Annotated in this window: 57 protein-coding genes and 1 tRNA gene (2 of these 58 running past the window's edge); 23 read left to right on the forward strand and 35 right to left on the reverse strand. The window is 70.9% G+C overall.

Features of this window, described 5'->3' with window-relative positions; all coding sequences use genetic code 11:
- The 4 genes in view from VB738_RS07260 to VB738_RS07275 are tightly spaced (at most 23 nt apart) and all read left to right on the forward strand, a layout consistent with a single transcriptional unit that may run on beyond the window.
- Positions 1 to 443 carry the 3' end of an ABC transporter ATP-binding protein gene (locus VB738_RS07260; protein WP_323305102.1) on the forward strand. The gene continues 580 nt to the left of window position 1, outside the view, so 443 of the gene's 1,023 nt are visible here — the last part of the coding sequence; its start codon lies beyond the left edge, outside the window; it ends in the stop codon at positions 441 to 443.
- Between the two features lie 19 nt (positions 444 to 462).
- Complete coding sequence (locus VB738_RS07265; protein WP_254948637.1) at positions 463 to 1,326, forward strand: ABC transporter permease; 864 nt, start codon at positions 463 to 465, stop codon at positions 1,324 to 1,326.
- A gap of 11 nt (positions 1,327 to 1,337) precedes the next feature.
- Positions 1,338 to 1,871 (forward strand): hypothetical protein, encoded by a 534-nt coding sequence (locus tag VB738_RS07270; RefSeq protein WP_323305103.1) that lies wholly within the window; start codon positions 1,338 to 1,340, stop codon positions 1,869 to 1,871.
- 23 nt (positions 1,872 to 1,894) lie between these two features.
- Positions 1,895 to 2,599, forward strand: a complete 705-nt coding sequence (locus VB738_RS07275; RefSeq protein ID WP_323305104.1) for an N-acetylmannosamine-6-phosphate 2-epimerase — start codon at positions 1,895 to 1,897, stop codon at positions 2,597 to 2,599.
- 38 nt (positions 2,600 to 2,637) lie between these two features.
- Here the strand turns inward: VB738_RS07275 and groL are convergent, their stop codons facing one another.
- A complete protein-coding gene (gene groL, locus VB738_RS07280; protein ID WP_323305105.1) occupies positions 2,638 to 4,314 on the reverse strand; it encodes a chaperonin GroEL in 1,677 nt (558 codons plus the stop codon).
- A 138-nt stretch (positions 4,315 to 4,452) separates the two neighbouring features.
- Between groL and VB738_RS07285 the strand changes: the two genes are divergently transcribed.
- Positions 4,453 to 4,695, forward strand: coding sequence for a hypothetical protein (locus VB738_RS07285; RefSeq protein WP_323305106.1), 243 nt, complete (start codon positions 4,453 to 4,455; stop codon positions 4,693 to 4,695).
- Between the two features lie 7 nt (positions 4,696 to 4,702).
- On the opposite strand, the gene fabG is transcribed toward VB738_RS07285, so the two are convergent.
- The 3 genes from fabG to VB738_RS07300 are packed head-to-tail and all read right to left on the reverse strand — an operon-like array spanning position 4,703 to position 7,489.
- Positions 4,703 to 5,455 carry a 3-oxoacyl-[acyl-carrier-protein] reductase gene (fabG, locus tag VB738_RS07290; protein WP_323305107.1) on the reverse strand — a complete coding sequence of 251 codons (753 nt, stop codon included), beginning with the start codon at positions 5,453 to 5,455 and terminating at the stop codon, positions 4,703 to 4,705.
- A gap of 57 nt (positions 5,456 to 5,512) precedes the next feature.
- Complete coding sequence (locus VB738_RS07295; RefSeq protein ID WP_323305108.1) at positions 5,513 to 6,637, reverse strand: potassium channel protein; 1,125 nt, start codon at positions 6,635 to 6,637, stop codon at positions 5,513 to 5,515.
- A gap of 9 nt (positions 6,638 to 6,646) precedes the next feature.
- Positions 6,647 to 7,489: a lipopolysaccharide heptosyltransferase family protein gene (locus tag VB738_RS07300; protein WP_323305109.1), complete on the reverse strand. Its 843-nt coding sequence runs from the start codon at positions 7,487 to 7,489 to the stop codon at positions 6,647 to 6,649.
- Positions 7,490 to 7,526: 37 nt separating this feature from the next.
- Here VB738_RS07300 and ispD point away from each other — a divergent pair, with 37 nt between their 5' ends.
- Together ispD and VB738_RS07310 are read left to right on the forward strand one after the other, a co-directional pair.
- Positions 7,527 to 8,276, forward strand: a complete 750-nt coding sequence (ispD, locus tag VB738_RS07305; RefSeq protein ID WP_323305110.1) for a 2-C-methyl-D-erythritol 4-phosphate cytidylyltransferase — start codon at positions 7,527 to 7,529, stop codon at positions 8,274 to 8,276.
- Between the two features lie 8 nt (positions 8,277 to 8,284).
- On the forward strand, positions 8,285 to 9,349 hold the full coding sequence (locus VB738_RS07310; RefSeq protein ID WP_323305111.1) for a CpcT/CpeT family chromophore lyase: 1,065 nt from the start codon (positions 8,285 to 8,287) through the stop codon (positions 9,347 to 9,349).
- Between the two features lie 4 nt (positions 9,350 to 9,353).
- Here VB738_RS07310 and VB738_RS07315 read toward each other — a convergent pair whose 3' ends face one another.
- Together VB738_RS07315 and VB738_RS07320 are read right to left on the reverse strand one after the other, a co-directional pair.
- On the reverse strand, positions 9,354 to 10,307 hold the full coding sequence (locus tag VB738_RS07315) for an LD-carboxypeptidase (protein WP_323305112.1): 954 nt from the start codon (positions 10,305 to 10,307) through the stop codon (positions 9,354 to 9,356).
- Positions 10,308 to 10,312: 5 nt separating this feature from the next.
- Positions 10,313 to 11,206, reverse strand: coding sequence for a 4-hydroxybenzoate polyprenyltransferase (locus VB738_RS07320; RefSeq protein WP_323305191.1), 894 nt, complete (start codon positions 11,204 to 11,206; stop codon positions 10,313 to 10,315).
- Positions 11,207 to 11,350: 144 nt separating this feature from the next.
- Between VB738_RS07320 and VB738_RS07325 the strand changes: the two genes are divergently transcribed.
- Complete coding sequence (locus tag VB738_RS07325; protein ID WP_323305113.1) at positions 11,351 to 13,018, forward strand: Ppx/GppA phosphatase family protein; 1,668 nt, start codon at positions 11,351 to 11,353, stop codon at positions 13,016 to 13,018.
- On the opposite strand, the gene VB738_RS07330 is transcribed toward VB738_RS07325, so the two are convergent.
- The 8 genes from VB738_RS07330 to petC all read right to left on the reverse strand — a co-directional run bounded on the left by VB738_RS07330 (position 12,993) and on the right by petC (position 18,589).
- Positions 12,993 to 13,799 (reverse strand): helix-turn-helix domain-containing protein, encoded by an 807-nt coding sequence (locus VB738_RS07330; protein ID WP_323305114.1) that lies wholly within the window; start codon positions 13,797 to 13,799, stop codon positions 12,993 to 12,995. The two genes, VB738_RS07325 and VB738_RS07330, sit on opposite strands and share 26 nt — an antisense overlap.
- A 110-nt stretch (positions 13,800 to 13,909) precedes the next feature.
- Positions 13,910 to 13,981, reverse strand: a tRNA-Val gene (locus VB738_RS07335).
- Between the two features lie 120 nt (positions 13,982 to 14,101).
- A complete protein-coding gene (locus tag VB738_RS07340) occupies positions 14,102 to 14,755 on the reverse strand; it encodes a hypothetical protein (protein ID WP_323305115.1) in 654 nt (217 codons plus the stop codon).
- A 79-nt stretch (positions 14,756 to 14,834) separates the two neighbouring features.
- Positions 14,835 to 15,416 (reverse strand): alpha-ketoglutarate-dependent dioxygenase AlkB, encoded by a 582-nt coding sequence (locus VB738_RS07345; RefSeq protein ID WP_323305116.1) that lies wholly within the window; start codon positions 15,414 to 15,416, stop codon positions 14,835 to 14,837.
- Positions 15,413 to 16,177 (reverse strand): precorrin-4 C(11)-methyltransferase, encoded by a 765-nt coding sequence (gene cobM / locus VB738_RS07350; protein ID WP_323305117.1) that lies wholly within the window; start codon positions 16,175 to 16,177, stop codon positions 15,413 to 15,415. Before cobM ends, VB738_RS07345 begins: the two co-directional genes overlap by 4 nt.
- Positions 16,174 to 17,034: a prolipoprotein diacylglyceryl transferase gene (gene lgt / locus VB738_RS07355; RefSeq protein ID WP_323305192.1), complete on the reverse strand. Its 861-nt coding sequence runs from the start codon at positions 17,032 to 17,034 to the stop codon at positions 16,174 to 16,176. Before lgt ends, cobM begins: the two co-directional genes overlap by 4 nt.
- Positions 17,031 to 17,972 (reverse strand): cytochrome f, encoded by a 942-nt coding sequence (gene petA / locus VB738_RS07360; protein WP_323305118.1) that lies wholly within the window; start codon positions 17,970 to 17,972, stop codon positions 17,031 to 17,033. The genes lgt and petA overlap by 4 nt, the downstream gene beginning before the upstream one ends.
- Positions 17,973 to 18,028: 56 nt before the next feature.
- Positions 18,029 to 18,589 (reverse strand): cytochrome b6-f complex iron-sulfur subunit, encoded by a 561-nt coding sequence (gene petC / locus VB738_RS07365; protein WP_323305119.1) that lies wholly within the window; start codon positions 18,587 to 18,589, stop codon positions 18,029 to 18,031.
- A 126-nt stretch (positions 18,590 to 18,715) separates the two neighbouring features.
- On the opposite strand from petC, the gene VB738_RS07370 reads away from it, so the two are divergent.
- Entirely contained in the window at positions 18,716 to 19,045 is a 330-nt protein-coding gene (locus tag VB738_RS07370) for a DUF3067 family protein (RefSeq protein ID WP_323305120.1), read from the forward strand.
- A gap of 21 nt (positions 19,046 to 19,066) precedes the next feature.
- Here the strand turns inward: VB738_RS07370 and tatC are convergent, their stop codons facing one another.
- Together tatC and VB738_RS07380 are read right to left on the reverse strand one after the other, a co-directional pair.
- Complete coding sequence (gene tatC, locus VB738_RS07375) at positions 19,067 to 19,837, reverse strand: twin-arginine translocase subunit TatC (RefSeq protein WP_323305121.1); 771 nt, start codon at positions 19,835 to 19,837, stop codon at positions 19,067 to 19,069.
- The gene (locus VB738_RS07380) at positions 19,834 to 21,549 is read right to left on the reverse strand and encodes an Rqc2 family fibronectin-binding protein (protein WP_323305122.1); all 1,716 of its coding nucleotides are present in this window, start codon (positions 21,547 to 21,549) and stop codon (positions 19,834 to 19,836) included. The genes tatC and VB738_RS07380 overlap by 4 nt, the downstream gene beginning before the upstream one ends.
- Before the next feature lie 61 nt (positions 21,550 to 21,610).
- Between VB738_RS07380 and gmk the strand changes: the two genes are divergently transcribed.
- Positions 21,611 to 22,186: a guanylate kinase gene (gmk, locus tag VB738_RS07385; protein WP_323305123.1), complete on the forward strand. Its 576-nt coding sequence runs from the start codon at positions 21,611 to 21,613 to the stop codon at positions 22,184 to 22,186.
- 82 nt (positions 22,187 to 22,268) lie between these two features.
- Here the strand turns inward: gmk and psaJ are convergent, their stop codons facing one another.
- Positions 22,269 to 22,385 carry a photosystem I reaction center subunit IX gene (gene psaJ / locus VB738_RS07390; RefSeq protein ID WP_015110760.1) on the reverse strand — a complete coding sequence of 39 codons (117 nt, stop codon included), beginning with the start codon at positions 22,383 to 22,385 and terminating at the stop codon, positions 22,269 to 22,271.
- Positions 22,386 to 22,396: 11 nt separating this feature from the next.
- On the reverse strand, positions 22,397 to 22,906 hold the full coding sequence (locus VB738_RS07395; protein ID WP_323305124.1) for a Photosystem I reaction center subunit III: 510 nt from the start codon (positions 22,904 to 22,906) through the stop codon (positions 22,397 to 22,399).
- Between the two features lie 73 nt (positions 22,907 to 22,979).
- Here VB738_RS07395 and tsaD point away from each other — a divergent pair, with 73 nt between their 5' ends.
- Together tsaD and VB738_RS07405 are read left to right on the forward strand one after the other, a co-directional pair.
- The gene (gene tsaD, locus VB738_RS07400; protein WP_323305125.1) at positions 22,980 to 24,035 is read left to right on the forward strand and encodes a tRNA (adenosine(37)-N6)-threonylcarbamoyltransferase complex transferase subunit TsaD; all 1,056 of its coding nucleotides are present in this window, start codon (positions 22,980 to 22,982) and stop codon (positions 24,033 to 24,035) included.
- A 38-nt stretch (positions 24,036 to 24,073) separates the two neighbouring features.
- Positions 24,074 to 24,271, forward strand: a complete 198-nt coding sequence (locus tag VB738_RS07405) for a high light inducible protein (protein WP_323305126.1) — start codon at positions 24,074 to 24,076, stop codon at positions 24,269 to 24,271.
- A 28-nt stretch (positions 24,272 to 24,299) separates the two neighbouring features.
- Here VB738_RS07405 and VB738_RS07410 read toward each other — a convergent pair whose 3' ends face one another.
- Positions 24,300 to 25,385, reverse strand: a complete 1,086-nt coding sequence (locus VB738_RS07410) for a type IV pilus twitching motility protein PilT (RefSeq protein WP_416233159.1) — start codon at positions 25,383 to 25,385, stop codon at positions 24,300 to 24,302.
- Positions 25,386 to 25,623: 238 nt separating this feature from the next.
- Here VB738_RS07410 and wecB point away from each other — a divergent pair, with 238 nt between their 5' ends.
- The gene (gene wecB / locus VB738_RS07415) at positions 25,624 to 26,787 is read left to right on the forward strand and encodes a non-hydrolyzing UDP-N-acetylglucosamine 2-epimerase (protein WP_323305128.1); all 1,164 of its coding nucleotides are present in this window, start codon (positions 25,624 to 25,626) and stop codon (positions 26,785 to 26,787) included.
- Here wecB and VB738_RS07420 read toward each other — a convergent pair.
- Positions 26,784 to 27,842 carry an efflux RND transporter periplasmic adaptor subunit gene (locus tag VB738_RS07420; protein WP_323305129.1) on the reverse strand — a complete coding sequence of 353 codons (1,059 nt, stop codon included), beginning with the start codon at positions 27,840 to 27,842 and terminating at the stop codon, positions 26,784 to 26,786. The two genes, wecB and VB738_RS07420, sit on opposite strands and share 4 nt — an antisense overlap.
- Before the next feature lie 223 nt (positions 27,843 to 28,065).
- On the opposite strand from VB738_RS07420, the gene ychF reads away from it, so the two are divergent.
- The 6 genes from ychF (at position 28,066) to VB738_RS07450 (ending at position 34,921) form a co-directional block, all read left to right on the forward strand.
- Positions 28,066 to 29,157: a redox-regulated ATPase YchF gene (gene ychF, locus VB738_RS07425; RefSeq protein ID WP_323305130.1), complete on the forward strand. Its 1,092-nt coding sequence runs from the start codon at positions 28,066 to 28,068 to the stop codon at positions 29,155 to 29,157.
- A 9-nt stretch (positions 29,158 to 29,166) separates the two neighbouring features.
- Complete coding sequence (locus VB738_RS07430) at positions 29,167 to 30,057, forward strand: NAD(P)-dependent oxidoreductase (protein ID WP_323305131.1); 891 nt, start codon at positions 29,167 to 29,169, stop codon at positions 30,055 to 30,057.
- A gap of 62 nt (positions 30,058 to 30,119) precedes the next feature.
- Positions 30,120 to 30,839: an ABC transporter ATP-binding protein gene (locus VB738_RS07435; RefSeq protein ID WP_323305132.1), complete on the forward strand. Its 720-nt coding sequence runs from the start codon at positions 30,120 to 30,122 to the stop codon at positions 30,837 to 30,839.
- The gene (locus VB738_RS07440) at positions 30,836 to 33,472 is read left to right on the forward strand and encodes an ABC transporter permease (protein ID WP_323305133.1); all 2,637 of its coding nucleotides are present in this window, start codon (positions 30,836 to 30,838) and stop codon (positions 33,470 to 33,472) included. The genes VB738_RS07435 and VB738_RS07440 overlap by 4 nt, the downstream gene beginning before the upstream one ends.
- Positions 33,469 to 34,653 (forward strand): lipocalin-like domain-containing protein, encoded by a 1,185-nt coding sequence (locus VB738_RS07445; RefSeq protein ID WP_323305134.1) that lies wholly within the window; start codon positions 33,469 to 33,471, stop codon positions 34,651 to 34,653. Before VB738_RS07440 ends, VB738_RS07445 begins: the two co-directional genes overlap by 4 nt.
- Positions 34,654 to 34,687: 34 nt before the next feature.
- The gene (locus tag VB738_RS07450; RefSeq protein WP_323305135.1) at positions 34,688 to 34,921 is read left to right on the forward strand and encodes a hypothetical protein; all 234 of its coding nucleotides are present in this window, start codon (positions 34,688 to 34,690) and stop codon (positions 34,919 to 34,921) included.
- Here VB738_RS07450 and VB738_RS07455 read toward each other — a convergent pair.
- Entirely contained in the window at positions 34,895 to 36,118 is a 1,224-nt protein-coding gene (locus VB738_RS07455; RefSeq protein WP_323305136.1) for an MFS transporter, read from the reverse strand. The two genes, VB738_RS07450 and VB738_RS07455, sit on opposite strands and share 27 nt — an antisense overlap.
- Here VB738_RS07455 and VB738_RS07460 point away from each other — a divergent pair.
- Positions 36,106 to 37,701, forward strand: a complete 1,596-nt coding sequence (locus tag VB738_RS07460; protein WP_323305137.1) for an alpha/beta hydrolase — start codon at positions 36,106 to 36,108, stop codon at positions 37,699 to 37,701. The two genes, VB738_RS07455 and VB738_RS07460, sit on opposite strands and share 13 nt — an antisense overlap.
- 25 nt (positions 37,702 to 37,726) lie before the next feature.
- Here VB738_RS07460 and VB738_RS07465 read toward each other — a convergent pair whose 3' ends face one another.
- From VB738_RS07465 to VB738_RS07475, 3 genes are all read right to left on the reverse strand, one after another.
- A complete protein-coding gene (locus VB738_RS07465) occupies positions 37,727 to 38,746 on the reverse strand; it encodes an ABC transporter permease (RefSeq protein ID WP_323305138.1) in 1,020 nt (339 codons plus the stop codon).
- Positions 38,743 to 40,368 (reverse strand): ABC transporter substrate-binding protein, encoded by a 1,626-nt coding sequence (locus tag VB738_RS07470; RefSeq protein WP_323305139.1) that lies wholly within the window; start codon positions 40,366 to 40,368, stop codon positions 38,743 to 38,745. Before VB738_RS07470 ends, VB738_RS07465 begins: the two co-directional genes overlap by 4 nt.
- A gap of 62 nt (positions 40,369 to 40,430) precedes the next feature.
- The gene (locus tag VB738_RS07475) at positions 40,431 to 41,213 is read right to left on the reverse strand and encodes a hypothetical protein (protein WP_323305140.1); all 783 of its coding nucleotides are present in this window, start codon (positions 41,211 to 41,213) and stop codon (positions 40,431 to 40,433) included.
- 182 nt (positions 41,214 to 41,395) lie between these two features.
- Here VB738_RS07475 and VB738_RS07480 point away from each other — a divergent pair, with 182 nt between their 5' ends.
- Positions 41,396 to 42,214: a hypothetical protein gene (locus VB738_RS07480; RefSeq protein WP_323305141.1), complete on the forward strand. Its 819-nt coding sequence runs from the start codon at positions 41,396 to 41,398 to the stop codon at positions 42,212 to 42,214.
- 1 nt (position 42,215) lies between these two features.
- On the opposite strand, the gene VB738_RS07485 is transcribed toward VB738_RS07480, so the two are convergent.
- Together VB738_RS07485 and VB738_RS07490 are read right to left on the reverse strand one after the other, a co-directional pair.
- Positions 42,216 to 42,716 (reverse strand): hypothetical protein, encoded by a 501-nt coding sequence (locus VB738_RS07485; protein WP_323305142.1) that lies wholly within the window; start codon positions 42,714 to 42,716, stop codon positions 42,216 to 42,218.
- Positions 42,717 to 43,138: 422 nt separating this feature from the next.
- The gene (locus VB738_RS07490; RefSeq protein ID WP_323305143.1) at positions 43,139 to 44,443 is read right to left on the reverse strand and encodes a homoserine dehydrogenase; all 1,305 of its coding nucleotides are present in this window, start codon (positions 44,441 to 44,443) and stop codon (positions 43,139 to 43,141) included.
- Between the two features lie 1,034 nt (positions 44,444 to 45,477).
- Between VB738_RS07490 and VB738_RS07495 the strand changes: the two genes are divergently transcribed.
- Positions 45,478 to 46,389 (forward strand): 3-oxoacyl-[acyl-carrier-protein] synthase III C-terminal domain-containing protein, encoded by a 912-nt coding sequence (locus VB738_RS07495; RefSeq protein WP_323305144.1) that lies wholly within the window; start codon positions 45,478 to 45,480, stop codon positions 46,387 to 46,389.
- Positions 46,390 to 46,475: 86 nt separating this feature from the next.
- Here the strand turns inward: VB738_RS07495 and VB738_RS07500 are convergent, their stop codons facing one another.
- The gene (locus VB738_RS07500; protein ID WP_323305145.1) at positions 46,476 to 47,582 is read right to left on the reverse strand and encodes a methyltransferase; all 1,107 of its coding nucleotides are present in this window, start codon (positions 47,580 to 47,582) and stop codon (positions 46,476 to 46,478) included.
- 368 nt (positions 47,583 to 47,950) lie between these two features.
- Here VB738_RS07500 and VB738_RS07505 point away from each other — a divergent pair, with 368 nt between their 5' ends.
- A complete protein-coding gene (locus tag VB738_RS07505; RefSeq protein WP_323305146.1) occupies positions 47,951 to 48,673 on the forward strand; it encodes a hypothetical protein in 723 nt (240 codons plus the stop codon).
- Positions 48,674 to 48,835: 162 nt separating this feature from the next.
- Here the strand turns inward: VB738_RS07505 and VB738_RS07510 are convergent, their stop codons facing one another.
- The 8 genes from VB738_RS07510 to VB738_RS07545 all read right to left on the reverse strand — a co-directional run.
- On the reverse strand, positions 48,836 to 49,258 hold the full coding sequence (locus tag VB738_RS07510) for a SufE family protein (RefSeq protein ID WP_323305147.1): 423 nt from the start codon (positions 49,256 to 49,258) through the stop codon (positions 48,836 to 48,838).
- A 17-nt stretch (positions 49,259 to 49,275) separates the two neighbouring features.
- Entirely contained in the window at positions 49,276 to 49,785 is a 510-nt protein-coding gene (locus VB738_RS07515) for a hypothetical protein (protein ID WP_323305148.1), read from the reverse strand.
- 7 nt (positions 49,786 to 49,792) lie between these two features.
- Entirely contained in the window at positions 49,793 to 49,969 is a 177-nt protein-coding gene (locus VB738_RS07520; protein WP_254948674.1) for a hypothetical protein, read from the reverse strand.
- 69 nt (positions 49,970 to 50,038) lie between these two features.
- Entirely contained in the window at positions 50,039 to 50,638 is a 600-nt protein-coding gene (locus tag VB738_RS07525) for a 5-formyltetrahydrofolate cyclo-ligase (protein ID WP_323305149.1), read from the reverse strand.
- Positions 50,635 to 51,117 (reverse strand): crossover junction endodeoxyribonuclease RuvC, encoded by a 483-nt coding sequence (ruvC, locus tag VB738_RS07530; RefSeq protein ID WP_323305150.1) that lies wholly within the window; start codon positions 51,115 to 51,117, stop codon positions 50,635 to 50,637. The genes VB738_RS07525 and ruvC overlap by 4 nt, the downstream gene beginning before the upstream one ends.
- A 10-nt stretch (positions 51,118 to 51,127) precedes the next feature.
- Complete coding sequence (bchI, locus tag VB738_RS07535; RefSeq protein WP_323305151.1) at positions 51,128 to 52,213, reverse strand: magnesium chelatase ATPase subunit I; 1,086 nt, start codon at positions 52,211 to 52,213, stop codon at positions 51,128 to 51,130.
- Entirely contained in the window at positions 52,210 to 53,691 is a 1,482-nt protein-coding gene (locus VB738_RS07540; RefSeq protein WP_323305152.1) for a DUF3370 domain-containing protein, read from the reverse strand. The genes bchI and VB738_RS07540 overlap by 4 nt, the downstream gene beginning before the upstream one ends.
- Positions 53,691 to 53,820, reverse strand: partial view of a serine hydrolase gene (locus tag VB738_RS07545; protein ID WP_323305153.1) — the end only. The gene runs 932 nt beyond the window's last position; 130 of the gene's 1,062 nt are visible here — the last part of the coding sequence; the start codon falls outside the window, past its right edge — the gene reads right to left on this strand; its stop codon occupies positions 53,691 to 53,693. Before VB738_RS07545 ends, VB738_RS07540 begins: the two co-directional genes overlap by 1 nt.

Genomic DNA, 53,820 nt, shown 5'->3' on the forward strand with positions numbered 1-53,820 from the left:
GCCACTACCTCGAGGAGGTGGATGCCCTGGCCGACCGCCTGGCCATCATTGACGGCGGCCGGGTGATCGCCGAAGGCACGCCCGCGGCCCTCAAGGGGGCCCTCGGCGGCGACCGGGTGACCTTGCGCGTGCGGGAGTTCAGCGATGAACAGGAGGCGAGCCGGGTGCGTGACCTGCTCCAGGCCTGCCGCGGTGTCCGCCAGGTGGTGGTCAACCGGGCCCAGGGCTATTCCCTCAACCTGGTGGTGGAGGACAGCGGCGTGGTGGAGACCCTGCGGCAGCAGCTGGCCGAGGCCCAGCTGCCGGTCTTCGCCCTGGCCCAGAGCCGCCCCAGCCTGGATGACGTCTACCTTCAGGCCACCGGCCGCACCCTGAGCGATGCGGAACTCTCCGTGGCCGGTCGCCGCGACCTCAAGGAGGAACGCAAGCAGTCGATGCGATGACCCGCACCCCCCCATCCCCATGACCAGCGCCAGCCCCTCCCTCACCCCCCTTCCCGCCGCCAGCGGTGAACCGTCGGCCCTGGCCGAGATCACCCAGGAGACGCTCGCCCTGACCCGCCGCCTGTTCGTCCAGCTGGCCCGTCGACCCTCCACCCTGGTGGCGGGCGTGCTCCAGCCCCTGATCTGGCTGGTGCTGTTCGGGGCCCTGTTCGCCAATGCCCCGGAGGGTCTGCTGCCCGGCGGCATCAGCTACGGCCGCTTCCTGGGGGCCGGGGTGATCGTGTTCACGGCCTTCAGTGCCGCCCTCAACGCCGGGCTGCCGGTGATGTTCGACCGGGAGTTCGGCTTCCTCAACCGGTTGCTGGTGGCGCCGCTGCGCTCCCGCAGCTCGATCGTCTTCGCCTCGGTGCTCTACATCACCAGCCTGAGCCTGGTTCAGAGCCTGGCGATCATGGGCACCGCCGCGCTGCTGGGCTACGGCTGGCCCGGTGGGGCGGGGCTGCTGCTGGTGCTGGTCACCCTGCTGCTGCTCGTCTTCGCCGTCACCGCCCTCAGCCTCGGCCTGGCCTTCGCCCTGCCGGGCCACATCGAGCTGATCGCGGTGATCTTCGTGGCCAACCTGCCGCTGCTGTTCGCCAGCACTGCCCTGGCGCCGATTTCGTTCATGCCCCCCTGGCTGGGCTGGCTGGCGGCCCTGAATCCCCTTACCTTCGCGATTGAACCGATCCGCGCCGCCTACGCGGGGTCCTTCCACCTCACCGATGTGGTGCTGGTGGCTCCCTACGGATCCCTCACAGCGCTCACCTGCCTGGCCATCCTGGCGGGGCTGGCCGCCGGTCTGTTCCTGCTGATCCGCCCGATGCTGGATCGCAAGCTCACCTGACCCCCCGCCCCGTGACTTTGCCGCCCCCCCGTCCAGAGCTCACCAGCCTGTTGCTCGACGCCATCCGCCGCAGGGATGCCGCCACCGTCGCCCGCCTCACCGGCCAGTGGGCCCACCGCCATGGGGTGACCTCCCTGGAGAGCTTCCGCACCGGCAGCGTGGTCGCCGAGGCGGGCTGGGAGGCCGGCGACTGGCTGCTGCAGCACATGGACGCGGCCATGGCCCCCGCCAGCGTGACCATGGCCGAGGCCTTCGCGGCCCTCGAAGACTCCTTCTCCGCCCCCCCGCAGCCCAACCCGATCACGGCCGTCCCCAGCACCGTCACCCCCATCAGGGTGGAGCCCGAGGCGAACGGGCCCGTCCCGGACCCCGCCGAGGAGCCGGTCTCCGCCCCTGCTGCCGCGGCCGAAGCCGCAGCGGGCCTGTCCGACGTGATCGCCCTGCACCCCCTGAGCCCGAGCGCATCGCCGGCTCCGGCGCCCCCCATCCTGGCCGACCTGCGCTCCTGGCTCTCCGCGGCTCCGCAGCATCGCCGCGCCAGCTGATCCCCGACCCCCCACCCCCGCCCATGGCGTCCTCCCGTCCCCTGCCGCAACGGGCCGAACTCGCCGGTCGGCTGATCGTGTCGGTGCAGGCCCCCGAGGGTTCCCCGATGCGCGATCCAGCCGTGATCGCGGCGATGGCGGAGGCCAGCCTGCTCCAGGGGGCCGCCGGGGTGCGGCTCGAGAGCCCGGAGCACATCGGCGCGGTGCGGCGCCGCTGCCCCGACGCCTTGATCGTGGGGCTCTGGAAGCGCAGCTTCCCCGGCAGCTCCGTGTACATCACCCCCGGCTGGGAGGAGATCCGCGCCGTCTGGGCGGCCGGAGCCGATGTGGTGGCCATCGATGCCACCGAGCGTCCCCGGCCCGACGGCCAGGGGCTGGAGGAACTCATGGCCCGTGCCAGGCAGGAGCTGGGGGCTCCGCTGATGGCGGATGTGGACAGCGTGGCCAACGGGCTGAAGGCGGCGGCCCTGGGCTGTCAGTGGGTGGGCACCACCCTCTACGGCTACACCGAAGCCACCGCCTCGCTGCCGCCGCCCGCCTGGTATCTTCTGGGCCCCCTGCGGCGCGACCTGCCCGAAGCGGTCGCCCTGATCTGCGAGGGGGGCATCACCTCGAAGCAGGAGGCGACCCGTGCCCTCGCCTGTGGGGCCGATGCCGTCGTGGTGGGAACGGCGATCACCGGCGTGGACCTGCAGGTGGCCGCCTACGTGAAGGCGATGGCCGGCTGAGCCCCAGCCCAACCGGCCCGTGCCGGCCCCCCGGGGGCTCACATCATGCCGGGCATACCCATGCCGCCCATGCCGCCCATGCCACCCATGCCGCCCATACCGCCCATCCCTCCCATGCCGCCGTCGCCGGCGGGGGGAGCGGGGGGTTCCGGCTTGTCGGCGATCACGGCCTCGGTGGTGATCAGCAGCGAGGCGATCGAGACCGCATCCTGCAGGGCCAGCCGCACCACCTTCGCCGCATCCAGGATGCCGACGGCGAGCAGATCCTCGTAGCTGTCGGTGAGGGCGTTGTAGCCCTTGCCCCGGCTGAGCATCTGCTGCACCACCACGTCGCCGTTGGCGCCGGCGTTGATGGCGATCTGGCGGGCCGGGGCCGCCAGGGCCCGCTTCACGATCTCCACGCCGGTGCGGACGTCGCCCTCGCAGCGGCTGGCCAGGGCTCCGAGGTCCTCGGTGAGCTGAACCAGGGTGCTGCCGCCGCCGCCGACGATGCCCTCATCGATGGCGGCCCGGGTGGCGTTGAGGGCGTCCTCGATGCGCAGCTTGCGGTTGCGCAGTTCGGTCTCGGTGGGGGCTCCCACCTTGATCACGGCCACACCGCCGGCCAGCTTGGCGATGCGCTCGTTGAGCTTCTCGCGGTCGTAGTCGGAGTCGGTGGCCTCCAGCTCCCGCTTGATCGCGGCCACCCGATCGCTGACGGCGGCGCGCTGGTCGTCGGACGCCACGATCGTGGTCGTGTCCTTGCTGATGGTGATGCGGTGGGCATGGCCCAGGTCGGCCAGGGTGGCCTTGTCGAGGGTCATGGCCCGGTCCTCGCTGATCACCGTGGCGCCCGTGAGGATGGCGATGTCCTCGAGCATGGCCTTGCGGCGGTCACCGAAACCCGGCGCCCGCACGGCGGCCACCTGGAGCACGCCGCGGGTCTTGTTCACCACCAGGGTGGCCAGGGCCTCGCCTTCCACCTCCTCGGCCAGGATCACCAGGGGCCGGCCGCTTTTCGAGACGGCCTCCAGCACCGGCACCAGGTCGACCACGGTGCTGATCTTGCGATCGGTGATCAGCAGCAGGGGATTGTCGAAGGCGCACTCGCGCCGGTCCTGGTCGGTCACGAAGTAGGGGGAGGAATAGCCGCGATCGAAGGCCATGCCCTCGGTCACCTCCAGCTCGGTGGCCAGGGATTTGGATTCCTCCACGGTGATCACGCCGTCGGCGCTCACCTTCTCGACCGCCTCGGCGATCATCCGGCCGATCTCTTCATCGTTGCCGGCGCTCACCGTGGCCACCTGGCGGATGGCATCGCCCGCCACGGCGCGGGAGCGCTCGGCGATGCCCGCCACCACCACGGCCGTGGCCTGCTCCATGCCGCGGCGGAGGGCGACGGGGCTGGCGCCGGCGGCCACGTTGCGCAGGCCTTCATGCACCAGCGACTGGGCCAGGACGGCGGCGGTGGTGGTGCCGTCGCCGGCGGTGTCCTTGGTTTTCGAGGCCACCTGCTGGATCAGCTTGGCGCCCAGGTTCTCGAAGGGATCCTCGAGTTCGATCTCCTTGGCGATGGTGACGCCGTCATTGATGATGTCGGGGGCGCCGTACTTCTTCTCCAGCACCACGTTGCGACCCTTCGGTCCGATGGTGACCTTCACCGCATCGACCAGGGCATTGACGCCCCGCTCGAGGGAATCGCGGGAGGCATCGGCGAACTGGATCAGTTTGGCCATCGACGGGGTCACATCAGGAGCATCCGTCGCAGCGTCCCACAGCGACCCCGCCGGAGGCATCCGTCCCTCGGTGGGGAAAGCCGAATGTCCGCTCCAGCGGAGGCGGCAGGCCCCCGGCGCAGGAGGTACCTTCGATCCATGGAAGACCTGCTGCAGCAGACCCTGGACAGCGCGGCCACCGAATCGGCCCTCGTGCCGAGCAACTCCGCCGATGGCATGGTGTTTCTGCTGATCGCCGCCCTGGGCCTGCTGATGGCCCTGGTCTACGTGCCGATCCGCCTGTTTCTCACCCTCACGGCCCGGAGCCGGCGCCTGCGGCTGCTGCAACGGATCCGCAAGCTGCGCGAAGACCTGGCCCAGCCTCTGGCACCCGAATCCTGAGCGGCGCTCAGCGCATCACCATGCCGCCATCCACCTGCAGCACCTGGCCGGTGATGTAGGCCGCCGCCGGATCGGCCGCCAGGAAGCGCACCGCTCCGGCCACCTCCGCGGGCAGGCCCATGCGGCCCAGGGGGATGGCCGCCAGGATCGGTTCCTTGTCGAGATCCTTGGTCATGTCGCTGTCGATGAAGCCCGGGGCCACCGCGTTGACGGTGATGCCGCGGCTGGCGAATTCGGCGGCGGTGCTGCGGGTCAGGCCGATGACGCCGGCCTTGGCGGCGCTGTAGTTAGCCTGGCCGGGGTTGCCCATCAGGGCCACCACCGAGGTGATGTTGATGATGCGGCCGCGGCGGGCCTTGAGCATGCTGCGGCTGACGGCGCGGGTGCAGAAGAACACCCCGGTCAGGTTGAGGTCGATCACGCTCTGCCAGTCGGCGGTCTTCATCCGCATCAGCAGGCCGTCGCGGGTGATGCCGGCGTTGTTGACCAGCACATCGAGGCGCCCTTCCTTCTCCAGGACCACCTTGACCATCGCCTCCACGGCCTGCTCGTCGGCCACGTCCGCCTGATGGTCCCAGGCCCGGCCGCCGGCCGCGGTGATCGCCGCCACCACCTCCTGGGCCGCCTCGGGCGAGCGGGTGTAGTTCACCACCACCGTGGCTCCGGCCGACGCCAGGGCCTCGGCGATGGACCGGCCGATCCCCCGGCTGGCACCGGTCACCAGGGCGACCTGACCGGAGAGGGGAGCGGCGCTGGACATGGTGGCGGGAGCAGGATGAGGCGATCGTATGCCGTGCGCCGGCCTGACCCCTGCGGCTCAGTCGGCCATCTGGTCGGAGCTTTCCAGGGCAGGGCCGAGCACCTCGGCGAAGCGCTGCAGCTGCTCCTTGCTTCCCATCACCACCAGCAGCTGGCCGGGCTCCAGGCGGACATCGCCGCCGGGGTTGGTGACCAGCGTGGCCTCCGGCGTGCCGTAGGAGGTGCCCCGATAGGAGTAGGGATTGACCACCGCGGGCGCCGGGGTTCGGATCGCCAGCACCTGGGCGCCGCTGCGGCGGCCAAACTGCATCTCCGCCAGGCTGCGGCCCTGCAGCTCCCCCAGCCGGGAGGGGTCGTCGCTGAGCTGGAACTCCTCCACCTCGCAGTCCGAGCCGGCCAGGAGCTCCATGAAGTCGACGGCCAGGGGCCGCAGGGCGGTCGCGGCCATCACCCGACCCCCGGCCACGTAAGGGCTCACCACCTGGTCGGCGCCGGCCAGACGCAGCTTGCGCCCCGCCTCGGCGCTGTCGGAGCGGGCAATCAGCCGACAGCGGGGGGCCAGCCCCCGGGCGCTCAGCACCACGTAGAGGTTGGCGGCGTTACTGGAGAGGGCCGCCACCAGGCTGCGGCAGTGGTGGATGCCCGCCTCCAGCAGGGTCTCGTCGAGGGTGGCGTCGGCGAACAGCACCGGCAGCCCCCGCTCCTCGGCAGCATCCCGGCAGGCCTGGTCCATCTCCACCACCAGCAGGGGAACCTTCTCGCGGATCAGCTGGTCGGCGATCTCCTGGCCGATGCGGCCGTAGCCGCAGAGAATCACGTGGTTGTTCATGCTTTGGACCCAGTTGCGGAAACGGCGCTGCCGCAGGCGCCTGAAGTAGCCGGTTTCGGAGAGGCCCACCAGGTTCTGGATCGTCAGCTGCACCACCACCAGTCCGCCGGCGATGGAGAACACGGTGACCAGCCGGCCAGCGGTGGACAGGGGCTCCACCTCGCCATAGCCGATGGTGGCGATGGTGATCGCCACCATCCAGTAGCAATCCCCCCAGTCCCAGCCCTCGGTGATCCGGTAGCCGATGGCACTGGCGTTGACCACCACGATCAGGGCGATCAGGGGGGTGAGCCAGGGCCGGCGTGCCCGGGCGGACGGGGGACGCTTCCTGCGGGCGAACCACAGGCGACTCATCGGCGTGGCTCAGCCCAGGCCGAGGGCCTTGAGAACGTCGTCGCTGGGGAGGTCACGCAGGTGGCCATCGGAACCCAGTCCTTGTACTCCGTCGCGTACCGGAAGGCTGTCGTTGCTGCGACCCAGGGCCACCACCGGCGTGCCGCTGAGCAGGGCCAGTTCGATCGTCGCCGGATCGCTGGCGAGCACCACGTCACTGGCGGCCACCAGGGCGGCCCGGCCGGGGATCTCGGCCCCCGGGGCCGGTGGCACCTGCCGGGAGCGCAGGCCGGGGAGGGTGGCGGCGATGCGGCCGGGCAGCTCCTGCCAGGCCGCATCGGGCCAGTCGCCCGGGAGCTCGGAGGGGGCCAGCAGCAGCATCGGCCCGTCGCCGGCCGGCAACTTGGCCATGGCCTCGTCGAGGGCGTTTCGGGGCAGGGCCAGGCGGAAAGCGGCGGCCTCCAGCCGCACCCCGATGGGCCGCAGGTAGGCCTCGAGGGCCTGGGCCGGCCAGAGACCCTGGGACACCTGCACCTTCTCGGTGGCGGAGAAGCCCCCGGCCGCCATCCGGTTGGGGATGTGGCTCATCGAGAGCATCAGGTCGACCTGGCGGCCGCCGGCGAGGTTGATGCAGGCCTGGAAATCGGGCTCCCGCACCGACCCCAGCAGGTTGGCCCAGTCGGCCAGGGTGGCATCGCTGAAGTTGAAGGGGATCACCTTCTCCACCGCCGGCAGCAGCTTCCAGAGGCCGGCCAGCGAGGGGTGGCAGACCACCTGGATCTGGAACCGGAGCTGCTCGGCGGTGGCCGCCACGGCCGGAAGCGCCTGCAGCTGGCTGGCGCCGTCGCCCGGGATCAGAAACAGTGCGCGCATCGGGCGTTGGGTCGGGCGGGCCTCGCGGCCTGATTGTATGGAGAGGACTCCAGTGTTCCGCCCGGGCGGCCCATCGCTTGTGCATTTGCTGATCGCCGCCGCCGGCAGCGGGCGCCGCATGGGTGCCGCCACCAACAAGCTGCTGCTGCCCCTGGCCGGACGCCCCGTCCTGGCCTGGACCCTGGACGCCGCCCTGGCCTGCGGGGCGATCCGCTGGATCGGGGTGATGGGCCGGCCCGAGGACGAGGCGGCCATCGGCGCCATCCTGGCCGCGGCGGCGCCCCGCCGGTCCCTGGCCCCGCCGGTGGCCTGGATCCTCGGCGGCGACACCCGCCAGGAGTCGGTGCGGCGCGGCCTGGAGGCCCTGCCCGCCGATGCCGAGGCGGTGCTGATCCACGACGGCGCCCGTTGCCTGGCGGAGCCGGACCTGCTGGAGCGCTGTGCCACGGCCCTGAAGGAGGCGATGGCCGAGGGGGCCGGCATCATCGCCGCCACCCCCGTCACCGACACCATCAAGCAGGTGGATGGCCGCGGCCTGATCACCGGCACCCCTGAACGCAGTGGCCTCTGGGCGGCCCAGACGCCCCAGGGGTTCGGGGTGGCCCAGCTGCGGGAGGCCCATGGGCGGGCTGAGCGCGAGGGCTGGAGCGTCACCGACGACGCCGCCCTCTACGAGCGCCTGGGGCTGCCGGTGCGGGTGCTGGAGGCGCCCCCCTCCAACATCAAGCTCACCACCCGCTTCGATCTCACCATCGCCAGCGCCGTGCTGGCGGCCCGCGGGGCCTGAGGCCGCCGATGGACAGCCCCACCCAGCTCGCGATGATCGCCGCCCGCTGGCAGGGGTCCTTCCACAACCGGCGCCAGGTGGCCGCCAACCTGGCCAGGGGCGGTCCGGCGGCGCCCGAGCTGACCCGGGAACTGCGCACCCTGGTGGTGGAGCGGCTGCCGGCGCCCCAGCTGGGGGAGGTGGTGCTCTACTTCCAGGAGTTCCGCGCCAGTGCCCCCCACCTGGCCCACCGCCAGCGGGTGGTGGTGCTGCGGCAGGACCAGGAGCGCGGCGCCGTGCGGGCCGAGCAGCTGTTCTTCCGCGGCGGACCCACCTACGACCGTCCGCCCCTGGCGGCCTCCCTGGTGGCGGACCTGGGACCGGAGGCCTTCGATCGCCATCCGGGCTGTGACCTGTTCTTCGCGGCGGAGCAGGCCCTGGACCGCTTCCGCGCCCGCATGGACCCCGGGGCCTGCCGCTACCGCCATCCCCAGGACGGCGAGGTCTGCGCCGAGTTCGAGATGCTCCTCCATCGCGACCAGCTCTGGTACCGGGACCGCAGCCTGCGGCTGGCCGATGGCTCGGTGCGCGGTGAGATCGACGGCTTCAGCTGGCTGCTGTTCGACCGGGCCGAGGGGGCTGCCGAGCTGCCGGCCCTGGTGGGGCAGCAGGGCGTCTGGCGCGGCCGCTTCCGCCGCTACGACGCCGGCGGTGGCCTGCTCGAGACCGTCGCCAGCACGGTCACCATCCGGGTGGTCGAGGAGGCCGGCCACTGGCGCTACCACCAGACCAACCTGCTGGGCAGCGAGGACGCCCCGCTGCGGCGCATCGAGGCCCGGGGCGAGATCCACTCCGGCCGGGTGTGGTTCGCCAGCGAGCGCTACCGGGGCTGGGCGATGGACCTGCCGGGGGAGCAGCCTGCCGCCGGCAGCCTGCTGGTGATGCACCCCCACGACCCCGCCGACCCGGAGGTGCACGAGATCATCAGCTGCAGCCCCGATGGCCGCCGCCGTTGGCGGGTGGCCCAGATGCTGAAGGAGGGGCGGCTGGTGGGCCGCACCGCCATCGATGAGGAGAGGCTCACGGGCGACTGACGGTTCAACGGCCGCCATCGATGAGGCTCAGCCGCCCCCGGTCGCCGTCGAGCCGGGCCCGCATCCCCAGGGGCAGGGCGGCATTGACGTCGCCGTGGCCCACCGGCAGGCCGGCCAGCACCGGGATGCCCAGATCGGCCGTGCGCTCCCTGAGCACCTGCTCCAGGCTGAAGCGGGAGCCGTCGCCTTCGGGGCCCGTGGGATCGCCGCAGCCCTCGAAGCTGCCGAAGCCGAGGCCCCCCAGCCGCTGCAGGGCGCCGCAGAGGCGCCAGTGGGTGAGCATCCGCTCGATCCGGTAGGGCGCCTCCCCCACGTCCTCGAGGATCAGGATCGCCCCGTCCAGGTCCGGCAGGTGCGGCGTGCCCAGCAGGTGGGTCGCCACGGTGAGGTTGGCGGCCAGCAGCGGCCCCTCCACCTGGCCGCCCACCCAGGCCTCCCCCTCGAGGTCGGCCAGGGGTTCGCCGAACAGCAGGGCCCGCAGCCGCTCCCGGCTCCAGGCCGGTTCGGCGGCCAGGGTGGTGAGCAGGGGGCCGTGGATGGCGCCCCCCTGGCCCGTGGCCAGCCGGTGCCACAGCAGGGAGGTGACATCGGAGAAGCCCAGCAGCCAGCCGCCGGCCGCCTCCAGGGGGCGCTCCAGCAGCCGGGCCGATCCCCAGCCCCCCCGCACGCAGGCCAGCAGGGCCGCCGGCTGCTCAGCGTCGCTAGACGGGAGCAGATCGCCGGCCCGCTCGGTGTCCCGCCCCGCCAGGTAGCCCCAGCGGCGCGGCGGCAGCCGGGCGGGGTCGTCATCCAGCGCCAGCCCCCAGCTGGCCAGCACCGCCAGGCCCGCCTGCAGCCGTTCCAGATCGGCCAGGGCGGAGCTGGCGGCCACCAGCCGCACCCGGTCTCCGGGACGCAGGGCCGGCGGCTGGTGGGACGGCTGGTGGAACGGAGCCGGCTGGGGTGCTGCGGCGGCCATGGCGATCAGGTCGCGGTGGAGAGCACCACGGCCAGCAGGAGCAGAGCGCCGAGCCACACCTGGCCGGCGAAATGCCTGCCGTAGGCACTGCGGGGCAGGTCGGGGCGGCGCAGACGGGCCGCCTGCTGCTGCATGGCCAGGGCGGCGGCGGCCCAGGGCAGCCAGAACGGCAGGCCCGCCCTCCCCTGCAGCAGCACCGCCAGGGCCAGGGCGGCGCAGGTGAGGCCGTAGCAAAGGGAGACCGCCAGGGGGGCCCGGGTCCCCAGGCTCAGGGCGCTGCTGCGCACCCCCAGGCGCCGGTCGTCCTCCCGGTCGCTCATGGCATAGACGGTATCGAAGCCGAAGGTCCAGCTCACCGCCGCCAGCCAGGTCAGCAGCAGGGGCCAGCCCCCGGCGCTGCCCTGCAGGCTGCCCTGGGCCGCCGCCCAGGGCAGCAGCACGGCGAAGCCCCAGCAGAGGGCCAGCACCAGCTGGGGAAAGGCGAACCAGCGCTTGGCGGAGGGGTAGAGGAGCACCAGGGGCAGGGTCGCCAGGGCGAGGCCGACGCAGAGCACCCGGCTGGTGGCGGGCAGGGCGAGCAGGGCCGTCAGCGCCACCGCCAGGCAGAGCAGCAGCAGCACGGTGGCGGTGCCCACCCCGAGGCGGCCATCGGCCAGGGGGCGGTGGCGGGTGCGCTCCACCAGGGGATCGATGCGCCGGTCCCAGAGGTCGTTGGCCACGCAGCCGGCGCCGCTCACCGCCAGGCCCCCCAGCACGATCCAGGCCACCAGCATGGCCGGGGGAGGCACGGCCGGCCCCAGCCACAGGGCCCAGCCGGCGGGGATCAGCAGGATCAGCCGGCCACTGGGTTTGTGCCAGCGCAGCAGTTCGAGCCAGGCGGGAGCGCGGCCGGGGGCCATCGGGACGTTCACCGCGGGCGACGGTCGGGTGGCGGCACCCTATCCAACTCCCCAGGGCGGCGTTCTGGAGGCGGTGTTGCCGCGGCCGGATCGGGAGCGTCGCCCGGTGGCAAAGTGGCGCCGCCGCCGCCCGGGCCGACCCCCATGCCCCCGATTCCCGATCCGGCGTCCGCCGCGTTGGCTTCGGTGCCCGCCGCCACCGCCGGAGGGGAACGGCGGGTGGCGGCCATCGACATCGGCACCAATTCCATCCACCTGCTGGTGGCGGCGATCGATCCGGCCCTGGGCAGCTTCTCGGTGGTGGTGGCGGAGAAGTCCACCACCCGCCTGGGGGAGCGGGATCCGGATACGGGGGACCTCACCCCCGAGGCGATCGAGCGCGCCTTCCTGACCCTGCGCCACTGCCGGGACCTGGCCACCAGCCACGGGGTGGAGCAGATCGTCACCGCCGCCACCAGTGCGGTGCGCGAGGCACCGAACGGCCGCTCGTTCCTCCAGGGCCTCCAGGACCAGCTGGGGCTGGCGGTGGATCTGGTCAGCGGGCCGGAGGAGGCTCGACTGATCTACCTGGGGGTGCTGTCAGGCCTCTCCTTCGGCGACCAGCCCTATTTCATCCTCGACATCGGCGGCGGCTCCACCGAACTGGTGCTCGCCGACGGCCGCGATGCCCGGGCCCTCACCAGCACCCGCATCGGCGCGGTGCGCCTGCAGCGGGAGTTCTGCCGGGAGGATCCCCTGACCCCGGCCCGCCGGGGTTTCCTCGAGGCCTACATCCAGGGAGCGATGGATCCGGCCGTCGCCGAGGTGAAGCGGGAGCTGCGGCCGGGGGAGAAGCCCGTCCTGGTGGCCACCAGCGGCACCGCCATGGCCATGGCGGCCCTGGCCTCCGCCCAGGACCCCAATCCGCCCCTGAAACTCGACGGTTACCGCCTGGGCCGGGCCCGCCTGGACGAGATCGTCGAGCGACTGGTGGCGATGACCCCGGACCAGCGCCGGGCCCTCACTGCCATCAACGAGCGCCGGGCCGAGATCATCGTCCCCGGCGCCCTGATCCTCCAGACCACCATGGAGATCCTTCAGGTCCGGGAGCTGGTGGTGTGTGAGCGGGCCCTGCGGGAGGGCCTGATCGTCGACTGGATGCTGCGCAACGGTCTGCTGGTTGACCGCTTCACCTTCCAGAGCACGATCCGCCGCCGCACCGTGCTGCACCTGGCCCGCACCTACGGGGTGGACACGGACCGGGCCGCCCGGGTGGCCAGCCACGCCCTGAGCCTCTACGACCAGACCCGGGGCCTGCTGCACGATGACGACGGTGACGGGCGCGCCCTGCTGTGGGCGGCGGCCCAGCTGCATGCCTGCGGCAAGCACGTCAACATCGCCTCGTACCACAAACACACCTGGTACCTGATCCGCCATGGGGAGTTGCTGGGCTACTCCGAGACCGAGCACCTGATGGTGGCGGCGATCGCCCGTTACCACCGGCGCAGCCTCCCCAAGAAGCGCCACGAATCCTGGCAGCTGATCGAAGCCGGCCAGCACCGCCACACCGTGTTCACGATGGCCCTGCTGCTGCGGCTGGCCGCCGCCCTCGACCGCCGGCCCGCCCCCGGCATTGCGGCGATCACGGTGTCCGCGGACACCGACAGGACCCATCAGCCCCGTGGCTTCAGCATCGGTCTGCAAGCCGGTGAGCCGGCCGCCGGGGAGCCTCCCCTGGATCTCAGCCTGGAGGAGTGGAGCCTGCGATCATGCGCGGATCTGGTGCTGGAGGCCACGGGCCTGCGGCTCACGGTGCGGCAGGCGTCGCCCTGAAGCTGCGCCACACCACCTGATCGATCCTGCCGAGGGTCTGGGGCTCCAGGGTGCCGGCGGTGGCCGTCACCAGGTCGGGTCGGCCGGCCAGGACCCGCAGGCCGCCGCCCAGGGGGAAGCGCTTCTCGCCGGTGAAGGTGCCGCGGAACAGGGTCTCGCCGGTCGCCGTGCGCACCTCCAGCCAGCTGGGCTGGCGGCTCTCCAGCAGCAGCTGATCCGGCGCCGACCGGGGTGCCGCCGGGGCAGGGGCCGGCGCGGCTGGCTGACCGGACGCCGTGGCCTGGCCGGGGGACGCGGACGGTGACGGGACCCCGGCGACGGGCTGGGTGGGGACTTTGCCCAGCAGCGCCGCCAAAACCACGGCGCCGCCGCCCAGGAGCACCAGGACCGCCCACAGCCAGCCGGGGGGGCCGCTGCGGCGGGCGGGGGGTGGAGGGGTCCGGATCTTCCGCAGCAGGGGCCGGGCGGGTGGGTTGCGCCCCAGGCGCATCAGGCGGCTGTTCTGCAGATCGCTGATCTGCTGGCTCACGTCGATCCCCAGGGCTCCCGCCACCCGCTTGGCCTGGGCCACCACGAACACCGCCTCCGGCAGGTGCCGGTGGTTACCGGTCTCGAGGGCCGTGAGCTGCTCGGTGCCCAGCCGCAGCCGGTCGGCCAGATCCTCCAGGCTCAGCCCTTGTTCACGCCGGGCTGTGGCAAGACGTTCGCCCAGCTGGACGAGTTCCGGGATCGGAGCGCTCCAGTCCTCTGCGGCCATGGTCGCGGCAGGAGAGTCGGGCAAGGGCAGGGTCTCCTGAAGCGCTGCGTAGCCAGCAGTATGACGAGCGGTCACGATGGCGACCAGCACCCGTTGATGCAGAACGTACCGGTGGAAAAACCGGAGGAAAGACATGGGCGATACTGGATTCGAACCAGTGACCCCTTCCGTGTGAAGGAAGTGCGCTACCGCTGTGCTAATCGCCCGTCGTTGCGGCCGACACCCCTTCGACGCTGAAAGTGGATCTTTCTGCGGCTGAGGGTTCCGACCCGGCCATCTGGCCAGAACCCTCCTACACGGTCGCCGAACTCACTGTCAAATGCCGTCTAGCTGCTGCAGCCAGTGCGTACCCGTCCGACCGCCACGGGGTTGAATTCGATGCTCTCCGGTCCGGTGAACAGATCCGGTTGCAGGTCCCTCAGGGCCCGGGCCTCCCGGTTGAGGCGGTCCTGGGCGGCGGCGACGCGGGCGTCACGCTGCTGGCGCCAGCGGCCCCGTTCGGCGGCCACCTGCTGCTCCCAGACGCCGAGGGCCTCCTCGTAGCGTTCGCGGTCGAGCCGCTGGTCCTCCGGCCGATAGCGGGATTCCCGGCCGGCGTCCAGGGGCGGGGGGGGCGCCACGCTGGGGCGGAAGGGGCTGTTGCGGGCCGCCGCCAGCTCCTGTTCGGCGCTGCGCAGGGACTCGATCAGGCTGGTGATCTTCCCCTGGCGCCGGCGGCAGGTGTCGAGGGACTGGCGCCGGGCGGCCGCCGCCTTCTCCATCGCCTCCCGCTCCATCGCCAGGCTCTGGTCCGTGCCGGGTAGGCAGCGGAGGTAGCTCAAGGCCGCTGAGACCGGATTCCCGGCGGCGGCGCTGAGCCGGCGGCAGCGCTCCCGGCCGGCCTCACTCACCCCGACCCCCTGACAGCCGCTGGCCAGCAGGGTCAGGCCCAGCAGCACCGGCAGCAGCGGTCGGCATCGGCTTCCACGGGAACTGGCCATCGCCCTCGACAGGCCCTCGGAGACACCGCTTCCATTGTCGCCACCGCCTCGGCGCTCCGATGCCCGACGCAGCCGCCCCCTACGGCGGCACCCGCACCACCCGGAAGGTCAGGTTGAGCCGAGGGACCATCACCTTCAGTCGTCGCGGCAGTCCGTGCTGCCAGTGCCCCTGGGTGGGCGGGTCCATCAGCAGCAGGTCCCCGTGGCCCAGTTCCACCGCCACGGTCGGGGCCGTGCCCCGCTGGCGGGGGCGGAAGCGCAGGGTGCGGCTGGCCCCCAGGCTGAGGGAGGCGATCGGGGCGTGGGGATCGAGCTCAGCCTCGTCATCGGCGTGCCAGCCCATGGCATCGCGGCCGTCCCGGTAGAGATTCAGCAGCAGGGAATTGAACTCCCGCGTCGCCGCCTCCCCCACCCGCCGGCGGATGGTGGCGACCAACGGTGTCCAGGGTTCGATCGCGTTCTCCAGGCCCGAGTAGCGGTAGCCGCAGCCCGGGTCGGCCATCCAGCAGGTGAGGCGGGGCATGGCGTGGCGGCGGCCGTAGACGGTGATGGACTCCTGTTTCCAGGGCACCTCCGCCAGCAGGGTCCGCAGCCACCCATCGGCCTCCGCGGCGCCCACCCAGCCCCGCCAGTGGCGCAGGCAGGGGGCCGCGGCCGTCACTCCGCCCCGCCGCGGAACAGGTGGTTGTGGCTGGCGGAATAGAGCAGGGAACGGGCCCCGCCGGCGTCCCGCAGGGCCGGACTCACCACGTAGAGGGTGGTGCGGATCAGATTCCGCTCCTGGCTGACCCGGGCCATGGTGTCCAGGGGCACCACCGTGAGCCACTGGTCGGGCCAGCTGACCCGGTAGCCGATGGCCACGGGGGTATCGGCCGGGTAGTGCTGCAGCAGTTCCGCTTGCACCTCCTCCACATGGCGGGCGCTCAGGTAGAGGCACAGGGAGGCCTGGAGGGCGGCGAGCCGGGCCAGGGATTCCCGCTCCGGCACGCCGGTGCGTCCGCCCGCCCGGCTCAGCACGATCGTCTGCACCCGGCCGGGGATGGTCAGCTCGGCGCCCAGGGCGGCGGCGGTGGCCTGGTAGGCGCTCAGGCCCGGCACCACCTCCACGGCCAGGCCGGCGTCGGCCAGCCGGCAGATCTGCTCCTGCAGGGCGCCGTAGAGGCAGGGATCGCCGTCATGGAGGCGCACCACCCGCTGGCCCGCCCGGGCCCGCTCCAGCACCACCGCCATCACCTCCTCGAGGGTGAGGGTGCTGGTGCGGACGTTCTCGCAGTCCGGCGGCGCCAGGGCGGCGATCTGGGGATTCACCAGGGAGTCGGTCCAGACCAGCACCTGGGCCGCTTCGATGGCCCGTGCGGCCCGCAGGGTGAGCAGGTCCGGGGCACCTGGGCCGGCTCCCACGATCTGGACGGTGGCTGTCATGCGGTCAGGCCGGAGGGGTCGGGGAGGGGACGCCGGAAGCGGTAGAGCCAGAGCAGTCCCACGCCCCCGAGCAGGATCAGCAGCAGGCTCATCAGCTGGGCCATGCGCAGGCCGCCGCTGCAGAAGGGGGGCTGGGAGAACAGGCAGAGGGGATCGAGCCGCAGGCCCTCGATCCAGACGCGGCCGCTGCTGTAGGCCATCAGGTAGACGCAGCTGAGGGCACCGGGCGGCAACCGCAGGCGGCCAGTGCTGCCCAGGCGGAACAGGACCAGGAGCAGGCCGCAGACCCCGAAATTCCAGAGCGATTCGTACAGGAAGGTGGGGTGAAAGGAGGCTTGCTCAAGGAACTCCGGCGGCCGGTTGGCCATGGGAATGGTCAGGGCCCAGGGCAAGTTGGTGGGCAGGCCGAAGGCCTCGGAGTTGAAGAAGTTGCCCCAGCGCCCGATCGCCTGGCCCAGGGCCACGGCGGGCACCAGCACATCGAGCAGGGGCCAGAAGGCCTGGCGGCGCCAGCGGCAGAAGAGCACCGTCACCAGTGCCCCGCCGATCAGGGCGCCGTGGATGGCGATGCCGCCGCGCCAGATGGCGAAGACATCAAGCCAGTCATGGCGGTACTGGCGCCACTCCAGTGCCACGTAGTAAAGCCGGGCGCCCACGACGGCCCCCAGCACCATCAGGGGCAGCAGGTCGGCGATCAGGGCCGGATCAATGCCCCTGAGGCGGCCCAGCCGGGTGGCCAGCAGCAGACCCAGCAGCACCGCCAGGGCGATCAGCAGGCCATACCAGCGAACGGAAACGGGACCCAGCTGGAAGATCAGGGGTCCCGGGGACGTGAAGAGGCCGAGAGGAAGGCTCAGAAGCCCTCCGCCGCCTGGACCTTCTCCACCTGGCGCTTCTTCAGCACCAGCATGATCTGGGCCAGGGCCACGGCCGCGAAGAAGGCCAGCAGCCCGTAGATGCGCACAGGGTTCTGAAGCACCACCTCGGCGTCGATCTGGCCGAAGCCACCGACGTTGGGGTCGTTGGTGATCGGGAGGCCCGCCTCAACAACATCGCCGACTGCGACGGTGAGGGTGGGCCCGGCTGGAACTGTCTCGGTGACACTGCCGCTGGCGCCGGTGATCTCCACCACGGTGGCACCGTTGGCATCGGTGCTGATGGCGCTCACCGTGCCGGCCACCGGGGCGGTGTAGATGGCGTTGTTGGTCTTTTCACCCTCGACAGTCACCTGACCGCGGCCCCGGTTGGCCCCGACGTGGACCTGGTACTTGCCGAAATGGATGGCGCTGTCGGTGGCGGGGTCGGGGGAGAGGATCGGGAAGACGATCTCCTGGTGCTGGTCACCGGGGAGGGGACCCACCAGCAGGATGTTGGGCTGGTCGTCGCTGTACTGGGTGTAGTAGATGCCGGCGGTCTCCTCCTTGAGCTCTTCGCTGAGGCGGTCCTGGGGTGCCAGGGTAAAGCCGTCGGGGAGCATCACCACCGCGCCGACGTTCAGGCCGGTGGGGCTGCCGCTGCCGGAGACCTGCTGGACCGAGGTGTCGTAGGGGATCTCGACCACCGCCTTGAACACCGTGTCGGGGAACACGGCCTGGGGCACCTCCACCCGGGTGGGTTTTTTGGCCAGGTGGCAGTTGGCACAGACGATCTTGCCCGTGGCCTCGCGCGGATTGGCGTAGTTCTGCTGGGCCCAGAAGGGGTAGGCCCAGCTGGGGCTTGCCCCCACGAGCACAACGCCCAACGAGAGGCTGAGGGTGAGCAGGGTGCCGAGCAGGGGGGAGAGGAAGCGGCGCATGGGGGTGGAGGTGGCGGGCGTCGGGGGGTGGGGAACAGGGGGGATTCAGGCGCCGATCAGGCCCACCAGGCCTTTTCGCCCGTGCGGAAGTCGGTTTCGGTCCACTGGCTGAGGAACACGTTGTCGTTCTCGACGCTGACGTGAGCCAGGGCCAGGGAGAGGGGCGCCGGACCGCGAACCACCTTGCCGGTGGCGTCGTACTGGCTGCCGTGGCAGGGGCAGATGAACTTGTTGGCACCGCTGTTCCAGGGCACCACGCAGCCGAGGTGGGTGCAGATGGCGTTGATGCCGTAGTCGCCGATGGCTTCGCCGCCCTCGACCAGCAGGTAGGTGGGGTCACCCTTGAGACCCTGCACCAGGCTGCGGTCGCCCTCCTTGTGGGTGGCCAGCCAGCCGGTGGCCGTGACGCTGTTGCCCAGTTCGTCCTTGGCGGTGACGCCGCCACCGCTGCCCGCGGCCTTGGGCGGGATGAAGTAATTGACGACCGGGTAGAGGGCACCCAGGGCCACCCCCGTGACGGAGCCGAAGGTCAGCAGATTCATGAACTGGCGGCGGCCCATGCCGGGCACATCACCAGAGGCACCGCCGTTCGAAGAGGCCGCAGGGATCTGGGTCATAGGGAACGGCGCGGTGTGACCGATTGACGTGGCGCCCATTATGAACCTTGCCCTTCCCGGCCCGGGTCCGAGCCGCACCCGGCCGAGACCGGCTGCAACATGCTGTTGTGGAGTGCGCCGTCCGCCATGACCTCACCGGAACCGCTGCGGCGGGAGGAACTGCTGGAACTGCTGCGCAGCCGCTGGCAGGCCTCCTATGACCTGCAGCTGGTGCAGCGTCGCGGCCGCCTCTACCTGCATGTGATGTGGGGCTATCTCGAGCAGCAGTCCTTCCCGCTCACCCCAGAGGCCTATGAGGCGCATCTGGAGGAGCTGGTGGGCTCCCTCAACGGTCTCGGGGTGGCCTCCCAGGTGCGCCAATGGCTGCGGACCACCACCGACAAGCCCCGATTGGGCAAGGCCCTGTCCCTGCCCCTGGAGCTGCCGGCGGGGCGCGCCAGCGAGTTCATGCTCTGATCCCGGCTGGGCGCCGGCCGTTCAGGCGGAGGGGGACGGGGAGGGGCGCAGTCCTTCGGCCAGGGCCACCAGGGCCACCCCCAGCAGGTAGAGCGCCGTGATCGCGCCGGTGAGCAGCAGCATCGTGATCGGGTCGGTGGAGGGGGTCAGAACCGCCCCGGCCAGGGCCGCCACCAGCACCACCCAGCGCCAGGCGCCCAGCATCGTCCGCCAGTCGATCAGCCCCAGGGCTCCCAGGAGCAGCTGCAGCACCGGCAGCTGGAAGGCCAGGGCCGTGGCCACCATCAGCAGCAGCACGAAGTCGAGGTACCGCTCGATCGACCAGATCGGCTCCACCACGTCGGCGCCGTAGGAGACCAGGAAGCGCAGGGCGGCCGGCACCAGGGCCCACCAGGCGAAGGCCAGACCGGCGGCGAACAGCACCGTCGAGCCGGCGACGGCGGGGGCCACCAGCCGCCGCTCCCGCCGGGTCAGCCCCGGCAGCACGAAGGCCAGGACTTCGAAGATCACGTACGGCAGGGCCAGGGTGAGCCCCGCATAGCCGGCCACCTTCAGCGACACGAACAGGAATTCGCCCGGCGCCAGCTGCAGGAAGCGGATCCCCTCGGCCGGCACCTCCAGCAGCCGCACCAGGGGCCGCACCGCCAGCAGGCAGGCGGCGGCACCGACCACCACCGCCAGCAGGCTGCGGAGCACGCGCCGGCGGAGCTCCTCGAGGTGCTCCACCAGGCTCATGTGCACCTCGCCGGGGAACTCGCCGGGGAAAATGTCCTCGGGGATGGGGTCGCTCATGGCTGTTCCGTTCCCGGCAGCCTAGGGGGCTCGGCCAGCAGGCCAGCGGCCCGCTCGGGCACCGCCCACAGCACCTCGCCCCCCCGGTGGCGCACCGTGCCGGGGCCGGCGCCGGCGATGCGCTGCAGGTCTGTGGTCGGCACCATCACCACCGGCATCCGGCCGTTGGCCCGGCCGCGGCTGAAGTGGGCCGCCAGGTCGGCCGCCTCCCGCAGGTCCGCGTCGCCGGGGGTGCCTTCCGAGCCTTTGAGCACCACGTGGCTGCCCGGACACTCCTGGGCATGGAACCACAGGTCGCCGCGCCGGGCCTGCTGCAGGCTGATCCATTCGTTCTGGCGGTGGTTGCGACCCACCTGCAGCCGCAGGCCACCGCTGCTGCGCAGTTCCAGCGGGGCCGGAGCACCCCGGGCCGCCCCCCGCCGCACCCGCCGGGACGGCCCCGGCCCCTGGCCGTCGCGGTCGGGCAGCAGGGCGGGGAGGTCCTCCTCCACGGCGGCCAGCTGGGCCCCGTTCTCCGCCTGCTCCAGGAAGGTGAGGCTGGCTTCGATGGCGGCCAGCCGCTGCTGGTGCAGCTCCAGCCGCGGGGTGATCGCGGCGACGGAACGGCGCAGCTTGCGGGCCCGGCGGTACAGCCGCTGGGCTTCGTCGATCTCCTCCCGTGAGGGCGAGGGCAGACTGAGCAGGCCGTCCGCCTGGCGCTGCATCGCCTCGCTGCCGGGCACGGCCTCCAGCAGGCTCTGCTGCTGCTCAGCGTTGCGGCGCTCCCGGGCCGCGGCGTTCAACAGCCGCTGCCGCAGGCTCGCTCGCCGCTGCTCCAGCTCCCGGCGCCCCAGGCGATCGGCGTAGTAGCCCGCCAGCCCCCGGTTGATCGCCCAGTCGTCATCGTCATCGTCGTCGGCGGTCGGCGCTCCTTCGGGGTCCCAGCAGCGGTAGTCGCTCGGTCCGCCCCAGCCCAGCTGGAAGTGCTCCTCGGCCACCGTCTCCAGCCAGAGCCGCCAGCGCTGCCAGAGCCGTTGCCATGCCTCCGCCTCCAGGCTCTGCACGGGCCGGGCCAGCCCGTCCTGGGCCAGCTGGCGGGCCAGGGCCGGGCCCACCCCCTGGTAGGCACCCATCAGGGCCTCGCCGATCGTCTGGGGCAGCAGGCCCAGGCGCCGGCGCCAGGAGGCGACCTCCTCCTCCAGTCGGGGCGGTTCGCCGGCCATGGGCGGGGGCGGCTGGTAGGGGTCGCCGGTACCGATCGGCCGCAGCCGCGACCGGTCCTGGCGCACCTGGCGGGCCAGGGCGATCACCCGCTGGTCTTCGTCGAGCAGGAACAGGTTGCTGTGGCGCCCCATCAGCTCCAGCACCAGCTGCCTCCGGACCGGCTCGCCGGGCCTGGGGGCGAAGCCCAGGGTCACCACGCGCTCCCAGCCCTGCTGCTCCAGGCTCACCAGGGCCAGCCCCCGCAGGCCGTGCTGCAGCTGCTGGGCCAGGGTGCTGCCCTCCCCCTGCTTCAGGGGCGGCGCGACCACCAGCAGACGCGGGGCTTCCGCCAGCCAGCTCAGCTCCAGCCAGCGGGTTCCCTGCAGGCAGCGCAGGCCGAGCTGCAGCCGGTGGGCATCGGGCTGCTGGGCCTTCTCGAAGCGACTGGGCAGCAGGCCGCGGCGCATTTCAGTCAGCACGGCGCGCAGGCTGGTCACATCCATGGCCTGGATGGACGGGGATGGTGCCATCGCCTCCTCTGTCGCCTCAGATGCGGTCCACCCCTACTGTGCGCCCCAGCGCCAGCGATCCATGGACTCCCTCCCCACCAGTGGCCGGCTCACGGTGATCACCGGCCCCAGCGGGGTGGGCAAGGGGACCCTGGTGGCCGGGCTGCTGCAGCGGCACCCCGCCCTGTGGCTGTCGGTGTCGGCCACCACCCGCACGCCCCGGCCCGGAGAGATCGACGGGCAGCACTACTTCTTCCTGTCACGCCCCGACTTCGAGGCGCAGGTGGCCGGCGGGGGCTTCCTGGAGTGGGCCGAGTTCGCGGGCCACCTCTACGGCACCCCCCGCGCTCCGGTGGAGGCCCAACTCGCCCAGGGGCGGCCGGTGCTGCTGGAGATCGAGCTGGAGGGGGCCCGCCAGGTGCGTCGCACCTTTCCGGCGGCCTTTCAGCTGCTGATCAAGCCGCCCAGCTTCGAGGAACTGGAGCGCCGCATCCGCGGCCGCGGCACCGACAGCGAGGAGGCCATCGGGCGGCGGCTGGCGCGGGCACGCCAGGAACTCACGGCTGAGGCGGAGTTCGATGCCGTCCTGGTGAATGCAGACCTTGACGCGGCCCTCAGGGAACTGGAGCTCCTGCTGGGATTCTGCGACGCCGTCTGAGACCCCGGCCAGGGAAGAGCCGCCATGAAAAAAGCGGCCCCGACAAGGGCCGCTTCTGGAATTGATGAACCTGTTAAAGGCTTCAGAGGGGGTGGATGATCAGATCGGGGAAGAAGCGGAAGACCTCGATCGTGATGCCGGCGGTCAGGGTGAACCAGACGGCGGCCACGACGGGAGCAGTGGTGAGGAATTTTTTCATGGCTGTTGGAATCAGCGGGGGGAAACGGTCACTTTGGAGTCGGATTCCACCATGGCGCCGCTGGTGAACTCCTTGAGGGCCGCCAGGGGCCAGACGGCCGCCGCCAGGGTGGTTTTGAAGGCCAGGGGCAGATCGATCTGGATCTCGCGCATGGTGGCGTCCTTGCTGCCGCGGATGGCGATCAGGTAGCCACGGCCGGCCCAGCCGATCGTGCCGGCGATGTACAGGAACAGCAGGCCAGGGATCGTGAAGTCACCAGCGTGGCTCCAGCGGCCGTCCGTGATCAGGTGGGGCAGGCCATCGGTGCCACACAGGGCCTGGCCGTAATAGGCGAAGCGGGCCTTGGCCTGGTCCGTGGTGGCAGCGGCGGCGCGCTGCTGGAAGCGGGGGGTCTCGCTGCAGGGGGTGAGTCCGCCGATGTCGGCCCGGGCCGAGGGGGCGAAGCCGAAGAGCAGGAACACGGACGCCACCAGGGCGAAGGCCCGGATGGCGAAGGAACGACTGGAGAGAAGACGGCGCATGGAGAGGGGCCGCGGGGGAACTGCCGCGGGGCAGGATGGCTCGTGCGGACAGTAGGGGAGCTCTTCCGGGAGCATGCGCACGGTTCTGGCCCTCGAAACAAGTTGTGACGAGTCGGCGGCGGCGATCGTGGCCGGTCGGCGGGTGCTGGCGGGGGCCGTGGCCTCCCAGATGGAGGAGCACGCCCGCTGGGGCGGCGTGGTGCCGGAGATCGCCTCGCGCCGCCACGTGGAGGCCCTGCCGGCCCTGATCGCCCGGGTGCTGGAGGAGAGCGGTCTGGCCATGGCCGACCTCGATGCCGTCGCCGCCACGGTCGCCCCCGGCCTGGCCGGGGCCCTGCTGGTGGGGTCGGTCACGGCCCGCACCCTGGCGCGGCTGCATGGCAAGCCCTTCCTGGGGGTGCACCACCTGGAGGGGCACCTGTGCTCGGTGCACCTGGGCGATCCCCTGCCGTCGGGTCCTTACCTCGTGCTGCTGGTAAGCGGCGGCCACACCGAGTTGATCCGCGTCGATGGCCCCGGGGCCTATACCCGCCTGGGCCGCAGCCGCGACGATGCGGCCGGCGAATGCTTCGACAAGGTGGCTCGGCTGCTCGGGCTTGGCTATCCGGGGGGGCCCGCGATCGAGGCGGCGGCGGCCGAGGGTGACCCCGGTCGCTTCCGCTTTCCCAAGGGGAGGGTCTCCCTTCCCGAGGGGGGCTTTCACCCCTACGACTTCAGCTTCAGCGGCCTCAAGACGGCGGTGCTGCGCCAGGTGCAGCGGCTTGCCGGTGAGGGCGCTCCCCTGCCGGTGGCCGACCTGGCGGCGAGCTTCGAGCAGGGGGTGGCCGAGGTGCTGGTGGAGCGCAGCTGCCGCTGCGCCGTCGAAGCGGGCCTGGAGACGGTGGTGCTGGTGGGGGGCGTCGCCGCCAATCGGCGCCTGCGCCGCCTGATGGGGGAGGCCACCGCCGCCCGCGGTCTCTCCTGGCGCGTCGCGCCCCTGGCTTACTGCACCGACAACGCCGCCATGGTGGGCCTGGCGGCGATCGAGCGGCTGGAGGCGGGGGGGCGCAGCGTGATCAGCCTGGGGGTGGCGGCCCGGCTTCCCCTGGAGCAGGCCGGCGTGCTCTATGCGCCACAACCCCCCTTTTGATACCCCTATGGTGGGGAAGTCGCTTCAGGTTCGGCCCCATGGCCCCCGCGAATCCCCTGCCCCTCGAGCAGGTCGAATCTTCTCTCAGCGACACGGAACCCGTGTCCCAGCAGGAGCTCAACGCCTGGAGACGGGGATTCACTCCCCAGGCCGAGATCTGGAATGGCCGCCTGGCCATGCTCGGCCTGTCGGTCGGATTGGGTGTCCTGCTGCTCGTCCGCTTGGCCGGAGGCTGAGCCCGGCCGGCTTCCGTCGCTTCGAGACTCAGGTCCGTCCCCTCAGCGTCTGAGCCAGTTCGCTGGGCCTGAGGCTGGCGGCGAGAGCGTCCTCAGGATGCACTCTGCCGGCGGATACCAGGTTCGCCAGGTATTGATTGGATGTGATCATGCCGTCGAAGCCGCTGCGGGCCATGATGGCTTCGATCTCATCGAGATTGGCCCGCAGGATGTAGTCCTTGCAGGCATCGGTGTTGATGAAGACGTCGTGGTACGACGCCCTTTTGCCATCCACCGTCTTGATCAGACCCTGGGAGATCACCCCCAGCAGCGAATCGGCCACCGAACGCCGGACGATGTCCTGTTCGTCGGGGGGATACATGCCCAGCATCCGCTCGACGGAGCGCACCGCCGAATTGGTGTGCAGGGTGCCCAGCAGCAGGTGCCCGGTCTGGGAGGCTTCGATGGCCGTGGTGAGGGTGTCCTGGTCGCGGATCTCCCCCACCAGGATCACGTCGGGATCTTCCCGAAGGGCGGCGCGCAGGGCCGTCTTGAAGTGGCGGGTATGGCTGCCCAGTTCCCGCTGGCGGATCAGGGACTGGCGGCTCTGATGCACGAATTCGACCGGATCCTCGATGGTGAGGATGTGGCGCTTCATCGTGCGATTGATGTGGTCGATGACCGCCGCCAGGGTGGTGCTCTTGCCGGATCCCGTCGGCCCGGTGACCAGCAGCATGCCCTTGGGCCGCTGGGCCAGATCCTTGAGCACCGGCGGCAGGTTGAGCTCGTCGATGGTGGGAATGGCCTGGGGAATCAGCCGCAGCACCATCGCCGGCCCCTGCAGGGATTCGAGCAGGTTGATCCGCACCCGCACGAAACCGAAGGCGTACGAGCCGTCGTATTCCTTCTGCTGGAAGAAACGATCGATCTGGGCCGGCTCCAGGATCTCCCGCAGCCAGTCGCGGAAGGTGTTGCCGTCGGTCACCCCCAGACCGGCCAGGATCATGTCGCCGCGGCTGCGGAACCTGGGCTCCTCCCCGACGCCGAGGTGGATGTCGGAAAAGTTGCGTTCGAAGGCCACGCGAACGATCTGCTCCAGCGTCGGTGGGGATCCACCATCGGCCGACATGGGCATCACCTCAGCGAAAAGGGAGGCCCTTGGCTGAACGCCCACGGGGGGCGGAGGTGGTGGCGGGTGGGACATGGAGGAACGCGGCTGGAGCGCGGGGCGGTCCCGCTGGTGGATTCCGTTGGGCGAATCCGCCGAGGTTTGGGCGAATCCGCCGAAGGCTGTGTCGCTCCCAGCGGATCCTAGGGGCCGATTTGCATCTGCGGACTGCGTCCGCGACGGCGCCCTGCCTGGTCGGGGAGCGATGAACCCAGGCTGCCTAGGATCGTTTCATCTGCGTCGACCCGTGTCCCCACAGCCTCTGATCAGCATCGTTCTGGGCACGCGCCCCGAGGCCATCAAGCTGGCTCCGGTGATCCTGGCCTTCCAGCGATCGCAGGACTTCCGCACCCGCGTCGTCCTCACGGGGCAGCACCGCGAGATGGTCACCCAGGTGATGCACCTGTTCGGCCTCACCGCCGACCATGATCTGGCCCTGATGGCCCCGAAGCAGACCCTCACCCACGTCACCTGCGCGGCGCTGCAGGGACTGAAGCAGGAGTTCGAGGAGCACCGCCCCGATCTCGTGCTCGTGCAGGGCGACACCACCACCGCCTTCGCCAGCGCCCTGGCTGCGTTCTACGAGCAGATCCCCGTCGGCCATGTGGAGGCCGGGCTGCGCACCGACGACCTGCTCGATCCCTTCCCCGAGGAGGCCAACCGCCGCCTGATCTCCCAGCTGGCCCGCCTCCACTTCGCCCCCACCCCGCAGTCGGCGGCGAACCTGAGGGCCTCGGGGGTGGTGGGCGAGATCCTCACCACCGGCAACACGGTCATCGATGCCCTGCTGCTGATGGCCCGTTCCGCCCCCGACTGGGACCTGCCCGGCCTCGACTGGCAGAACCAGCGGGTGCTGCTGGCCACCGTGCACCGCCGCGAGAACTGGGGGGAGCGCCTCCAGGACATCGGCCGCGGCTTCCTCGCCCTGCTGGAGCGCTTCCCCGACACCGCCCTGCTGCTGCCGCTGCACCGCAATCCCACGGTGCGGGAGCCCCTGCAGGCCCTGCTCGGCTCCCATCCCCGCGCCTTCCTCACCGAGCCGCTCGACTACGACCGCCTGGTGGCGGCGATGCGGGGCTGCACGCTGCTGCTCACTGATTCGGGCGGTCTGCAGGAGGAGGCCCCGGCCCTGGGCAAGCCCGTGCTGGTGCTGCGCCGCACCACCGAGCGGCCGGAGGCGGTGGCGGCGGGCACGGCCAAGCTGATCGGCACCGACAGCGAGGCGATCCTCAGCGAAGCCAGCCGGCTCCTGGAGGACCCGGAGGCCTACGGGGCCATGGCCCAGGCCCACAATCCCTTCGGTGACGGGGCGGCCAGCGGCCGGATCGTGGAGGCGACCGGCCGCTACCTGGGCCTGGTGGCCGCCTAGGGGCGCTTCTTGGCCCAGGGGGGCAGGTCGATGAACACCCGGGTGCCGCTCTCCAGGCCCGAGAGGATCTGGGTGTCCTTGCCGCTGCTGGCCCCCAGCTCCACGGGCTGGAAGGTGGGCTCCTGCCCCTTGCCCACCAGCAGCACCCCCGGCCGGCCGTCCTCGGTGACGATGGCGACGGTGGGCACGACGGTCCGGGCCTGCAGGGTGCCGGTCTGAAAGTCGATGTCGGCGGTCATGCCGATGCGCAGTTCCGGGGCCGGATCGGTCAGCTGCAGCTTCACCTCGAAGGAGGTGACGTTGTTGGTCTTCACCGCCCGCGGGGCGATCTGGCGCACCCTGGCCTGGAAGCGACGGTCGGGGAAGGCATCGACGCGCACGCTGGCGGGCAGGCCCACCCGCAGCCGGCCGATGTCGCTCTCGGGCACCTTGGCGACCACCTCCAGCCCTTCGGAGAGCTCCACGATCGAGGAGCTGGTGGCGCCGGCGGTGGCCGACGCGGTGGTGGTGGGGGTGACGAAGGCCCCCGGTTCGGCGTAGCGCTGGCTGATCACCCCATCGAAGGGGGCCCGCACGATCAGTTCGTCCTTCTCCACCATGCGCTGCCTGAGCCGTTGCCGGGCGGCGGCGGTGGCCAGGCGCCGCACCTCCGCCTCCGAACGGAAGCGATTCATGGTGTCGAGGCTGATCGCCCCCTGGCGGAACAGGGGTTCGTTGCGGCGCAGTTCGCTGTCGCTGCGGCGCTGCTCCGACTCCGCCGACTGCACGTTGGCCTGCAGTTCCATCAGCCGGTCGCGCAGGTCGCCGTCATCCATCAGGGCCAGGGGCTGGCCCCTGCGCACGGTGTCACCCTCGTCGACCATCAGCTCGAGCAGCACCCCCTGCCGCTTGGGACTGACATTCACCCGCTTGACGGCATCGAGCTCGCCGCTGGCGGTGATCACCCCGGGCAGGGATCCTTCGCGGGCCACCACGGTGAAGGGGGCCAGGTCGCGGCCCGCCTGCAGACGCTGGCGCTGCCAGAGACCGGCGGTGGCGAGCACGGCCAGGCCCACAGCCAGGCCGATCCAGAGGCGGCGGCGGCGGCCGCGGCGCCGGCCCTTCGGAGGCCCGGACAGGGGCGGGGGCGCGTCCCGGGTGGGGGCGGGGGCCGGCGGCAGGGGGGTGATGGCGGGAATGGGCCGGCGGATCGCTGCCGACAGTTTCGCCTGTCTGCGCGAGGGTTGTGGATGGCGGGTGACCGAAGGGCCCCGTCCGGGCGCCCCCTACATTTCCCCCATGCTCAAAGCCGGAATCGTCGGGCTGCCCAACGTGGGCAAGTCGACCCTCTTCAACGCCCTGGTGGCCAACGCCCAGGCCCAGGCGGCCAATTTCCCCTTCTGCACCATCGAGCCCAATGTGGGGGTGGTGGCGGTGCCCGATGAGCGCCTCCAGAAGCTCTCCGATCTCTCCAGTTCCAAGGAGATCGTGCCGACCCGGGTGGAATTCGTGGACATCGCCGGACTGGTGCAGGGGGCGAGCCAGGGGGAGGGGCTCGGCAACAAGTTCCTGGCCAACATCCGCGAGGTGGATGCCATCGTCCACGTGGTGCGCTGCTTCGAGGACGATGACGTGATCCACGTCTCCGGCAGCGTCGACCCGGTGCGGGACGCCGAGGTGATCAACCTGGAGCTGGGGCTGGCGGATCTGGCCCAGATCGAGAAGCGGCGTGAGCGGCTCAAGAAACAGATGCGCACCAGCAAGGAGGCCGCCGCGGAGGACGGCGCCCTGGCCCGGCTGCAGGCGGAACTGGAGCAGGGCGGCGCCGTGCGGCGGGTGACCCTGACCGAGGAGGAGCAGGCCCTGGTCCGCAACCTGGGCCTGCTGACCGGCAAGCCGATCATCTATGCCACCAACGTCAGCGAGGATGACCTGGCGGAAGGCAATGCCTGGGTGGCCGCCGTCGAGGCCCTGGCCGCCCGGGAGGGGGCCGAAGCGGTGCGCATCTCCGCCCAGGTGGAGGCCGAGCTGGTGGATCTGGCGGCCGAGGAGCGCGCCGACTACCTGGCTGGCCTGGGGGTGAGCGAGGGCGGCCTGCAGAGCCTGATCCGCGCCACCTACCGCCTCCTGGGCCTGCGCACGTACTTCACCACCGGCGAGAAGGAGACCCGAGCCTGGACGATCACCGCCGGCATGACCGCCCCCCAGGCGGCCGGGGTGATCCACACCGATTTCGAGCGGGGCTTCATCCGGGCCCAGACCATCGCCTACGCCCAGCTGCTGGAGGCCGGCACCCTGGCCGAGGCCCGCAACCGGGGCTGGCTGCGCAGCGAGGGCAAGGAGTACGTGGTGGCCGAGGGGGATGTGATGGAGTTCCTGTTCAACGTCTGACGACGCCCCGTGGCCTTACCCATCGGTTTCATCGGCCTGGGGGCCCTCGGCGCTCCGATGGCTTGCAACCTGCTGGCCCAGGGCTTCCCGCTCACGGTCCACAACCGCCACCGGGACCGGGAGCTGCCCCTGGCCGCCGCCGGGGCCCGTCGCGCGGCCACACCGGCGGCGGCGGCCCAGGGCGCCGCTGTGCTGGTGCTCTGCCTGAGCGACGACGCGGCGGTGGCGGCGGTGCTGCTGGGGGAGGGGGGCGAGAGTGCCGTCGCCGCCCTGGCCGGTCTGGCGCCCGGGGCCCTGGTGGTGGATGTCTCCACCATCGCGCCGCAGACGTCGAGGGCCATGGCCGCCGCCCTGGCCGCTCGCGGTGTGGCTTACCTGGATGCGCCGGTCACCGGGGGCACCGAGGGCGCCCGGGCGGGCACCCTCTCGGTGCTGGTGGGGGGAGCGGTCGCCGACCTGGAGCGGGCCCGGCCGCTGCTGGAGGCCGTGGGCCGCACGATCACGGCGATCGGCCCGGTGGGGGCCGGCCAGGAGGCCAAGGCCGTCAACCAGGTGCTGGTGGCGGGCTGCTACGCGGCGGTGGCGGAGGCCCTGGCCCTGGGGCAGCGCCTCGGGCTGCCCATGGAGGAGGTGCGGCAGGCGCTGCTCGGCGGAGCCGCCGGTTCCTGGGCCCTGGAGCATCGCGGCGGTTCGATGCTGCGGAGCGAGTTCCCGCTCGGCTTCCGCCTCCGGCTGCATCGCAAGGATCTGGCGATCGCCCTGGGCGCCGCCGCCGCCGCTGGCCTGGAGCTGCCGGTGGCGCGCCAGGTGGCCGTGATGGAGGACGACCTGATCGCGGCGGGCCATGGCGACGAGGACGTGTCGGCCCTGGCCCGCTGGTTCAGCGCCGGCTCCCGGTGAGCAACGCGGCCTCCCTACCTTGGTCCGGCTCCTGTGGTGGTGGCCGCCAGGCCGTTGGCTGAATGCCTGATGCATCCCCGGCCTCCGCGATCGAACTGCGGGGGCTCAGCAAGCGATTCCAGGAGGGCGAGAGCGAGCGCACAGTGCTGCAGGCCGTCGACCTGACCATCGCCCCCGGCCAGTTCGTGGTCCTGCTGGGCCAGAGCGGCAGCGGCAAGAGCACCCTGCTGCACCTGATCGGCGGCATCGACACCCCCTCCTCCGGCTGCGTGGCGATCGGCGGGGTGGACCTCACGGCCCTCGACGAGCGCGACCGCACCCTGTTCCGCCGCGACCACATCGGCTTCATCTTCCAGTTTTTCAATCTCATCCCCACCCTCTCGGTGCTGGAGAACGTCACCCTGCCCGGCGAGCTGGCCGGCCGGCCCCGGGCGGCCCTGGAGACGGCCGCCCACGATCTGCTCGGCCGGGTGGGGCTGGCTGACCGCGCTTCCACCAGGCCCGACCGTCTCTCCGGCGGCCAGCAGCAGCGCGTGGCCATCGCCCGCGCCCTGCTGCACCAGCCCCTGCTGATCCTGGCCGACGAGCCCACCGGCAACCTCGACGAACACACCGGTGAGCAGGTGCTGCAGTTGCTGATCGACCTCACCCGCCAGCAGGGCCGCACCCTGATCATGGCCACCCACAACGGGGCCATCGCCGGCCGGGCCGACCGGGTGCTGCGGGTGCAGGAGGGCCACCTGCTCGAAGCGTCCGCCCCGGCGGCTGCGGTGCCGGCATGAGCCAGGGAGATGCACCGCCCGTGGTCCGCAATGGGCCCCTGTGGCGCCTCGCGGCCCGGCGCTGGCGTCGCCGCCCCCTGCAGTACCTGCTCTGCATCCTGGGCATCGCCCTGGGGGTGGCGATGCTGGTGTCGATCGATCTGGCCAGCGGCTCGGCCCAGCGGGCTTTCTCCCTCTCCACCGACGCCATCACCGGCCGCACCACCCATCGCCTGGTGGCGATCGGTCCCGGTGGCGTCCCCGACGCCACCTTCGTCGCCCTGCGCCGCCGCTTCCCGGAGATTCCCGCCGCGCCGGTGATCGAGGCCTATGGCCGGGCCGAGGAGCTGGACGGGGAGCTGATGCGGCTGGTGGGGGTCGATCTGTTCAGTGAGGCGCCTTTCCGCGGCCTGCTTGGCGGCGACGGCGATGGTCGGGGTGGCGGAAAAGGGGCTGGCGGAAGGGGCTTCGTGCCCTTCCTCACCGAGCTCGGTACGGCCGTGATCGCCGCCGACACCGCCGAGCGCTTCGGCCTCCACCCCGGTGCCGCCGACGCCTCCAGCCTCCTCCATCTCGATCTGGGCGGGCGGACGTCGCCCCTGCGGCTGGTGGGCAGCGTCAGCAGTGGGTCGGCCCTCGAGCGCCGGGGCCTGGAGACCCTGCTGCTGGTCGACATCGCCACCGCCCAGGACCTGCTCGCCCCCGCCGGTGCCCCTGCGGCCCCGGCGTTGGGCCACATCGATCTGATCCTTGAAGGCCCCGCCCAGGAGCAGGCCATCCGCACCTGGCTGCCCGCAGGGCTGAAGCTGGAGACGGCGGCGGCGCGCGGCAACGCCGTGCAGCAGATGACGGCCGCCTTCGAACTCAATCTCACCGCCATGAGCCTGCTGGCCATGGTGGTGGGCATCTTTCTCATCTACAACACGGTCACCTTCAGCGTGGTGCAGCGCCGCAGCCTGTTCGGGGTGCTGCGCTGCCTTGGGGTGACCCGGCGCCAGCTGTTCACCCTGATCCTGGGGGAGGCGGCCCTGTTCAGCCTGGTGGGGTCCCTGCTGGGCCTGGTGCTGGGGGTGGTGCTGGGGCGCACCGTCGTCGGCCTGATCACCCAGACGATCAACGACTTCTACTTCGTGGTCTCGGTGCGGCAGATCAGCCTCTCGGGGTTCACCCTGGCCAAGGGGATGGTGGTGGGGGTGGCTTCGGCCCTGGTGGCCTCGGCCCTGCCCGCCTGGGAGGCGATGGCCACCCCGCCCCAGATGACCCTGCAGCGCTCCAGCCTCGAGGCCGGCTGGCAGCGGCTGCTGCCCTGGTTCCTGCCGGCGGCCTTCCTCAGCGGCGGCCTGGGGGTGCTGCTGCTCCGCTGGGACAGCCGGGGCCTGGTGGCCGCCTTCGCCGGCCTGTTCGCCCTGCTGATGGGGGCCGCCCTGCTGATGCCGCCCGTGCTCGCCGTCGTCATGGCGGCCCTGGGCAGGGCCGGCGGCGGTTTCGGTGTGGTGGCCCGCCTCGCCCCCCGCGACATCCTGCGCTCCCTAAGCCGCACCGCGGTGGCCGTGGCGGCCCTGATGGTGGCGGTGTCGGTGATCGTGGGGCTCTCGATCATGATCGGCTCCTTCCGGGGGACGGTGGTCACCTGGCTCGACCAGACCCTCCAGGCTGATCTGTTCGTCTCCCCGCCCAGCACCACGGCCAATCGGGTGCTGGGAAAGGTGGATCCCGCCATCGTCCAGGCCGTCGCCGCGCGTCCCGACCTGCGGGCCATGGTCACTTACAACAGCTTCGACGTGCACCTGGCCGACCAGGACCGGGACATCACCCTGATCGCGGCCGGTGGTGACGTCTCCGCCGGCCGGCGTCCCTACGCCTGGGTCCGCCCGGGTGTCGACGATCCCTTCGCCGCCCTGGCGGCCAGAGAGGGGGTGATCCTTTCCGAGGCCGTCTACCTGCGCGATGGGCAGGGTGCCATCCCCGAGCAGGTCAGGCTCGAAACCCCTGACGGTGTGCGCAGCTTCCCGGTGGTCGCCGTCTTCTACGACTACTCCTCCGACCGCGGCAGCGTGCTGATGGACCGCTCCCAGGTGGCGGAGCTCTGGCACGACGACAACGTCGCCTCCCTGGGGCTGTTCCTGGCCCCGGGCGTGGAGCCCGAGGCGGTGGCCGCCGAGCTGCGGGAGGGCTTCCGCAGCCGCCAGAGTCTGCTGGTGCAGACCAACGGCGCCCTGCGCCAGGGATCACTGGAGATCTTCGATCGCACCTTCGCCATCACCGGAGCCCTGCAGTTGCTCACGGTGCTGGTGGCCTTCATCGGCATCCTCAGCACCCTGATGAGCCTGCAGCTGGAGCGGGGCCGGGAGTTCGCCGTGTTGCGGGCCGGCGGCATGACGCCCCTCCAGCTGGGGCGCCTCACTCTCCTGGAGACGGGCCTGATGGGTCTGCTGGCCGGGACCTGTTCGATGCCCCTGGGCTACGTGCTCGCCTGGGTGCTGGTGCATGTGATCAATGTGCGTTCCTTCGGCTGGACCCTTCAGATCGCCCTGGAGCCCCGCTTCTTCGTCCAGTCCCTGCTGGTCGCGGTAGGTGCGGCGCTCCTGGCGGGTCTCTACCCGGCCCTGCGCCTCGGCCGCATGAACATCAGTGAGGCCCTGCGGCAGGAATGAACCACCGCCATCCCTTGCGCACCCTGCTGGCCCTGGTGGCTGTGCTGCTGCTGGGCCTGGCCGGAGCGGCCCCGGCCGGGGCCAGCAGCGGCATCCGCTGGGGGGAGGCGCCGGAGCCCGCAGGATTTGCCCGGGCCTTCACTCCGCGGGAGTGGCAGTTCCCCGCCGACTTCGGCCCCCATCCCGCCTACCGGACCGAGTGGTGGTACTACACGGGCAATCTGGAGGGCGACGACGGTCGCCCGTTCGGCTACCAGCTGACGGTCTTCCGCCAGGCCCTGGCCCCCGATGGCTCAGCCGCACCCAAGCCCGCCGGGGCCACTCCCGAGGTCTCCGGCTCCCGCTGGCGCACCCCCCAGGTCTTCTCCGCCCACTTCACCGTCAGCGACATCGCCGCCGGTTCCTTCCTGCAGGAGGAGCGCTTCGCCCGCGGCGCCCTCGGCCTGGCCGGCGCCGAGGCCGATCCCTACGCGGTCTGGCTGAACGACTGGCGCATCGGCGCCGAGGGCCCCGATCGGGTGCGGCTCCAGGCCGGCACCGACGCCATGGCCATCGACCTGAGCCTCCGCCAGAGCAGGCCTCCGGTGCTCCAGGGCCAGAACGGCCTCAGCCGCAAGGGGCCCGAGGCTGGCAACGCCTCGCACTACTACTCCCTGGTGCAGCAGCCCACCGAGGGCACGGTCACGGTGGCGGGCCGCACCTACGCGGTCCACGGCGTCAGCTGGAAGGACCATGAGTTCTCCACCAGCGTCCTCAGCCCCGGCACCGTGGGCTGGGACTGGTTCTCCGCCCAGTTCGAGGACGGCTCCGCCCTGATGCTCTACGGCCTGCGCCGGGAGGACGGCGGCAAGGAGCCCTTCAGCGGCGGCCGCTGGATCGACGGCGACCAAGAACGCGAGCTCGGCGCCGACGACTACGTGCTCACGGTGAAGCGCACCTGGCGCAGCCCCCACAGCGGTGCCACCTACCCCGCCGCCTGGACGCTCACCATTCCACGGCTGGACCTGGAGCTGGCGATCGCTCCGCAGATGGCCGATCAGGAGCTGACCACGGCTTCGGCCACCTACTGGGAGGGGGCGCTCCGCTACGAGGGCCACCGCGGCGAGCGGTCGCTGCGGGGCCGCGGCTACGGCGAACTCACCGGCTACGTCGACCGCCTCGATGGCCTGCGGGGTGGCTGATCGGCGAGGATGGCCCCAGCAGGAGCGAAGGGCCATGGCAGCAGCGGACCATCCCGGGACCCCATCCCCCCCATCGGCGGAGTCTGGCGACGCCGCCGGCACGGCCGCCGATCATCCCCACAACTTCGAGGTCCAGAAGGAGATCCACCGCCGCATCCGCAACGACCCCGATTACGACGACTGGGAGTACGGCACCGAGCCCCTGCCCCATGAGGCGTGGGTGGAGCGGCAGGCCGCCGCGTCAGGGGAGCGCCCGGCGGGGGCCTAGGCCCCGCACCAGCAACAGTCCCCCCAGGCAGGCCACGGCCATCAGCAGCCACAGTCCGGCCCCGTGTCCCTGGCCGTCCAGCAGCCGGCCGGCGAGCAGGGGCGCCCCGAAGCCGCTGATGGCAAAGCACTGGGACAGCAGCGCCAGGGCCAGGCCCTGGTGCTCGATCGGACTGCGTTCCACCACCGCCTCGGTGGCGGTGGGCAGGAAGCAGGCCATCCCGAGGGCCAGCGGCAGCTGGGCGAGCAGCAGCAACCCCAGCCCCCGTTCGCTGTAGGCGGAGGCCGCCAGCAGCAGGTTGCCGGCCGCGAAGCTGAGCAGGCTGAGGTTCAGGCCCGCCGTCACCGGCCGGCGGGCCAGGGCCTGACCCACCGGCCACTGGAGCAGGAGCAGCAGAGCCAGCTGCAGGCCGATGGTGAGGGCACCGAGGCTCACCGGCAGGGCGCGCCGCAGCAGGCTGCCCCGCACCAGCTCCAGGGGCAGAGCGCTCTGCATCAGGGCCGGCATCGCCGTGGCCAGCACGGCGACGGCCAGCAGCGGCACCAGGCCGGGCAGCCAGGGGCCCCAGGGGCTGGGGTGGGCCAGCCGTTCCCTGGGCCTCGGATCCGGCAGCTCCCGGCGCGACAGCACAAGCAGCAGCACCAGCATGCAGCCGATGTCCACGGCGTAGATGCCGCGCAGCCATCCCCGCCAGGCGAGCACCGCTCCCACCAGGGCTCCGACAGCGATGCCCAGGGCATCGGCGCTGCGCATGAGGGCGAAGGCCCGGCCTGAGGGCACCGGCGCGCAGCAGAGCGGCACCGCCAGCTCGATCGCCGGCCAGTAGAAGCCCACCGCCATGCCGAGCAGCACCTGACCCTGCAGGTAGCCGCTGAAGGAGCCGGCGCCCATCAGGCGGACGTCACCGGCGATGGCCATCAGGGCCGCCAGCAGCACCGGAACGGCGCAGTTCAGGCCCCGATCCAGGAGGAGACCGCTGAGGATCCGGCCCAGGGTTCCCGCCAGGGCGGCCAGGGCCAGCCCTTCGGTGACCCGGCCAGCGCTGAACTGGGCCTGGTGGAACACCATCGGCGTCAGGTAAAGCACGCCGCCTGCCCCGAGCATCGCGATCAGGCGGATCAGGGCGACATGGCGCAGGGCTGCTGGAAACTGGGTGAACCAGGACCGCGCCCTGGCCCTCCCCTGTGCCTGTTCCACTCCGCCTTCGTCCGTTCAAGGGTCTGCTGGCCAGTCTGCTGATCGCCGGGACGCCCCTCGTGCCGCCGGTGGCTGCGGCGGAGGTGCTGGAGCTCCGCTTCGATGGCCTGGAGCTGCCGGTGAACCTCGAGCAGCTCGATGGCTGGAGCCGCAGTCCGGCCGGCCGGTCCGGCGGCGGGGATCTGGCCGTCTGGCTGGATCTGCTCGACCCCCGCAGCCGCCAGGACCTCAAGATCCTGCTGCGGGCCCCCCTGCTGCGGGACACCAGCTTCGGCCAGCAGCTCCTCGACAGCTGGGCCGGCAGCCAGATGATGGCCCGCCTCGGGGACCTGCTGACCACGGCCGACGGCCGCAGCACCACGGCGGTGCTGCAGACAACGCTGCGCCGGCTGCTGGAGTCCCGTCAGGATGTCTCCACCATTGGCCTGCTGCGGGCCCTGCCGGTGCAGCGGCTGAGCCTCCAGCTTGACGGGCTCTACGAGCTGGCCCTTCAGTGGCGTCAGCAGATCGACCTGCAGCGGCAGGCCCTGGGGCGCCTCCAGGCCCTGGCCCTGCCGGAGCGCCGCACCGGTCCCCTGGCCTTCACCGATCGCACCCCCCTGAGGCCCCGGCGGCAGGGGCTGGCCGTGGGCCACCGCCCGCAGCCTCTGCCGCTGGAGGTCTGGCCGGCGCCGGCCGCTGGACGGGGCAGCGCGGCCCCGCAGCGGCCGTGGCTGCTGATGATGCCTGGCCTGGGGGGCAATGCCGACCAGTTCGGCTGGCTGGCCAGCGAGCTGGCCGAACGGGGTTGGCCGGTGGTGGTGGTGCAGCATCCCGGCAGTGACGGCCCGGCCCTCAAGGCCGCCCTCGACGGCCAGCGACCGCCGCCGGGCGCCGAGACCCTGGCCATCCGGCTGGCCGACGTCGAGGCCGTGCTGGCGGCCCAGCGCCGGGGCGAGCTGCCGGTGCGCGGCGATGGGGTGGTGCTGCTCGGCCACTCGATGGGGGCCCTCTCCGCCCTGCTGGCGGCGGGGGTGGTGCCGGAGGCAGGTCTCGCTGAGCGCTGCCGCAAGGCCCTCGACCGCCTTCCCATCGCCAACCCCTCCCGACTGCTGCAGTGCCAGCTGTCCAGCACCGACCTGCCGAAGCGCTCCTCCCCCCCCGCCGACCTGCGGGGGCTGGTGCTCCTCAACAGCTTCGGCAGCCTGCTCTGGCCGCGGCGGGGGCTGGCGTCCCTGGGGGTGCCGGTGCTGATGGTCGGCGGCAGCCTCGACCTGGTGACGCCGCCGCTGGAGGAGCAGCTGCGCCTGTTTCTCCAGGGCAGGGATCCCCGCAGCCGGCTGGTGATGGTGGAGGGGGGCAGCCACTTCTCCCCCGTGCGGCTGATGCCCACCGATGAGGTGCTCTTCCGCCTCGATGAGGAGCTGGTGGGAGTGGACCCGGCCCGGGTGCAGTCAGCGCTGCTGCGCCTGACCACCGAATACCTCCAGACCCTGGAGCAGCCCCTGCTGCTGCCGGCCCAGCGGCGGGTCCAGCAGGGGGTGACCCTCGACGTGCTCGACGCCGCCGCCGCCCGGCGCTGGAAGGCCGGCCTGAAGCCCTGACCCACCAACCGCTGCGCCCCGTAGCTCAGAAGCGGATGCGCGGATCGAGCAGGGCCACCAGCAGGTCCACCAGCACGGTCACCAGCACCACCAGGCCCGCCACGACGACCACGATCCCCTGCACCACCGGATAGTCGCGCTGGGCGATCGCCTCCTGCAGCCGGAAGGCGATGCCGGGCCAGGAGTAAGTGACCTCGATCAGCAGGGCGCCGCCGATCAGGGAGGCCACCGTGATGCCCGTGATCGTCAGCACGGGCAGCAGGGCGTTGGGCAGGGCGTGGTGCAGCACCACCCGTCGCTCGCTCAGGCCCCGGCTGCGGGCCGCCTCCACGTAGTCGGAGCCGAGGGCACGGCGCAGGTTCAGCCGCAGGGCATTGGTGAAGATGCCGCTGAGCAGCAGGCCCAGGGTGGCCGCCGGCAGCACCAGATGGCGCAGGCTGCCGGCCAGCTGGCCCCAGTCCCCTGCCCGGAGGCTGTCGAGCAGGTAGAAGCCCGTGCCTTCGGGCGGCATCAGGGTGGCGGGGAAGCGTCCCCCCACCGGCAGCCAGCCCAGCCAGACGGAGAACACCAGCTGCACCACCATCGCGGCCCAGAAGGGGGGCAGGGCGTAGGTGCTGATGCCATAGAGCCGGCCGGCCAGATCGATGCGCCCCTCCGGGCGGGCGATGCCGCTGAACCCCACCGCCAGACCCACCACGGCGGCCAGCAGCAGGGCCACCACGCCGAGTTCCAGGCTGGCAGGCAGGCTGGCCTGGATGATGCCGGTCACCGGTTCGCCGTTGGTGAGCGAGGTGCCCAGGTCGCCCCGCAGCAGATGGCCGAGGAAGCGCCCGTACTGCTCGCCCAGGGGCAGATCCAGACCCAGCTGGGCCCGCAGGGCGGCCCGGGCCGCCTCCGGGGCGCGGGTACCCAGCAGGGCGTCGATCGGATCACCGGGGGCCACCCGCAGCAGCAGAAACACCAGCGAGGCGATCAGCCAGAGCATCACCGGAGCCAGGGCCAGACGGGAGGCCAGGTAGCGCGCCAGGTCGGAACGGCGGCTCATGGCACCCGGGCCGCGGCGGCGGCGGGGAGACGGCGCAGCTCGCCCAGCATCACCCGGCCGGACCCGTCGAACCGGGGCTGGCTGACGCCCGGCTGGCCCCAGGCCACCGGAGCACTCAGCCACACCGGCACGTAGGGGCTGGCGGCGGCCACCCGGCGCTGGATGGCCACCAGCAGGGCGATCCGCTCGGGGCCGTCCAGCTGGCTGCTGCGCCGCAGCTCCTCCTCCAGTCCCGGGGCGGTCCAGAAGGTGCCGCCCAGCACGCTGTTGCCCTCCAGGCAGCGGTCCCCCTCGGCCTTGCTGCAGGACAGCAGCGGCATCAGGAAGTTCTCCGCATCGGGGTAATCACCGATCCAGTCGTAGAAGAGCATCGTCAGGGCGCCTTTGTCGAGCTGGGAGTAGGCGGTGGTCGACTCCATGCCGCTCACTTCGAGCGTCACGCAGTCCCCCAGGTCCCGGCGCAGCTGGGCCTGCCAGGTGAGGGCGAACAGCCGGTCGGTGGGGATGTCGGAGCGGTAGGTGAAGGGCAGGGTCAGCACCCGGCCGCCGCAGTACCCGGCCTGGCGGTAGAGGGCGCGGGCCCCGGAGGGGTCATAGGCCGGCCAGGCGGTGGGATCGGAGCCCGGTAGATCGGGGGGGACCAGCTGCCGCTGGGGGGAACGCAGGTCCAGGGTGACCCGCCGCACGATGGTGGCCCGATCGAGGCTGCGGGCCACGGCCTGCCGCAGGCCGGGCCGGTTCAGCGGCGGCTGGTCGCTCAGCAGCGACACCAGGCTGATCTCCTGGGAGGGGCCGACGGCCTGCCGCAGGCGGCCGGCCGCTGCGTCCCGCTTCAGGGCCTGCTGGTGGTCGATCTCGAGGCCGGTGCTGAGCAGCAGATCCACCTCGCCGCTGCGCAGGGCCCCGAACAGGGCGGTGGAGTTGCTCAGGGTGACCAGGTCGATGCCCCCGTTGGCCGGCCGCCGGCCCCAGTAGCGGGACCAGGGCACGAGCCGCTGCTGCTGGCCGCCGAAGAAGGCCAGGGCGTAGGGGCCCGTGCCCACGAAGCGGTCGTTCAGGGGCTTGTCCCGGTGCTGCCGGTAGGCGGTGGGGGAGACCGGGGTCAGGAAGATGGCGCTGAGCAGCCGCGGCAGCGGGCTGAAGGGGCGCTTCAGCACCAGCTCGATCTCGTGGGGAGCGGTGACCCGCACACTCTCGACCCGTTCGCTCAGCTGGTAGCCGAGGGTGCCGATCGCCATGAAGCGCTGCAGGGAGAAGGCCATGGCGGCGGCATCGAAGCGGGTGCCGTCGTGGAAGAGCACCCCCCGGCGCAGAGGAATGCGGGCCCGCAGCCCATCGGAGCTCACCACCGGCAGGGCCGTGGCCAGCTGCGGCTCGATGCGGCCACTGGCGTCGATGGCATAGAGGGGGTCACCCAGGCCGCTGAGCACCTGCATCACCCCGATCCGGGAGGCCTGGACCGGATCGAGGGAATCGATGCGGCTCTTGGTCGCCACCACCAGGGACCGGCGCGATCCCGATGGCTGACAGCCCGCCAGCAGCGGCAGGGCCAGCAGCAGGGTGGCGAGGGCGGTGGCCGTCGCGGCCGGCCCGCGGCGTGTTCTGCCCCTGGTCGTCGGCAAGACCTTGCAATCCGGTGGGGCCCATTCAAGCGGCCTGTCCAGCCCGACCCCGACGGTGGAGTTCAGGGGGTCCGTCGGTTGCTCCTGGGCCGCCGCCCGCGCAGGATCTCCAGCTGTCGGATCAGCTGCTGGAGCAGGGTCAGGGAAGACCCCGGCCACTGGGCGCCGGCGGCGAAGGCTGCGGCGAAACCCACCGAGGCGATGCTCACCCGCGCCACCCCCTGGCCGAGGGCCCAGACGTCGGTGGGGGCGGGCCCGCTGATCCGGCCGGAGGCACGGGTCTCCGTCTTCTGGAGTTCATCGAGCAGGCTGCGCTTGAGCTCGTTCAAGGGCAGGCTGAGGGCCGCCGGGGGCAGCTGGGGCCTGGGGGCCTGGAGGCGGGAGAAGCGGGCCTGCAGGTCCTCCGGGCTGGTGGCGGCCTCGATGGCCTGGCGGATCCGGGTCACCCGTTCGTCGAGCACCGTGCGCTGCATCGCCTGGGCGCCCTTCGCCTGGGAGAGGACGCGCCAGGTGGCGAAGCCCTGCAGGGGCACCAGCAGCAGGAAGGCGAACACCGCCACGATGGCCCACTGGCGGGCGATGGCCAGCTTCGCCCGCAGGAAGCCGTTGGTGGGCTCGATGAAGAGCCCGAGGTGCAGCAGCAGGAACCCCAGCAGGGCCAGCAGCGCAGTGTTGACCATGCGGTTGGTGAACCGCAGCTGCCAGGAGGGATTGAGGAGCTGGACGGGCAGGGAGTCGACCAGGACGAAGGCCAGGAACACCAGCAGCAGGCCGGCGCCGCTCCAGGCGAACAGGCGGCTGAAGCCGGCGATCGTCTCCTCGCGGCTGGGGGTGTGGTCAGGCATCCGTGGTCCGGGCTGGACAGGGGGGCGAGAGCTGGCCAGCGGCCCAGACCTTAGGGGGCCCGGTCCGCGCCGTCAGGGGCTCGCCCGACGGTCCGGCGGACCGACCCAGGTGAACGACTGAAGTGCAAATCAGACAATCCTGAAGTTTGTCTGATAAGGTGGTGAGACATTCCTGGTTGTTCATGGTGCGCTTCTCTGGGTTGGGTGCCCTCGGCCTGAGGCGTTTCCGCCCCTCCGTCCACCTTTACCCTCCCCTGGTCCTGATCAGTTGTCTGGTCGCCAGCACGGCGGCGCCGGCCGAGAGCACCCTTGGACACGATGCTCTTGCCCAGCTTCGGGAGCTCCGGGAGCTGCTGGTTCCCGGTTTCGGGCGCGAGCCGGAGATGAGCATCGGCGTCGGTGGCATCGGCCTGAGCAACCCCGTCTCCGGACTGGTGGTGCCCCCGTTCCGCCTCGGATCCGATTCCAGCATCGATGGGTTCGTCGTTCCCTCGGGCGTCTTCCTGGCGCGCTCCGGCGACGTTGCAGGCCGCGGCGGCTTCCGCCTGACCAACCCCCTCGCCTTCCGCTGGACGGGGACGGCGACAACGCTGCCTCTGCGGCTCACCTGGCAGGCCGGAACCCTCTTCGACAACGTCTTCGACGGCTCCACGGGCGCCTTCGTGCCTTTCCGGATCGTGCCCGCCGGGCCCCCTTCCGTTGAGCCGGTGCTCGCCCTTGTGGCCGAGCCCGCCGACGGGACGGACGGCCTCGGGGAAAGGGATGAAATGTTCGAGAAGGCCCTGCTTCCCCCGGCCCCAAGTGGCCCCGCCGGCGAGCAGCCCAGAAGCGCCCCCGGCGAGCTGCCCGGTGATGGCGGCGAGGGTCCCTCCAGTCAGCCCGTTGGTGACGGGGAGGTTTCCGAAACGACCCCGGTGCCCGGACCCCTGCCCGTGGCCGGGGTGGCCCTGGCTTGGCGCTGCAGCCGCCGGTTGCGGCAGCGCCTGCGCCAGGGGCGCTGAATCAGGGGCGCCGTGATCGCCTTCGACGTCTTCCGAACAGCGACTGGCCCCACCCCGACATCCTCTCCTGGAGCGTCAGAGGAGATGGGCCAACCTGGGCCCCGGCGGCGAACCCGATGAAAAACCCGATCGAGGCCACCAGCGTGCGTGCCGTGTTCTGGAGAGCTGCCCAGATCTGGGTGGGTGCGGTGGTGCTGGAGATGCGGTCGAAGTACAGATTATGGGATCGCTCGAGGCTCGCGATGATCGATTTCTGGACTTCGGCCAGGGGTCTGGAGAGATCTTCCGGTGCCAGCTGAAGGCGGATTCCCTGCAGCCCTGACAGCTTCTGTTGCAGGTCGGCGGTGCTGGTGGCGGATTCGATGACCCTCTTCAGGGGGGCGACCCGGCGGTTGGCCTGCCGAATCTGGCTCTGCTGGTTGGTCTTGGCCTCGGTGTACGCCTTCCAAGTGGCGAAGCCCTGCAATGGAATCAGCAACAGGAAACCGATGGCGGCGGCCATCGCCCACTGGCGCAACGTGAGGAGACGCTTCCGGATGCGGACGTTGGCAGGGTTGAGGATTGCCGCGAGGTGGACGCAGACGAATCCCACCAGGGGAATCGACCCCACGGACAGGACTCGCGCCACGAAACGCAGCTGCCAGTTGGGATTCAGCAGCTGGATGGGCAGGGAATCCACGATCGCGTAGCCCAGGAAGACGAGAAAGAGGCCCTTCCCGACCGCCATGAGCAGCTCACTCCCAGCGATCTGGGTCGCGGTTCTCTCGTCGATGGGTCCACCGTCCGGATCGGCGCCCGGGTTGCTGGTCTGACCGGTCAGGGGATGGAGCATCGCAGCAGGGAATCCTGTTGTCAGGACATGGGGGATGGCGCAAAATTAGTCCCCCCGGGGCGTCCAATCTTCTTCATCAGCGGAACACCCTGCTAAAGAGTCCTCAGACAGGCAGCGACCGCCTGTACCTCCGGCAGCGCCTCGATGGCGTCGAGGGCTGCGCGGAAACGGGCCTCCAGCACCTCATGGGTGATCGTCACGATTTCGGCAGCCCCCGCGTGGCCGGCGAACTGAACGATCGACTGGATCGAGACGCCCGCGTCGCCGAAACAGGTGCCGATCTTGCCGATCACGCCGGCCTCGTCGAGGGTGCGCAGGCGGACGTAGTTGCGGTGGCTTGTGTGGGCGCTGCCCACCAGGGAGCAGCGGCGCCAGCGGCTCGCGGCCAGCAGGGGATCCAGGCCTGCCTGAGGTCCACTCACCCTGTGGATGCCGGCGATGTTGAGGATGTCAGCCACCACCGCCGAGGCGGTGGGGCCCGCCCCCGCCCCCGGGCCGTAAAACATCACCTGACCCACCGGGTCCCCTTCTACGAGGATGGCGTTGTTCACTCCATTGACTCCGGCCAGGGGGTGGGGCTTCGGCAGCAGGGTGGGATTGACCCGCACGTCCAGCAGCGCGCCGCCCTCGGCGTCGTCCCCCATGTGTTCCGCCACCGCCAGCAGCTTCACCACAAAGCCCAGCTTGGCGGCGTAGGCCACGTCACGGGCGTCCAGACGATCGATGCCCTCGGTGGCGATGCTGGCGCGGGAAATGGTCCCTCCGTAGGCGAGCCCCGCCAGAATGGCGATCTTGTCTGCCGCGTCGCCGCCCTCCACATCGGCCGCCGGGTCTGCTTCGGCGTAGCCGAGCGCCTGGGCCTCGGCCAGAACCTCCCCGTAGCCGGCCCCGTCGTCGGCCATGCGACTGAGGATGTAGTTGGTGGTGCCGTTGATGATGCCGCTCACGCGCCGGATGCGATTCCCCCCAAGGGACTGCTTGAGGGGCTCGATGATCGGTATGCCCCCACCCACAGCCGCCTCGATCAGCACGTAGACCCCACGCTCGGCAGCGGCGGCTGCGATCTCCTCGCCGTGGCGGGCGATCACCGCTTTGTTGGCGGTCACCACTGACTTGCCGGCGGAAATGGCCCTCAGGATCAGAGTCCGGGCCGGCTCCAGACCCCCCATCACCTCCACCACGATCTCCACCGCCGGATCGTCCACCACCAGGAGGGGATCGGTGACAAGGCTTCCTGGTGGGAGGCTCACGGGCCGGGACCGCTGCGGATCGCGAACGGCCACCCGGCGCAGGGCGAGATCCGCCACCATCGGATGGCGCCCTTGCGGGTTGGTGAGAATGGAAGCCACGCCGGCTCCCACCGTGCCAAGTCCAAGCAGGCCAACACCGATAGTCATGGGTGGGGATCCCGGGAGACTGGATAGTAGAAAGTCTTCCGCCCTCGTTCGCCTGAGCTGCGTTCCACGGGAGTTGATGGCCTGCTGGGTCGGGGCTTCTCCTTTCCCCGCCTCACGCCTGAGCAGGCCCACGGGCCCGGCCTTCACCCCATGTCCAGCGCACAGGCTCCAAGACGCATGGTGGCGTCAGCGAGCCCTCAGCTGGAGGATGCGTGGCGTGTCTAGAGGCTGGAATCGGTAATCGATACTACGTTCTGGCGCACGCTCGACAAGCGAAGTCTGATTGATTTCCCACAGATGGATGAAGTCCTTGGCAGCAGAATGGGAAAAGATGCTGAACGTCATGGTTCGATTTCCATCTTTCACCATTCGCCCATCGTCGACAGAATGAAGGCAGTCAATCGAACAAAACAGGTCAGTTCACCTGCTTTCCTTTGTCGAGCTTGAATCTTCCATGAATCCGAGTGTCAGCAAAAGCTATGTCCTAAAGCAGGAGTGCCGAAATGAGAGCTAAGCCTTTACAAGCACCCCACGACGTTCAATTTGTGCCAATGAAGAAGCTGCACACTTGACGTTGCCACCAGCCCCGGAGACGATTGTTCACATTCTCGACGGGGGTTGTCGTTCACATGATCCGCCGATTCGGCAGTCCCAAGCAGCGATTTAGCTTCGTTCGTCAGCCCTCCCCCACCTTCCCCATGACCTTCACCCTCCCGCGGCCTCCCGTATCGTCCCCCGCTCGGCACCCCTCCCCCCGCAGCCAGCAGCGCACCGGCCGTACGGTGCCCGCCACCTGCAGGATCGGGGATTTCCGGATCGTGGACCCTCCCTTTGCCATTCCCCAGGAGAGGCTTCTCACGTTTCTGGTTGACATCTTCGCTCGGGCTGCCATCGCCCAAAGGGAACACACCAACATGGATTCCGCAAGGGCCCTGTACGCCAAATTGTTCGACCGCTTCGGCTGCAGCCCAAGGCTTCTTTCGCGTCGATTCACTTATACGGAGGATTTCCTTTTGCCACCCGAAGAATGGAAGGTGTTTGATCCTGAAGACCCTCTCAGCCTCGGGGGGTGGGGGCGCCGCCGCGAGGCCTTCAAAGACTTCACCCATCGGATCTTCAACGACCTGTTTGCCGGGCAGCAGACGAAGCCCTCGAACCTGCTGCACGTCACCTGCACCGCCTACGAATCCCCCAGCGCCCCCCAGCTGCTCGCCAGCTCTGAAGGGTGGACCGACACCACCGTCACTCAGGTGTATCACCACGGATGCCACGCCTCGGTCCCGGCCCTGCGGGTGGCCTCCGCTCTGGTGGCCGGTGCCATGGCCCAGGGCCGGCCAGAGGAGGCCATCGTGGATGTGGTCCATACGGAACTGCACACCCTGCATGCCGATCCCATCCGACGGACTCCGGATCAGATCGTCGGCCACAGCCTTTTTGGCGATGGCGTCATTGCCTACAAGCTCTGGTCGCCGGAGTCTTCCCACAGGGAACCCCGCCGTTCCTTTGAGCTGCTGGCCACCCACGAGTACATCATCCCCGATACGTCCGAGCTGATGCAGTGGAGCATCGTTGACAGCGGCATGCACATGATCCTGGACAAGGCCATCCCTGACCGAATCGCCGAACACGTCAACGTCTTCGTTCATGATCTGTTCAAGCGGGCGGGGCTGATGAAATCCCGCGACTTTCCCGACTCAGTTCTGGCGGTACACCCGGGTGGTCCCCGCATCCTCGACAAGGTCAGGGATGCCCTGAACGTTAAGGAGGAGCGGATGGCCTGGTCACGCCGGCTCCTGCTGGAGCGTGGAAACCTCTCCTCCGCCACCGCGCCTCACATCTGGGCCGACATCCTCTCGGATGACAGCATCCGATCTGGGACCCTCGTCACCACGATCGTGTTCGGCCCGGGACTGACGGCAGCCGGTGCCATCCTGCGGGTGCTCTGAACGCAGCAGAGTTTTCCATCATCAGCAGGAAAAATGAGTAAGTGGTTGGAGATTCTCCAACCACTTTTTTCATGCTCGGCAGGGGATCAGTCCTGCCGTTTTGCGATCAGGAGAACCTCGTCGCAGGGCAGGGGAACGTCTCGGAAGGCTCGGAAGCCACTGTCGGCTGCGAGCTGCTGAAGCGTCCGGGTGCTGTAAAAGCGTCCTTTCCCGCGGGCGAGGGCGAGAAAGTAGATGCCCATCAGGCTGTTGATCAGCGGGCCGCGGCCGTGGTCGGCGGTGACAGGAGTGAACACCACAAGTTTTCCCTTGGGCGCGAGGGCTTGGCGTGCCCTGGTGAGCAATCCGCGGATTTCCTCGGGCGAGAGGATGTCGATCACATGGGCACACAGGATGATGTCGTAGCCGCCAGGGAGCTGGTCCTGCAGCAGGTCGACGCCAACGGTGTGCAGTCGGGAAGCCTCGGGGTGGGCATCGAAGGTCCGGCGGGTCCGCTCGATCACCACCGGCAGATCCGCCACGGTGACGAGGGCCTGAGGATGGTGATTAACGATCGCCATGGCCAGGTCACCGTCGCCACCGCCAAGATCGAGGATCCGCAAGGGACCGGAGAACACACTGTGCCGGGCAACGGCCTCCCGGTTGATGCTGCTGTAGGCCCGCATGAACCTCGAGAATATCGGGCCATTGACGGGATCGCCCGCCACCGCGGCATAGAAATTCTGACGGTCGTGGCCGTAGAGCCTGCTGAGGCCCTCCGGTCGGCCATGGCGCACGCTGTCCTCCAGGGAGAGCAGGGCCGGGGCGATGACGGTGTCGGTGTAGTCGAGCCAGGTGCGCAGGAAGGTGTCCCGGCGGAGAAGCGGAGCGTACGCATGCCGCACCCTCCAACCCTGGCCGCTGCGGGAAAGCAGGCCGGCCCCGGCCAGGGCCTGCAGAAGGATGTCCACCCCATAGGGGGAGCAATGGCACAAGGCGGCCAGCTCCTTTTCGCTGCTGCCCGGGCGATCGATCAGGGCATCAAGGATTCCGGTATTGGCGGCCGCCACCAGGGATCGCTGGGCGAGGGTGCCGGAAATGGTTCGCTCCAGCGGAGCGGGATCCGCGACAAGCCGTTGCAGCAGTCGGCGCAGTCCCCCCGCCAGTGTGCGGGCGGGCTGGGCGGAGGCTGGTGTGATTGGAAGGGAAAGCATTCGGAAGGAGGGATCAGCAGCGGTGACAGCCTTGTCCGAGGAGGGACAGACTGAGCAGGGATGGAAGGAATGATGAATTAGCTCTTTCCACTGGCCTTATACTTGTCCGCTATGGCTTATGCAATCTAAGCTCTTCCAATTGTTGATAACTTAATGTCGATCGTGCCTTTTCTTCGACTTGCCTCGAGCCTTGCTGAGATCCGGTGGGGCACTTGCCGTTGGGGCGCCCGAGGTGGCAGCCGCAGCCAGTGCTGGCACCCCGGCAGCCCTCGGGACTGTTGCGGTTTTCGAACAGGCTTCTACAGGATCGGTTAAGGTCCCATTCATGCCCTACTATGCGGTGGCTTCGTGCATCGTGACTCCCCCCCATGGCACCTACTCTCCGGTCTCTCCTCAAAGGCAGAGGCACCCTGAAGTTCCTCCTCCCTCTGGCCGCCGTCTCAGGCGCCCTCACCTTCGGCGCCCCCTCCGCCCACGCCCTTCAGGTCGGCAACCTTGAATTCGCCGACGGCACCGGTGACTTCGCCAGCGAGGTGAACATCACCGATCCCACTGACACCTTCAGCGTTCTGTTCAACACCGGTGCCAACCCCCTGGCGCTGGTGAGCGGTGCCGGCGGTCTGTTCGTTCCCCCCTTCGCCCCGGCCCCTCCTTCGGCTGCCGTGGGTATTTCCTCGGCTCTGGCGGGTTTCACTTTCTTCGCTCCGGTGAATCCTTTCCAGGCCCTCTACACCCTGGATAACGACACCGCCTTCACCTTCTCCAACGGCGTCACGGTGGGGATCTTTGGTGGGGTCCAGTTCCTGGTGACCCAGGGCGGCACGGCCGTTCAGGTGGAAGTGACCCAGAACTTCGCCCCTGACCTCACCTCCTTCGTCACGGGTCTCCCTGGTGGTGCGGTGGTTGTCACCGCTGGTGCCTTCACCTTCAACGACACGATCCAGACCACGGGTGGTTCCTACTCCGCTCAGGTCAACGTGGCACGGGAGGACACCGTCCCTGGCCCCCTGCCCATCCTGGGTGCCGGCGTTGCCTTCGGCTATTCCCGTCGTCTGCGAAAGCGCGTCAAAACGGCCGCCGTTTCTGCTTGATCCGGCAGCCCACGTCGGGCCATCCACCCGGACTCTTCAGACCCTGCTCAATGAGCGGGGTCTTTTTTTGGATCCGAGTCGGAGTCGGGACTTCGTTCCAGGTGAAAAGCCTCAACGCTCTGCTAGGAACCCTCCATTGGCTTCAGGTGGAAGGCTCGGTTGTCAGGGAGCTGCTGCCAGCTGGCTCGCCTGCCCCTGCATGGTGCGCAGGATGTTGAGAAAGCCGTTGGCCCGCGAGGGCGTCAGGCTTGCCTGCAGGCCCGTCGCGGCGATGAAGGCGGGATCCAGGGCGGTGGCTTCGGCCGGCGTCAGGCCCTCCAACCCCTCGATCAGCAGGGCCAGCAGCCCCTTGGTGATCTGGGCATCGGAATCGCCGCGCCAGTGGAGCCGGCCCTCCTGCAGGCTGCCCACCACGTAGACCTGCGACACACACCCTTTCACCTTGAAGGCGTCCTGGCGCAGGTCGTCGGGAAAGGGCTCCAGCTTCTTGGCCAGCCACAGCACGTACTCGTAGCGGCGACGAGGGTCGCTGGTGCTCCCCAGCCGTTCCACGATCCGGTCGAGAGCGGGACTGCCGGTGGCCATGGACGGGGAGGAGGGAATCAGGACGGGCGGCGAAGCCTCAGCATCCCGGCCAGACCGGCCACGGCGAGCACGCCGAGGGGGGGCAAATAGGCCCATCCCTCCACACGAGGGTAGGGATCGGAGCGGCTCACCCGTGCGGGCGCAGCTGGGCTTGCCTCGGCCTCCGGCAGTTCGAGGTAATCGCGATGGCCCGGGCCCGCATCCACCTGCACCTCCCACTGGCGGCTGGCCTGGGGCGGCAGGGTGAAGACGATGCTGCCGTCGGCGCCGGTGCGCCCCAGTTCGATCGGGGTGCCCCCGTCGGGGGGGACGATCCGGACCGCAGCATCGCTGGCCGGCTGGCCACCGGAGAACTGGCTCTCCAGGCGAAGGGTCTCGGGGCCGGGGGCTGCCGCAGAGCGGTTCAGGGACTCGTTCAGTGTGGTGAGCCGCTCCAGGCTGCTCTCGATGGCGTGGGCGCGGACCTGCGAGGGGGCGACCACAAGACCGGCGAGGCTGATCAGCCCGGTGAACAGAAGGGGCTTCATCCGCGAATCAGGAGGCTTTCCAGCGACTATCGCTGCTTTTGCCCGCCTGCACCATCCTGGCGACCGAACTGACCATCATCGAGAGGGCGTCGCTCGAGGCGCCGCGGCTCTGGATCTCGGAGGTCATCACCCGCTCGGCAGCCGTCAGGGGACGGTTCTGGAGCGACGAGAGGATGGAATCCAAGGACGGCACGGATGCACTGCGCCGATCCTGGCAAACGATCGGGACCTTGGCTCGACGGCGGCCCCATCGTTAAGAGCTTGCAACCTTCCGCCGGCCCGCCGGCGTGAGATGGCAGTCACGCTCATCCATCCAGCCGTCGAAGGGGATGTCCCAGGGATCCCGGGGCAGGTCCGGGCTGACGCCGGCGGCGGGCAGCACCGCCAGGGCGGGCACCGCCGCCCAGCGCGGATCGGCCCGCAGCCGGTCGTACCAGCCGCCGCCGGAACCCAGCCGCAGACCACTGGGGGCCACGGCCAGGGCGGGCACCAGCAGCAGGGCCATGGCGGTGGGGTCGAGGTCGGGGCCCTGGGTCGGGGCCGGGATGCCGCAGGCATCGGCGGCCAGGGGATCGCCCGGTGCCCAGGGCCGGTACACCAGCTCGGTGCCGGCCACCGCCGGCAGGGCCAGCCGGCCGGCCCAGGCCGGGGCCAGGGGGCGCAGGTCGGGTTCGCTGCCGAGGGGCCAGTAGAGCCCCAGGCGGCCCGCCCGCCGCTCCAGCAGGGCTCCCAGATGCCGCTCGGCGGTCGCCAGGATCCCCGGGGCAGCCACAGCCAGGCACTGCCGCCGACGGCGGCGGAACAGGCGCCGCAGCTCCTGCTTGGAGCTGCCTTCGCCGGCGGGCGGGCTCACCGCTGAAACCAGCCGGTCAGCGCCACCGCCAGGGCGTCGGCGGCATCGTCGGGGCGGGGGGGGTGCTCCAGATCCAGCTCCCGCATCACCGCCGCCAGCACCTCGTCCTTTTCGGCGTGGCCCGACCCCGCCAGCGCCAGCTTGATCTGCATCGGCGGGTACTCCACCACCGGAATGGCGAAGCGCGCCAGGGTCATCATCACCACCCCCCGGGCCTGGACCACGGCAATGGTGGTGCTGGAGCGGTAAAAGAAGAACTTCTCCACCGCCGCCAACTCGGGCCGCCAGCGACGCACGATCACCCGCAGATCCCGGGCGATCTCCACCATGCGGTCGCCGTCGCTGCGGCCGGGTTCGGTGCGGATCATGCCGCAGTCGAGCAGGCGCTGGTGGCCGCCGCCCGCGGCGGAACGGCCTTCCACATCGATCACCCCGTAGCCGACGCGCGCCAGCCCCGGATCGATGCCAAGGATCCTCACACCGTGTTCCTCACCCCGCCAGGGCCAGCTGGAAGGCGGAGGGGTCACCGGCGGGGCGGTCGAACACCTTGCAGAACGTCTTCACCACCCGCTCGCCGGAGTCGATCTGCTCGAGGGGGTCCTTGCGCAGCCGGTGGCGCAGGCAGCAGGCCACCACCCGGGCCACGTCGTCGTCGCTCACCTCGACATGGCCCTCGAAGGCCGCCAGGGCCCGGGCGGCCCGGTTGGTGACGATGTCGCCCCGCAGTCCGTCCACGTCCAGCTCGCCGCAGACCGCCGAAATGCGGATGCGCAGGTCGTCGTCGATGGCCACCTGGGGTAGCCGCTCCTGGGCCTCCACCACCCGGGCCTGCAGGGCCTCCTGGGTGCTCTGCAGCCGGTCGCTGAAGCTGTCGGGATCGGCATCGAAGCTGGTGCGCTGATCCACCACCTGCACCCGCAGCTCCGGATCCCGCACGGTGCGCACCTCCACGCTCATGCCGAAGCGATCCAGCAGCTGGGGCCGCAGCTCACCCTCCTCCGGGTTGCCGGAGCCGATCAGCACGAAGCGGGCCGGGTGCCGCACCGACACGCCCTCCCGTTCCACCGTGTTCCAGCCCGAGGCGGCCGAATCCAGCAGCACGTCCACCAGGTGGTCGTCGAGCAGGTTCACCTCATCGACGTAGAGCAGGCCGCGGTTGGCCTTGGCCAGCAGCCCCGGCTCGAAGGCGCGCACGCCCTCGCTGAGGGCCTTCTCAATGTCGATCGTGCCGCAGAGGCGGTCTTCGGTGGCCCCCAGCGGCAGGTCGACCATCGGCACCTGGCGGGCCTCCACCGGCAGCTGTTCGCCCCGCTCGGCCCGCTGGCGCACCTCGCTGCTCTGCAGGTCGGGGTCGCTCGGCGAGCTGTTGTAGGGGTCCCCGGCCACCACGTCGATCGCCGGCAGCAGATCGGCGAGGGCCCGGATGGTGGTGGATTTGCCCGTGCCCCGGTCGCCCATGATCATCACCCCGCCGATGCGGGGATCGATCACATTGAGCAGCAGCGCCAGCTTCATCTCCTCCTGACCCACGATGGCGGTGAAGGGGAAGACCCTGCGCTTCCTGGTTGGCGTCACGGACGGCTTGCGGGCGGAGCCCCGGATTGTTTCACAGCCGCCCCTGGGGCCGCCCCCTGGCCTGCCCCCGGGGCCGCCGGCGTCGCCACCGGAATCAGCGACAGCACCTGGGGCGGTGTGGCGTCGGCCGGGTAGATCAGCCGCACCCGCAGCTGCCGTTCCTGGCCGGGGCGCAGGCTGACCGTGCCCAGGCGCGGACCCTCCTGGCCCGCCCGCAGCACCAGGTGGAAGCGGCGCCGACCCCCCGGGCCGCCCGCGTCGTTGTCGAGGCCGCTGACCTCCACGGTGCCCCGGAACATCACCGCCCGCGCCGGGGTGGTGTTGAAGCGCAGGCCCCCCAGGGGCTGGTCGGTCTTGATCGGCGATTCCAGGGCCACCGCGAGCTGCACCGGCCGGGGGGTGTCGTTGCGCAGCGGCAGGCTGAGGTCGTAGGTGACGCCGTAGTTGCCATGGGCCGCCCAGGCGGTGCCCGGGTAGAAGGCGCGCAGGGGAGCGGTCTGCACCTGGCCGGTGCCCAGGGTGCCCCGTTCCAGCGACGCGATCGGCCAGGAGATCGGGGCCCGGCTCACCGAGAGGGTCGTCCGCCCCGGATCGGTGATCCGTCCCACCCAGGCGCTGCCCTCCTGGACCCCGCTGACGCGGGAGTAGATCATCGGGCCCTTGGCCCCCCGGGGGCTGGGGCTGTGCTCCTTCGGGCTGAGACCGCCCTGCAGCAGGCGCTGCCAGACGGCGGGATCCGGCGGGCGATCAACGGGGCCGAAGGCCGCCAGGGTGGCCACGTCCACCGGACCGTCGCTGTTGAGGCGCAGCTGCAGGTTGAGGCCATTGAGCAGCGGATCGAGGCCGCGCACCGGCAGGGGCAGCACCATCAGGGTGCTCAGCTGTCCGGGCGGCAGCGTCCAACCCTCCGGCACCAGGGGGCTGCGCTGCCGGGCCAGAAGTTCGGTGGCCACCCGGCTGCCGGGGCCGGCCCAGATCGGGGTGCTGCCCTGCTCCATCAGGGCCGGCAGGGGCAGGAAGGGGGCCGAGGGCTGGTCGGGGTTCACCGACTGGGACAGGGCGGTGGAGCCCGCCACGGTCCGCAGCTTGACCGGGACGCTGCCCCGCGGGGCCGCCACCACCGCCAGCCACAGGGTGGAGTCGAGGCTTTCGGGGGTGCCGGCGTAGATGTGATGGCTGAACAGCTCGAAGGGGCCGCTGACGGCGGCGTTCAGGTGTGCCGCCGGCACGCCCAGGGGCCGGCCGTCGTAACCCCGCTGGCCATCGAAGGTGGACAGCAGGATGCCGGGCCCCTTGATCACCTCGGGGTTGTTGTCGTTCACCATCGGCACGGCGTCCAGCCGGCCGGGCAGGGGCGCCACCGTGCCCGGGCGCAGCACCGGCGGTGTCGGGGCGGGCTGCGGCTGCGCGAGCAGCGGTCCGCCCAGGGCAACGAGCCCAAGAGCGGGAAGAACCAGGGCGCGGATGGAGGCGTTCATCAGCGTTTGACGAGGGTTTTGGTGACGGCCCCGGCCATCGCACGGATCAGCTCGGCGGAGCGGGGATCGTTGAAGGGCCCCTTGACCATCACGGCCAGGACGGCCCGCTGGCCGTTGGGCAGCTGGATC

Source organism: Cyanobium gracile UHCC 0139 (assembly GCF_034931325.1).
GTDB classification, from domain to species: Bacteria; Cyanobacteriota; Cyanobacteriia; order PCC-6307; family Cyanobiaceae; genus Cyanobium; species Cyanobium gracile_B.

Excerpts from the sequence above, each read along its gene's own strand:
- VB738_RS07265 (WP_254948637.1), top strand. The coding sequence starts at position 463 with ATGACCAGCGCCAGCCCCTCCCTCACCCCCCTTCCCGCCGCCAGCGGT.
- VB738_RS07275 (WP_323305104.1), top strand. The coding sequence starts at position 1,895 with ATGGCGTCCTCCCGTCCCCTGCCGCAACGGGCCGAACTCGCCGGTCGG.
- groL (WP_323305105.1), bottom strand. The coding sequence starts at position 4,314 with ATGGCCAAACTGATCCAGTTCGCCGATGCCTCCCGCGATTCCCTCGAG.
- VB738_RS07285 (WP_323305106.1), top strand. The coding sequence starts at position 4,453 with ATGGAAGACCTGCTGCAGCAGACCCTGGACAGCGCGGCCACCGAATCG.
- fabG (WP_323305107.1), bottom strand. The coding sequence starts at position 5,455 with ATGTCCAGCGCCGCTCCCCTCTCCGGTCAGGTCGCCCTGGTGACCGGT.
- VB738_RS07295 (WP_323305108.1), bottom strand. The coding sequence starts at position 6,637 with ATGAGTCGCCTGTGGTTCGCCCGCAGGAAGCGTCCCCCGTCCGCCCGG.
- VB738_RS07300 (WP_323305109.1), bottom strand. The coding sequence starts at position 7,489 with ATGCGCGCACTGTTTCTGATCCCGGGCGACGGCGCCAGCCAGCTGCAG.
- ispD (WP_323305110.1), top strand. The coding sequence starts at position 7,527 with ATGGAGAGGACTCCAGTGTTCCGCCCGGGCGGCCCATCGCTTGTGCAT.
- VB738_RS07310 (WP_323305111.1), top strand. The coding sequence starts at position 8,285 with ATGGACAGCCCCACCCAGCTCGCGATGATCGCCGCCCGCTGGCAGGGG.
- VB738_RS07315 (WP_323305112.1), bottom strand. The coding sequence starts at position 10,307 with ATGGCCGCCGCAGCACCCCAGCCGGCTCCGTTCCACCAGCCGTCCCAC.
- VB738_RS07320 (WP_323305191.1), bottom strand. The coding sequence starts at position 11,206 with ATGGCCCCCGGCCGCGCTCCCGCCTGGCTCGAACTGCTGCGCTGGCAC.
- VB738_RS07325 (WP_323305113.1), top strand. The coding sequence starts at position 11,351 with ATGCCCCCGATTCCCGATCCGGCGTCCGCCGCGTTGGCTTCGGTGCCC.
- VB738_RS07340 (WP_323305115.1), bottom strand. The coding sequence starts at position 14,755 with ATGGCCAGTTCCCGTGGAAGCCGATGCCGACCGCTGCTGCCGGTGCTG.
- cobM (WP_323305117.1), bottom strand. The coding sequence starts at position 16,177 with ATGACAGCCACCGTCCAGATCGTGGGAGCCGGCCCAGGTGCCCCGGAC.
- petA (WP_323305118.1), bottom strand. The coding sequence starts at position 17,972 with ATGCGCCGCTTCCTCTCCCCCCTGCTCGGCACCCTGCTCACCCTCAGC.
- petC (WP_323305119.1), bottom strand. The coding sequence starts at position 18,589 with ATGACCCAGATCCCTGCGGCCTCTTCGAACGGCGGTGCCTCTGGTGAT.
- VB738_RS07370 (WP_323305120.1), top strand. The coding sequence starts at position 18,716 with ATGACCTCACCGGAACCGCTGCGGCGGGAGGAACTGCTGGAACTGCTG.
- tatC (WP_323305121.1), bottom strand. The coding sequence starts at position 19,837 with ATGAGCGACCCCATCCCCGAGGACATTTTCCCCGGCGAGTTCCCCGGC.
- VB738_RS07380 (WP_323305122.1), bottom strand. The coding sequence starts at position 21,549 with ATGGCACCATCCCCGTCCATCCAGGCCATGGATGTGACCAGCCTGCGC.
- gmk (WP_323305123.1), top strand. The coding sequence starts at position 21,611 with ATGGACTCCCTCCCCACCAGTGGCCGGCTCACGGTGATCACCGGCCCC.
- psaJ (WP_015110760.1), bottom strand. The coding sequence starts at position 22,385 with ATGAAAAAATTCCTCACCACTGCTCCCGTCGTGGCCGCCGTCTGGTTC.
- VB738_RS07395 (WP_323305124.1), bottom strand. The coding sequence starts at position 22,906 with ATGCGCCGTCTTCTCTCCAGTCGTTCCTTCGCCATCCGGGCCTTCGCC.
- tsaD (WP_323305125.1), top strand. The coding sequence starts at position 22,980 with ATGCGCACGGTTCTGGCCCTCGAAACAAGTTGTGACGAGTCGGCGGCG.
- VB738_RS07405 (WP_323305126.1), top strand. The coding sequence starts at position 24,074 with ATGGCCCCCGCGAATCCCCTGCCCCTCGAGCAGGTCGAATCTTCTCTC.
- VB738_RS07410 (WP_416233159.1), bottom strand. The coding sequence starts at position 25,385 with ATGCCCATGTCGGCCGATGGTGGATCCCCACCGACGCTGGAGCAGATC.
- wecB (WP_323305128.1), top strand. The coding sequence starts at position 25,624 with ATGAACCCAGGCTGCCTAGGATCGTTTCATCTGCGTCGACCCGTGTCC.
- ychF (WP_323305130.1), top strand. The coding sequence starts at position 28,066 with ATGCTCAAAGCCGGAATCGTCGGGCTGCCCAACGTGGGCAAGTCGACC.
- VB738_RS07435 (WP_323305132.1), top strand. The coding sequence starts at position 30,120 with ATGCCTGATGCATCCCCGGCCTCCGCGATCGAACTGCGGGGGCTCAGC.
- VB738_RS07440 (WP_323305133.1), top strand. The coding sequence starts at position 30,836 with ATGAGCCAGGGAGATGCACCGCCCGTGGTCCGCAATGGGCCCCTGTGG.
- VB738_RS07445 (WP_323305134.1), top strand. The coding sequence starts at position 33,469 with ATGAACCACCGCCATCCCTTGCGCACCCTGCTGGCCCTGGTGGCTGTG.
- VB738_RS07450 (WP_323305135.1), top strand. The coding sequence starts at position 34,688 with ATGGCAGCAGCGGACCATCCCGGGACCCCATCCCCCCCATCGGCGGAG.
- VB738_RS07465 (WP_323305138.1), bottom strand. The coding sequence starts at position 38,746 with ATGAGCCGCCGTTCCGACCTGGCGCGCTACCTGGCCTCCCGTCTGGCC.
- VB738_RS07475 (WP_323305140.1), bottom strand. The coding sequence starts at position 41,213 with ATGCCTGACCACACCCCCAGCCGCGAGGAGACGATCGCCGGCTTCAGC.
- VB738_RS07480 (WP_323305141.1), top strand. The coding sequence starts at position 41,396 with ATGGTGCGCTTCTCTGGGTTGGGTGCCCTCGGCCTGAGGCGTTTCCGC.
- VB738_RS07485 (WP_323305142.1), bottom strand. The coding sequence starts at position 42,716 with ATGGCCGCCGCCATCGGTTTCCTGTTGCTGATTCCATTGCAGGGCTTC.
- VB738_RS07490 (WP_323305143.1), bottom strand. The coding sequence starts at position 44,443 with ATGACTATCGGTGTTGGCCTGCTTGGACTTGGCACGGTGGGAGCCGGC.
- VB738_RS07500 (WP_323305145.1), bottom strand. The coding sequence starts at position 47,582 with ATGCTTTCCCTTCCAATCACACCAGCCTCCGCCCAGCCCGCCCGCACA.
- VB738_RS07505 (WP_323305146.1), top strand. The coding sequence starts at position 47,951 with ATGGCACCTACTCTCCGGTCTCTCCTCAAAGGCAGAGGCACCCTGAAG.
- VB738_RS07510 (WP_323305147.1), bottom strand. The coding sequence starts at position 49,258 with ATGGCCACCGGCAGTCCCGCTCTCGACCGGATCGTGGAACGGCTGGGG.
- VB738_RS07515 (WP_323305148.1), bottom strand. The coding sequence starts at position 49,785 with ATGAAGCCCCTTCTGTTCACCGGGCTGATCAGCCTCGCCGGTCTTGTG.
- VB738_RS07540 (WP_323305152.1), bottom strand. The coding sequence starts at position 53,691 with ATGAACGCCTCCATCCGCGCCCTGGTTCTTCCCGCTCTTGGGCTCGTT.